This window comes from Acinetobacter sp. YH12072, from assembly GCF_013419565.1.
In the GTDB taxonomy this organism is placed as follows: domain Bacteria; phylum Pseudomonadota; class Gammaproteobacteria; order Pseudomonadales; family Moraxellaceae; genus Acinetobacter.
The window spans coordinates 115,343-173,013 of record NZ_VOZV01000001.1 but is presented as its reverse complement, the minus strand read 5'-3'; the positions used below and the strand labels follow the sequence as shown (position 1 = coordinate 173,013).

General features: G+C 43.5%; 54 protein-coding genes, 8 tRNA genes, 1 other RNA gene and 1 riboswitch (1 of these 64 cut by a window edge). Of the genes, 32 read left to right on the top strand and 31 right to left on the bottom strand.

Translation table 11 applies throughout. The features are described 5' to 3' along the window. Window positions 1-122: 122 nt before the first annotated feature. The gene (locus FTU19_RS00885; RefSeq protein WP_179992801.1) at window positions 123-1,076 is read left to right on the top strand and encodes a LysR substrate-binding domain-containing protein; all 954 of its coding nucleotides are present in this window, start codon (window positions 123-125) and stop codon (window positions 1,074-1,076) included. Window positions 1,077-1,131: 55 nt separating this feature from the next. On the opposite strand, the gene FTU19_RS00880 is transcribed toward FTU19_RS00885, so the two are convergent. The 3 genes from FTU19_RS00880 to greB all read right to left on the bottom strand — a co-directional run bounded on the left by FTU19_RS00880 (window position 1,132) and on the right by greB (window position 2,156). Then, a tRNA-Ser gene (locus tag FTU19_RS00880) sits at window positions 1,132-1,222 on the bottom strand. A gap of 260 nt (window positions 1,223-1,482) precedes the next feature. Next, a tRNA-Ser gene (locus FTU19_RS00875) sits at window positions 1,483-1,573 on the bottom strand. 88 nt (window positions 1,574-1,661) lie between these two features. Then, window positions 1,662-2,156 (bottom strand): transcription elongation factor GreB, encoded by a 495-nt coding sequence (gene greB / locus FTU19_RS00870; RefSeq protein WP_159123487.1) that lies wholly within the window; start codon window positions 2,154-2,156, stop codon window positions 1,662-1,664. 364 nt (window positions 2,157-2,520) lie between these two features. Here greB and FTU19_RS00865 point away from each other — a divergent pair, with 364 nt between their 5' ends. Then, window positions 2,521-3,636, top strand: coding sequence for a transglycosylase SLT domain-containing protein (locus tag FTU19_RS00865; protein WP_179992802.1), 1,116 nt, complete (start codon window positions 2,521-2,523; stop codon window positions 3,634-3,636). A 93-nt stretch (window positions 3,637-3,729) separates the two neighbouring features. Here FTU19_RS00865 and FTU19_RS00860 read toward each other — a convergent pair whose 3' ends face one another. Together FTU19_RS00860 and ttcA are read right to left on the bottom strand one after the other, a co-directional pair. Further along, window positions 3,730-4,116 carry an SCP2 sterol-binding domain-containing protein gene (locus FTU19_RS00860; protein ID WP_004784757.1) on the bottom strand — a complete coding sequence of 129 codons (387 nt, stop codon included), beginning with the start codon at window positions 4,114-4,116 and terminating at the stop codon, window positions 3,730-3,732. Between the two features lie 218 nt (window positions 4,117-4,334). Further along, window positions 4,335-5,261 (bottom strand): tRNA 2-thiocytidine(32) synthetase TtcA, encoded by a 927-nt coding sequence (ttcA, locus tag FTU19_RS00855; RefSeq protein ID WP_005236792.1) that lies wholly within the window; start codon window positions 5,259-5,261, stop codon window positions 4,335-4,337. A gap of 501 nt (window positions 5,262-5,762) precedes the next feature. Here ttcA and FTU19_RS00850 point away from each other — a divergent pair. Further along, window positions 5,763-6,635, top strand: a complete 873-nt coding sequence (locus tag FTU19_RS00850; RefSeq protein ID WP_216070704.1) for a lytic transglycosylase domain-containing protein — start codon at window positions 5,763-5,765, stop codon at window positions 6,633-6,635. Window positions 6,636-6,813: 178 nt separating this feature from the next. Further along, entirely contained in the window at window positions 6,814-7,719 is a 906-nt protein-coding gene (gene htpX, locus FTU19_RS00845) for a protease HtpX (RefSeq protein ID WP_005236795.1), read from the top strand. A 74-nt stretch (window positions 7,720-7,793) separates the two neighbouring features. Here the strand turns inward: htpX and FTU19_RS00840 are convergent, their stop codons facing one another. The 5 genes from FTU19_RS00840 to FTU19_RS00820 all read right to left on the bottom strand — a co-directional run bounded on the left by FTU19_RS00840 (window position 7,794) and on the right by FTU19_RS00820 (window position 18,078). Beyond that, the gene (locus tag FTU19_RS00840; protein WP_005236796.1) at window positions 7,794-8,375 is read right to left on the bottom strand and encodes a DUF4112 domain-containing protein; all 582 of its coding nucleotides are present in this window, start codon (window positions 8,373-8,375) and stop codon (window positions 7,794-7,796) included. Between the two features lie 75 nt (window positions 8,376-8,450). Then, window positions 8,451-9,785, bottom strand: coding sequence for a magnesium transporter (gene mgtE / locus FTU19_RS00835; protein WP_159123485.1), 1,335 nt, complete (start codon window positions 9,783-9,785; stop codon window positions 8,451-8,453). 41 nt (window positions 9,786-9,826) lie between these two features. Next, window positions 9,827-12,952 (bottom strand): efflux RND transporter permease subunit, encoded by a 3,126-nt coding sequence (locus tag FTU19_RS00830; protein ID WP_180129895.1) that lies wholly within the window; start codon window positions 12,950-12,952, stop codon window positions 9,827-9,829. Window positions 12,953-13,124: 172 nt separating this feature from the next. Then, the gene (locus tag FTU19_RS00825; RefSeq protein WP_180129892.1) at window positions 13,125-16,220 is read right to left on the bottom strand and encodes a multidrug efflux RND transporter permease subunit; all 3,096 of its coding nucleotides are present in this window, start codon (window positions 16,218-16,220) and stop codon (window positions 13,125-13,127) included. 256 nt (window positions 16,221-16,476) lie between these two features. After that, complete coding sequence (locus FTU19_RS00820; protein ID WP_159123482.1) at window positions 16,477-18,078, bottom strand: isocitrate lyase; 1,602 nt, start codon at window positions 18,076-18,078, stop codon at window positions 16,477-16,479. Between the two features lie 680 nt (window positions 18,079-18,758). On the opposite strand from FTU19_RS00820, the gene FTU19_RS00815 reads away from it, so the two are divergent. From FTU19_RS00815 to FTU19_RS00805, 3 genes are all read left to right on the top strand, one after another. Further along, window positions 18,759-19,748 carry a LysR family transcriptional regulator gene (locus FTU19_RS00815; RefSeq protein WP_004784775.1) on the top strand — a complete coding sequence of 330 codons (990 nt, stop codon included), beginning with the start codon at window positions 18,759-18,761 and terminating at the stop codon, window positions 19,746-19,748. Between the two features lie 131 nt (window positions 19,749-19,879). Next, window positions 19,880-21,202 (top strand): hemolysin family protein, encoded by a 1,323-nt coding sequence (locus tag FTU19_RS00810; RefSeq protein ID WP_004784777.1) that lies wholly within the window; start codon window positions 19,880-19,882, stop codon window positions 21,200-21,202. Between the two features lie 55 nt (window positions 21,203-21,257). Then, window positions 21,258-21,536, top strand: coding sequence for a hypothetical protein (locus tag FTU19_RS00805; protein ID WP_180129890.1), 279 nt, complete (start codon window positions 21,258-21,260; stop codon window positions 21,534-21,536). A gap of 38 nt (window positions 21,537-21,574) precedes the next feature. On the opposite strand, the gene FTU19_RS00800 is transcribed toward FTU19_RS00805, so the two are convergent. Continuing rightward, a complete protein-coding gene (locus tag FTU19_RS00800; protein WP_159123480.1) occupies window positions 21,575-22,081 on the bottom strand; it encodes a hypothetical protein in 507 nt (168 codons plus the stop codon). A gap of 168 nt (window positions 22,082-22,249) precedes the next feature. Between FTU19_RS00800 and FTU19_RS00795 the strand changes: the two genes are divergently transcribed. The 3 genes from FTU19_RS00795 to FTU19_RS00785 all read left to right on the top strand — a co-directional run bounded on the left by FTU19_RS00795 (window position 22,250) and on the right by FTU19_RS00785 (window position 24,016). Beyond that, on the top strand, window positions 22,250-22,978 hold the full coding sequence (locus FTU19_RS00795; RefSeq protein WP_159123479.1) for a hypothetical protein: 729 nt from the start codon (window positions 22,250-22,252) through the stop codon (window positions 22,976-22,978). Between the two features lie 170 nt (window positions 22,979-23,148). Continuing rightward, window positions 23,149-23,234 (top strand) — tRNA-Leu (locus tag FTU19_RS00790). Between the two features lie 92 nt (window positions 23,235-23,326). Next, window positions 23,327-24,016: a hypothetical protein gene (locus tag FTU19_RS00785; RefSeq protein WP_005236809.1), complete on the top strand. Its 690-nt coding sequence runs from the start codon at window positions 23,327-23,329 to the stop codon at window positions 24,014-24,016. Window positions 24,017-24,043: 27 nt separating this feature from the next. Here FTU19_RS00785 and FTU19_RS00780 read toward each other — a convergent pair whose 3' ends face one another. From FTU19_RS00780 to rlmE, 5 genes are all read right to left on the bottom strand, one after another. Beyond that, window positions 24,044-24,358, bottom strand: a complete 315-nt coding sequence (locus FTU19_RS00780) for a DUF5713 family protein (RefSeq protein WP_125278212.1) — start codon at window positions 24,356-24,358, stop codon at window positions 24,044-24,046. 105 nt (window positions 24,359-24,463) lie between these two features. After that, a complete protein-coding gene (gene folP / locus FTU19_RS00775; RefSeq protein WP_005236811.1) occupies window positions 24,464-25,315 on the bottom strand; it encodes a dihydropteroate synthase in 852 nt (283 codons plus the stop codon). Window positions 25,316-25,393: 78 nt separating this feature from the next. Beyond that, a complete protein-coding gene (locus FTU19_RS00770) occupies window positions 25,394-26,008 on the bottom strand; it encodes a GNAT family N-acetyltransferase (protein WP_180129887.1) in 615 nt (204 codons plus the stop codon). Between the two features lie 106 nt (window positions 26,009-26,114). Then, window positions 26,115-28,004 (bottom strand): ATP-dependent zinc metalloprotease FtsH, encoded by a 1,890-nt coding sequence (gene ftsH, locus FTU19_RS00765; protein WP_034170205.1) that lies wholly within the window; start codon window positions 28,002-28,004, stop codon window positions 26,115-26,117. Window positions 28,005-28,137: 133 nt separating this feature from the next. Beyond that, window positions 28,138-28,788, bottom strand: a complete 651-nt coding sequence (gene rlmE, locus FTU19_RS00760; RefSeq protein ID WP_004784794.1) for a 23S rRNA (uridine(2552)-2'-O)-methyltransferase RlmE — start codon at window positions 28,786-28,788, stop codon at window positions 28,138-28,140. A 196-nt stretch (window positions 28,789-28,984) separates the two neighbouring features. Between rlmE and yhbY the strand changes: the two genes are divergently transcribed. Both yhbY and FTU19_RS00750 read left to right on the top strand, forming a co-directional pair. Continuing rightward, window positions 28,985-29,308 carry a ribosome assembly RNA-binding protein YhbY gene (yhbY, locus tag FTU19_RS00755; RefSeq protein ID WP_004784797.1) on the top strand — a complete coding sequence of 108 codons (324 nt, stop codon included), beginning with the start codon at window positions 28,985-28,987 and terminating at the stop codon, window positions 29,306-29,308. Between the two features lie 11 nt (window positions 29,309-29,319). Further along, a complete protein-coding gene (locus tag FTU19_RS00750; RefSeq protein WP_179992809.1) occupies window positions 29,320-29,859 on the top strand; it encodes a DOMON-like domain-containing protein in 540 nt (179 codons plus the stop codon). A gap of 276 nt (window positions 29,860-30,135) precedes the next feature. On the opposite strand, the gene FTU19_RS00745 is transcribed toward FTU19_RS00750, so the two are convergent. Both FTU19_RS00745 and FTU19_RS00740 read right to left on the bottom strand, forming a co-directional pair. Next, entirely contained in the window at window positions 30,136-30,360 is a 225-nt protein-coding gene (locus FTU19_RS00745) for a hypothetical protein (protein ID WP_159123475.1), read from the bottom strand. A 102-nt stretch (window positions 30,361-30,462) separates the two neighbouring features. Beyond that, the gene (locus FTU19_RS00740; protein ID WP_004784804.1) at window positions 30,463-30,951 is read right to left on the bottom strand and encodes a hypothetical protein; all 489 of its coding nucleotides are present in this window, start codon (window positions 30,949-30,951) and stop codon (window positions 30,463-30,465) included. Between the two features lie 310 nt (window positions 30,952-31,261). Here FTU19_RS00740 and carA point away from each other — a divergent pair, with 310 nt between their 5' ends. The 3 genes from carA to greA all read left to right on the top strand — a co-directional run bounded on the left by carA (window position 31,262) and on the right by greA (window position 36,207). Then, a complete protein-coding gene (carA, locus tag FTU19_RS00735) occupies window positions 31,262-32,401 on the top strand; it encodes a glutamine-hydrolyzing carbamoyl-phosphate synthase small subunit (RefSeq protein WP_179992811.1) in 1,140 nt (379 codons plus the stop codon). Window positions 32,402-32,414: 13 nt separating this feature from the next. After that, complete coding sequence (gene carB, locus FTU19_RS00730) at window positions 32,415-35,645, top strand: carbamoyl-phosphate synthase large subunit (protein ID WP_159123473.1); 3,231 nt, start codon at window positions 32,415-32,417, stop codon at window positions 35,643-35,645. Window positions 35,646-35,730: 85 nt separating this feature from the next. Beyond that, a complete protein-coding gene (gene greA / locus FTU19_RS00725) occupies window positions 35,731-36,207 on the top strand; it encodes a transcription elongation factor GreA (RefSeq protein ID WP_180129885.1) in 477 nt (158 codons plus the stop codon). Between the two features lie 77 nt (window positions 36,208-36,284). Here greA and FTU19_RS00720 read toward each other — a convergent pair whose 3' ends face one another. Beyond that, window positions 36,285-36,866, bottom strand: coding sequence for a TetR/AcrR family transcriptional regulator (locus tag FTU19_RS00720; RefSeq protein WP_180129881.1), 582 nt, complete (start codon window positions 36,864-36,866; stop codon window positions 36,285-36,287). 139 nt (window positions 36,867-37,005) lie between these two features. Here FTU19_RS00720 and FTU19_RS00715 point away from each other — a divergent pair, with 139 nt between their 5' ends. Beyond that, window positions 37,006-37,410 carry a RidA family protein gene (locus tag FTU19_RS00715; protein ID WP_180129879.1) on the top strand — a complete coding sequence of 135 codons (405 nt, stop codon included), beginning with the start codon at window positions 37,006-37,008 and terminating at the stop codon, window positions 37,408-37,410. Window positions 37,411-37,508: 98 nt separating this feature from the next. After that, entirely contained in the window at window positions 37,509-38,135 is a 627-nt protein-coding gene (locus FTU19_RS00710) for a CatB-related O-acetyltransferase (protein ID WP_180129877.1), read from the top strand. A gap of 193 nt (window positions 38,136-38,328) precedes the next feature. Here the strand turns inward: FTU19_RS00710 and FTU19_RS00705 are convergent, their stop codons facing one another. The 5 genes from FTU19_RS00705 to coaD form a co-directional block, all read right to left on the bottom strand. Further along, window positions 38,329-38,910, bottom strand: a complete 582-nt coding sequence (locus tag FTU19_RS00705; RefSeq protein WP_257225431.1) for a hypothetical protein — start codon at window positions 38,908-38,910, stop codon at window positions 38,329-38,331. A 53-nt stretch (window positions 38,911-38,963) separates the two neighbouring features. Next, window positions 38,964-39,040 (bottom strand) — tRNA-Met (locus FTU19_RS00700). 72 nt (window positions 39,041-39,112) lie between these two features. Further along, an RNA gene (gene rnpB, locus FTU19_RS00695) (RNase P RNA component class A) lies at window positions 39,113-39,490 on the bottom strand. Between the two features lie 26 nt (window positions 39,491-39,516). After that, window positions 39,517-39,780: a YfhL family 4Fe-4S dicluster ferredoxin gene (locus FTU19_RS00690; protein ID WP_034581081.1), complete on the bottom strand. Its 264-nt coding sequence runs from the start codon at window positions 39,778-39,780 to the stop codon at window positions 39,517-39,519. A 1-nt stretch (window position 39,781) separates the two neighbouring features. Next, window positions 39,782-40,273: a pantetheine-phosphate adenylyltransferase gene (gene coaD, locus FTU19_RS00685; protein WP_004784820.1), complete on the bottom strand. Its 492-nt coding sequence runs from the start codon at window positions 40,271-40,273 to the stop codon at window positions 39,782-39,784. Window positions 40,274-40,411: 138 nt separating this feature from the next. Between coaD and smpB the strand changes: the two genes are divergently transcribed. Beyond that, window positions 40,412-40,888 (top strand): SsrA-binding protein SmpB, encoded by a 477-nt coding sequence (smpB, locus tag FTU19_RS00680; RefSeq protein ID WP_004784822.1) that lies wholly within the window; start codon window positions 40,412-40,414, stop codon window positions 40,886-40,888. Window positions 40,889-40,938: 50 nt separating this feature from the next. Here smpB and FTU19_RS00675 read toward each other — a convergent pair whose 3' ends face one another. From FTU19_RS00675 to rluD, 3 genes are read right to left on the bottom strand one after another with little or no spacing between them, the layout of a single operon-like run. Beyond that, the gene (locus tag FTU19_RS00675) at window positions 40,939-41,499 is read right to left on the bottom strand and encodes a flavodoxin family protein (RefSeq protein WP_159123468.1); all 561 of its coding nucleotides are present in this window, start codon (window positions 41,497-41,499) and stop codon (window positions 40,939-40,941) included. Between the two features lie 40 nt (window positions 41,500-41,539). Then, window positions 41,540-42,280: a peptidoglycan editing factor PgeF gene (pgeF, locus tag FTU19_RS00670; RefSeq protein ID WP_180129875.1), complete on the bottom strand. Its 741-nt coding sequence runs from the start codon at window positions 42,278-42,280 to the stop codon at window positions 41,540-41,542. A 41-nt stretch (window positions 42,281-42,321) separates the two neighbouring features. Then, entirely contained in the window at window positions 42,322-43,374 is a 1,053-nt protein-coding gene (rluD, locus tag FTU19_RS00665) for a 23S rRNA pseudouridine(1911/1915/1917) synthase RluD (RefSeq protein WP_004784827.1), read from the bottom strand. Between the two features lie 71 nt (window positions 43,375-43,445). On the opposite strand from rluD, the gene FTU19_RS00660 reads away from it, so the two are divergent. After that, window positions 43,446-44,438: an outer membrane protein assembly factor BamD gene (locus FTU19_RS00660; protein WP_166137837.1), complete on the top strand. Its 993-nt coding sequence runs from the start codon at window positions 43,446-43,448 to the stop codon at window positions 44,436-44,438. A 196-nt stretch (window positions 44,439-44,634) separates the two neighbouring features. Continuing rightward, the gene (locus FTU19_RS00655) at window positions 44,635-46,539 is read left to right on the top strand and encodes a DNA primase (RefSeq protein WP_180129873.1); all 1,905 of its coding nucleotides are present in this window, start codon (window positions 44,635-44,637) and stop codon (window positions 46,537-46,539) included. A 71-nt stretch (window positions 46,540-46,610) separates the two neighbouring features. Here FTU19_RS00655 and hemA read toward each other — a convergent pair whose 3' ends face one another. Further along, the gene (gene hemA / locus FTU19_RS00650; protein WP_159123463.1) at window positions 46,611-47,894 is read right to left on the bottom strand and encodes a glutamyl-tRNA reductase; all 1,284 of its coding nucleotides are present in this window, start codon (window positions 47,892-47,894) and stop codon (window positions 46,611-46,613) included. A gap of 78 nt (window positions 47,895-47,972) precedes the next feature. Here hemA and FTU19_RS00645 point away from each other — a divergent pair, with 78 nt between their 5' ends. The 11 genes from FTU19_RS00645 to panD all read left to right on the top strand — a co-directional run bounded on the left by FTU19_RS00645 (window position 47,973) and on the right by panD (window position 54,070). After that, window positions 47,973-49,676 carry a tetratricopeptide repeat protein gene (locus FTU19_RS00645; protein WP_180129871.1) on the top strand — a complete coding sequence of 568 codons (1,704 nt, stop codon included), beginning with the start codon at window positions 47,973-47,975 and terminating at the stop codon, window positions 49,674-49,676. 16 nt (window positions 49,677-49,692) lie between these two features. Further along, a complete protein-coding gene (gene lolB / locus FTU19_RS00640) occupies window positions 49,693-50,271 on the top strand; it encodes a lipoprotein insertase outer membrane protein LolB (protein WP_180129869.1) in 579 nt (192 codons plus the stop codon). 21 nt (window positions 50,272-50,292) lie between these two features. Beyond that, window positions 50,293-51,123, top strand: coding sequence for a 4-(cytidine 5'-diphospho)-2-C-methyl-D-erythritol kinase (gene ispE / locus FTU19_RS00635; RefSeq protein WP_180129953.1), 831 nt, complete (start codon window positions 50,293-50,295; stop codon window positions 51,121-51,123). After that, a tRNA-Gln gene (locus tag FTU19_RS00630) sits at window positions 51,122-51,196 on the top strand. Before ispE ends, FTU19_RS00630 begins: the two co-directional genes overlap by 2 nt. A 26-nt stretch (window positions 51,197-51,222) precedes the next feature. Then, a tRNA-Gln gene (locus FTU19_RS00625) sits at window positions 51,223-51,297 on the top strand. Between the two features lie 20 nt (window positions 51,298-51,317). Beyond that, window positions 51,318-51,392 (top strand) — tRNA-Gln (locus tag FTU19_RS00620). A gap of 91 nt (window positions 51,393-51,483) precedes the next feature. Continuing rightward, window positions 51,484-51,558, top strand: a tRNA-Gln gene (locus FTU19_RS00615). Window positions 51,559-51,594: 36 nt separating this feature from the next. Further along, the gene (locus FTU19_RS00610; RefSeq protein WP_004784839.1) at window positions 51,595-52,548 is read left to right on the top strand and encodes a ribose-phosphate pyrophosphokinase; all 954 of its coding nucleotides are present in this window, start codon (window positions 51,595-51,597) and stop codon (window positions 52,546-52,548) included. A 100-nt stretch (window positions 52,549-52,648) separates the two neighbouring features. Next, window positions 52,649-52,945: a 50S ribosomal protein L25 gene (rplY, locus tag FTU19_RS00605; RefSeq protein WP_004784841.1), complete on the top strand. Its 297-nt coding sequence runs from the start codon at window positions 52,649-52,651 to the stop codon at window positions 52,943-52,945. Window positions 52,946-52,964: 19 nt separating this feature from the next. After that, window positions 52,965-53,546 (top strand): aminoacyl-tRNA hydrolase, encoded by a 582-nt coding sequence (gene pth / locus FTU19_RS00600; protein ID WP_180129867.1) that lies wholly within the window; start codon window positions 52,965-52,967, stop codon window positions 53,544-53,546. Between the two features lie 143 nt (window positions 53,547-53,689). After that, window positions 53,690-54,070 carry an aspartate 1-decarboxylase gene (panD, locus tag FTU19_RS00595; protein ID WP_004784844.1) on the top strand — a complete coding sequence of 127 codons (381 nt, stop codon included), beginning with the start codon at window positions 53,690-53,692 and terminating at the stop codon, window positions 54,068-54,070. 67 nt (window positions 54,071-54,137) lie between these two features. Here the strand turns inward: panD and FTU19_RS00590 are convergent, their stop codons facing one another. Beyond that, complete coding sequence (locus FTU19_RS00590; protein WP_159123458.1) at window positions 54,138-54,701, bottom strand: GDYXXLXY domain-containing protein; 564 nt, start codon at window positions 54,699-54,701, stop codon at window positions 54,138-54,140. Then, window positions 54,698-56,506 carry a DUF2157 domain-containing protein gene (locus tag FTU19_RS00585; protein ID WP_180129864.1) on the bottom strand — a complete coding sequence of 603 codons (1,809 nt, stop codon included), beginning with the start codon at window positions 56,504-56,506 and terminating at the stop codon, window positions 54,698-54,700. Before FTU19_RS00585 ends, FTU19_RS00590 begins: the two co-directional genes overlap by 4 nt. Before the next feature lie 171 nt (window positions 56,507-56,677). Beyond that, window positions 56,678-56,834: riboswitch (FMN riboswitch) on the top strand. Between the two features lie 106 nt (window positions 56,835-56,940). On the opposite strand from FTU19_RS00585, the gene ribB reads away from it, so the two are divergent. After that, the gene (gene ribB / locus FTU19_RS00580; protein ID WP_180129862.1) at window positions 56,941-57,600 is read left to right on the top strand and encodes a 3,4-dihydroxy-2-butanone-4-phosphate synthase; all 660 of its coding nucleotides are present in this window, start codon (window positions 56,941-56,943) and stop codon (window positions 57,598-57,600) included. A 64-nt stretch (window positions 57,601-57,664) separates the two neighbouring features. On the opposite strand, the gene FTU19_RS00575 is transcribed toward ribB, so the two are convergent. Then, window positions 57,665-57,671, bottom strand: partial view of a LysE family translocator gene (locus tag FTU19_RS00575; RefSeq protein WP_166137851.1) — the end only. 605 nt of this gene lie beyond the right edge of the window; only the last 7 of its 612 coding nucleotides appear in the window; its start codon lies off the right edge, out of view — the gene reads right to left on this strand; it ends in the stop codon at window positions 57,665-57,667.

The following is a 57,671-nucleotide window of genomic DNA, read 5'->3' as shown; positions in this document are numbered from 1 at the left end:
GCTATTTCTAGAAATTATTTTCATAGCTAATTTGCCTATTTTTTATACCAAAGTCGTATAGTAGTATTAGATTGATATACCATTTATTGATATCTGACCATTTTAAGTTCAAGGAGGAACAGGTGCGTAGAAAAATACCTTCCCTGCAAGCGCTGATCTGTTTCGAAACTGCTGCACGTCATGCCAGTTATACCTATGCTGCACAGGAACTGTTTTTAACCCAAAGTGCAGTTTCACGCCAGATCCAGCAACTGGAGGAGTATTTAGGCACGGCTTTATTTACCCGTACGCGGCATGGTGTAGAACTCAATCATGCTGGACAGCAATATTTAAAAAGTATCACTCCGCATCTCAAAGGACTGGAACAGTCAACACTGGATGTCATTACGCATCAAGGGCGCGGCGGTACTTTAAAACTGGGCGTAGTGCCTACGTTTGCGACTCGCTGGCTATTACCTAAACTCCAGAGCTTTAATCGGCTGTATCCTGAAATTACGATACATCTGGAAACCAGCACCCGCCCTTTTCTGTTTCAGGAACAGATTTTCGATGCTGCTATTTATGCAGGAACACCTCAACAGGTCGAACAATGGCCTGGTACGCATAGCCATTTTCTAATGCATGAAGATGTAGTTGCTGTCTGTGCACCTGACCTGATTCAACAGTATTTTCCCGATGCACAAAAGATTAATGACTACAGCTATGACTTAAGTGCTGAACAACTGGTTCAACTCCCTTTATTACAGCAAACCACCCGGCCGAATATCTGGGAAGACTGGTTCAAGCTACATCAGATCCAACATCCAAATCCTTTGCAGGGGCAACGACATGAACTGTTTTCTATGCTCGCTGTAGTGGCTAGCCATGGCATGGGAATGGCCTTGATCCCGCAAATGCTAATTGAAAAAGAATTAAAGCGACAGGAATTGGTGCTGGTATCCAGTAAGACCTTAGAAAAGAAACGAGGCTATTATCTGGTCCATTCCAGTCAGGAAAGCTCACCGCTGATTGAAAAATTTGTTGCATGGATACAACAGGAAATTCAGGGCAGCCTTCCATCTGAGTCTGACCTATAAACCCCAATGATCAGACAATAAAAAACCCCAATCAATGATCGGGGTTTTTCGTATCTGGCGGAAGCGGTGAGATTCGAACTCACGGAGGGGTATAAGCCCTCGTCGGTTTTCAAGACCGGTGCATTAAACCGCTCTGCCACGCTTCCATGGCCGCCATCATATAAATATTTCTGTTTTTTGGCAATAAATTTTCGCAAAACTTCTGTAAAAATCAGTTCATTCAGTTAAAAATCAGACGAAAATTTTAGAGTAGATAAAATTTTATACATAAGATTTAGGGGCTGATATTTTTATTTTCAGAATGAATTTAGCCTTAATATTCACATCATTTTGAACAATGAAAATTTAAAATCATTTTAATGAGTTAAAAATAAAAACCCCGATCAATGATCGGGGTTTTCGTATCTGGCGGAAGCGGTGAGATTCGAACTCACGGAGGGGTATAAGCCCTCGTCGGTTTTCAAGACCGGTGCATTAAACCGCTCTGCCACGCTTCCATGGCCGCCATCATATAAATAAAAATTGCGCTTGGCAAATATTTTTCCAATTTCTCTGCATCAACTGCACAAAATAAAATCAATTTCATTAATCTTCTGAATTTTCTGGCTTTTCATAGCGAATTGAATTGATAAACCAGAGTTTCTTGCCGGATGGTGTCATCACCTCAGCTTCATCATCCACTGACTTGCCTAACAGGGCACGTGCCATGGGTGAATCAATCGAAATATGCTGCGGATGATGATCATAAATTTCATCGACGCCCACAATCCGAAGGCTCTTTTGCTCACCCTGTTCATTTTCAATTTCGACCCAGGCACCAAAATAAACTTTGCCTTCCTGTTCAGGAGAAAAATCGACAATTCGCAGCTCTTCCAAACGCTTGCCCAGATAACGAACCCGACGATCAATTTTACGTAAAAGCTGTTTGTTATACTGGTAATCTGCGTTTTCCGAACGGTCGCCGAGACTGGCTGCCCAGTTCACTTTTTTGGTAATTTCAGGACGTTCTTCATGCCAGAGATTTTTAAGTTCTGCCACCAATTTATCATGTCCACCACGGGTAATCAGGTTAGATTTCATGTATTTTAATTGCCAATTTTGAACCAGTTTTTAGACATTAAGAGCTTATTTTATTTGGAGTTTTAGGACAAGCCAGAATATGCAATTTTTTTCTTCAATAAATTTAATAACTTAAATTACATTTAAAAAATAAATTATGTACAAAATTTGACAATTCATTTTTTGATCTTTAATATGCACCCTACTTTTGGAATCGCTTATTTTTTAATCTATGTAGTTTTTCTACATATTTCCCGATCAATTTAGTCATTTTTGAATGACGTCATGACTGCCCAACCCTTATTGAATTTATCAAACTTTTAAAAGTTTCTGGCTAGTATTGGCTGTGATTTTTAGGGCATAAATTACTTGTAGCGGAGACAACATGCACAGTAGTTCAACCACTGGGTCGAGGCTTTGCCTTAGCTCTTTTATCTCTTCTCTCCCTGTAAAAGCACTGGTACTGAGTACGGCACTTATCCCCTTTCATAGTATCAATGCCACTAAAACCACATTTCAATATGATCATGTGGTCAATAGCAACAAACTCACCGTCGTCACAGTTCAAAGTCCAACGACTGTGTTTCAGGATGGACAACATCAGCATGGCTTTGGTTATGACCTGGTTCGTAACTATGCCAACAGCCTGAATGTTAAGCTGGATTTTAAAACTGTTCCGGATAATGCCACGGCCCTGAAATGGGTAGCCCAAGGCAAAGCCAATCTGGCCATGACCACCACTGATCTGGGTACGATTGAACAACAGCGTTTAACAGCTTTTTCTGCCACTTGTGGTGATGAGTCTGCACTGGCCAGTAATGGACTGAATTCCAATCTGAATCTGGTATTTAAATCAGCCAGTGATCCCTTGAGTCAAACCGCCAGTGCTTTTGTATGTCAAGGCAAACAAAGCGGTGCGATCAAGCAGCTTGCATCCTTCTACAATCAGAATGTGGTAGAAGAACATTCTTGGGATGAAATTCAACAGGACCTGAACCAGCGCCTCCCCACATACAAGGCAAGCTTCCAGAAATCTGCTCAGCAGTACGATCTGGACTGGCACCTGCTCGCCGCGATCGGTTACCAGGAATCCTATCTAAAGCCAAACTCCGTATCTCCCACCGGTGTCCGCGGTCTGATGATGCTCACAAGCTCTACCGCAAAAGCGATGGGGGTTAGTAACCGGACAGATCCAGGCGAAAGTATTGATGGGGGTGCCAAATACTATGACCAGATGCTGAGCCGTTATGAACATATCCCTTATCCGGATCGTAACTGGTTTGCTTTAGTTGCCTATAACATGGGCCCAGGTGCTGTGAATCAGCTGCAAAAACGTATTCAGGCCCAAGGCAAGAATCCGAATAACTGGGTAAACCTGTATGCTTATCTGGAACAGAATAAAGCCAGTAATGGTCGTTACCGTCAGGCCCTGCAATACGTGACCCGTATTCGTGCCTATCTGGAACACATCAAGACCACTCCACAGCTGGTGAATATTTAAGCCTGATCATTTCAAATCCAGATATTCAGCTATAAAAAAAAGCTTACCTCAGGGTAAGCTTTTTTGTTACTACAGCTTTTTAGATCAAAACTATTAAGCTGTGGTATTTTCAAGAACTTTCTTGAACAGGTCTTTTTGAGCTTGGCTTGGCTTCGCTGTTTGTAATGCCATCAATTGAGACATATCGCCTTGCACTTTGATTTTACCTGTCATGAAGGCTTGCATTGCAGCCGCCATATCAAACTCAAGGAAAACTTTACGTAAGGTTTCGCCATCCATGTTCAATGTTGTTTTTGCATTTGGAGACAAACCTTTTTTAATCGCGCCACCTTCCAAAGATAATTCTGTATTACCTGTAGTGTCTGCAACGACCAAATTAATTGCCAGATTCGCCAAAGCAGGTGGCAAATCCAAATCACCAGCTTGTGCAGTGAGCGTGTCTACAGTCGAAAACCAATCATCAGTTAAAAAAGCAGGCATGATCTTTCCTCAATTTATTTATTCATTTGTGTCGACTATCCAGACGACATCAGGTTGAAGCTATTATGCTTGTGACTTGTTATAACATGATCATTATGGCAAAGGCTAACGAATTTTGTACGCACCGTTCAATTTTTGTAGTTCTTATCTTGTGTTATTTTTGATTCAGGCATAGGCCGTAGCCCATGCCTGTATCGGCTTAACTTTATATAGGTCGATTAGTCCGCTGCAAAGCCCAAATTGACCATATTGATGCGGCGGTTCTCACCTTCTACCGCCTCTTCAGTTGAACAGCTGCCTTTGAAATCGAATTCGCGCTGGCTATCCAGAATTTCAAAATCAAATAATTCGCGGTCAACTAACTGAGATGGTGAAACATTTTGCAAGGCACCAAAGATGCTGTGCAGACGTTTTGGATGTGCATTGTCCCATTCACGTAACATGTCATTGATAATGGCACGTTGAAGATTTTCCTGAGAGCCACATAAATTACATGGAATAATTGGAAATTGACGCATCTGTGCATATTTGATGATGTCTTTTTCTTCCACATAGGCCAATGGACGAATCAGGATATTCTTTTTGTCAGAAGACAGCAGTTTTGGCGGCATGGCTTTCAGGCTGCCCCCATGGAACAGGTTCAGGAAGAATGTTGCCAAAATATCATCACGGTGATGACCCAGCGCCACTTTAGTCGCGCCAATTTCCTGAGCAAAACCGTACAAAGAACCACGGCGCAGACGTGAACATACTGCACAGTAAGTCTTACCTTCCGGTGTCAGTTTTTTGGTAATGCTGTAGGTATCTTTTTCCAAGATGTAATACGGAATGTTATTTTCTTCTAAATAACGCGGTAATACATCTTCCGGGAAACCGGGCTGTTTCTGGTCCAGGTTAACCGCCACCACATCAAAGTTGATTGGTGCAATGCGTTTAAACTGAAGGAGGATATCAAGCAAGGTATAACTGTCTTTACCACCAGAAATACACACCATGACCTTGTCGCCGTCTTCAATCATCTTGAAGTCGCGAATGGCATGTCCGACCTGGCGGCGAAGCTTCTTCAACAAACGGTAGTAGGCAGAGCTTGTTGGCAGTTCAGGTTTGAAATTAAATCCTTGCTCGGATTCAACTGGCGAGTACATAGACGAGAATAACCCATAAATAGAAATACCGCGCAATTTTAGCTGATTCGGTTCCGTATCGCATCAAAAGAATTTATTTTCATACAAATGCCATATTAGTTTCATTTTCATGTTTTATTTAGATTGATATATTGAACGATTTAGTTCAATTTTTAAGCGAGATACTTATCTTTTGGACTTTTCCACAGTTGTCCACAAAAGCTGTGGATAACTTTGTGGATTGAAATGGACTTGACAACTTGTTCACCTCAAAATTTAAGGCTTTTCTTTAAATTGATCATTTTTTGATCAATTTATTTTATTATTAAAATCAACAACTTAAAGCTGTCAACCCTAAGGTTTTAAATTAAATAAAAAAAATATTTTAATGTTCAAAATATTGACAGCTGTTCCCGTTTACATACTCGTTTATAAATGCAGCGTATAAGGCTGTGCATTACGTAATTTTTTGTTAAACTCATCCATGAATTTTTCTAGCTTATTATTTATCAAATATAAACAATGAAAATAAAGACGTATTTCTTGGGGTGTCAACTGATCGGTAGCTTGCTTATGCTGGGCTGCAGTCATTTGGTGTATGCCGGTGAAACCATCTATCAGTTGCGTGATAAAAACGGCAGTACCTTATTGACCAATAAGAAGAGCCGTTATAATCATCTTCAGGTCGAAAAGAAGACTTATTATCCGGATAGCAATATTCATAGCTATAGTAACTGGGGCAGCAGCGAGTCGTCGGTTTTGCCTAGCTATAGCAAGAATAAGAATGCTTTTGATTCGATCATTCGTCAGGCCGCCCAGACTTATGGTGTGTCTGAAGGCTTAATTAAAGCAGTCATGCATACTGAATCCGGCTTTAATACCCATGCCCGCTCCCCTGTGGGTGCACAAGGTTTGATGCAGCTGATGCCGGCCACAGCACGTCGCTTTAATGTCAGCAATGCCTATGATCCTCATCAGAACATTATGGCGGGTGCTAAATATCTGGCCTGGTTATTAAAGCGTTTTAATGGCAATACCAGCCTGGCACTGGCGGGCTATAATGCCGGTGAAGGCAATGTCAGCAAATATGGTGGAATCCCGCCTTTCCGGGAGACTCAGGATTATGTACGCCGTGTGACCAGCCGTTATCAAAATCTGTATACTCATGGCGTGAGTGCAAGTACAACCACGTCTAGCACATCATCCAGTGAAGGCCGCATCATTGCCAGTTCAGCGAACTACTCCAATGATAGCAGCAGTACTTCACACATTCAGGCAGCCAAGTATCAGCGTCAGATTATTATGAATTCTGATGGCAGTTATACCGATGCACCGATGGGTTCTTATGCAACGGCGAATGCAACAGCAGCAGCTAAAATTTATTTAAGTGAATAAATAAATCAAAATCATTTGATTCTAAATAGCCTTAGCGAAAATGCAGCAAAAAATAAAGCTGTGTTTTGTGATCTAGGGCCATTTTTTTTCTTGAATTTTTAGTCATTTCACCCCATATTGATTTCAATGATTTTCATTTGCTAATCAGATTATTTTTTTATAATAAGAGGATTTCTCAATGATGCGGATTGGTTTGTTCTTGCTAACCAACCTCGCGGTACTGGTTGTAGCTGGCATTATCCTGTCACTCTTCGGTGTCGGTAGTTACCATGGCGCGGGTGGCTTGAATCTAGGCAACCTGTTGGTGATCTGTTTTGTGTTCGGTATGGTGGGATCACTGATTTCCCTGTTCATGTCTAAATGGATGGCGAAAAAAACAACCGGTACTGAACTGATTGACCCAAATGCCCCTCGTAACCAGGCAGAAGCATGGTTATTACAAGAAGTTGCGCAACTTTCTCAGCGCGCTGGCATTAAAATGCCGGAAGTGGGTATTTTCCCATCTTATCAGTCAAATGCCTTTGCAACAGGCTGGAACAAGAACGATGCGCTCGTGTCTGTGTCCACGGGTCTGCTTGAACGCATGAATAAAGACGAACTTCGTGCGGTACTGGCACACGAGATTGGTCACGTTGCCAATGGCGATATGGTGACACTGGCCTTGATCCAAGGTGTAGTCAACACATTTGTCATGTTCTTTGCCCGTGTAGTTGGCGACTTTGTAGACCGTACGATCTTCGGTCGTGAAGAAGGTGAGGCACCGGGTATTGGCTATTTTGTGATTACCATTGTGCTGGATATCGTATTTGGTATTATGGCTTCAGCGATCGTGCTGTGGTTCTCACGCTACCGTGAGTATCGTGCTGATGAAGCAGGTGCACGTTTGGCAGGCAAACAGGCGATGATTTCAGCGTTATTACGTTTACAGGCGGAATCAGAAATGCCGGATACTATGCCGAAAGAAATGAAAGCCTTTGCAATTTCTGCTGGTCAGGAACAAGGTTTTAGTCTGGCGGCACTGTTCCAGACTCACCCAACGATTGAACAACGTGTTGCTGCTTTGCAACAACTCGATTGCCCTTAAGCAACGCATTGATTGCTTGATAGAAAAAAGCCTGCATTTGCAGGCTTTTTTATTAAGTTTAGGTTTATAAACCTTCAGGCTTTAAACCATTGAAAGAGCTGCATTGTGCCCCAGCCAATGGCCATAATTAACAGAATCAAAAAGAAAGTTCCTAAGATATCTGGTAGATGAATCCAGATCCAGGCCACCACAGGATTACGCCAGAAAGCAGATTGCTGTTGTCTGCGTTCCAAACTTTCATGCAGAAATGGATGTACCACATGATGATCGGTACGGATCTGGTATTCGTCCCGGATATGCTGATGCACAATATCCAGTGCCTTACGGCTAGGACGAATAAAAATATCAAATATTGTTCCTGCTACAGGAATAAAGCCGACCACAGCATCCATGACGGCCATTTTCAGGACTGGCTTTAATTTTTCACTTGGCACCCCGATCTGACGGGCTTTATAAATCGCATAACTGGTCAATACAAAACCTGCGATATCTCCAGCTACCGGAATGGTACTCAAAGCAGCATCTGCCCCGACGCCCTGCTTGGTAAATGGAATCCGTACCACCGAATCCATCATATTGGCAAACTTGGCCAGATCCCGCTCCAGACGAATGACATCCTGTTGGCTCAATTTATTTTTTTGTCCGGGATCAGGCATAGGTTCTTCCAGAAATGAAGCTGATGTAATTGAGCATAAAGTATTTTTTCTATTTAAGCTGTAATTGCTAGGTATTTAAAACAATAATTGAGAGGCAATAAACAAGTAAATAATCACCCCAGTGGCATCACAAATCGACGTTACCAGCGGTGCTGATGCACTGGCTGGGTCCATTTTCAGCTTGTTGAGAATAAAGGGTAAACTCATGCCAATCAGACAGCCCATCAGCACAATACCTAACATACTTAAAGCAAGTACGATGGCGACCATCCAGTCACCTCGAATATAACCCAAGATTGATACAGCAATGGCCATCGTTCCACCCAGACATAACGCAACCAGGGATTCACGACCCAGCAGGCTAAACCAGTCCTTAAACTGCACATTGCCTGTTGCCAAGGCACGCACCATCAAGGTGGCAGATTGCGAACCAGCATTCCCGCCGCTTCCCACCAACAATGGCAAGAAAAATACCAGCACAATATGGGTGGAAATAATATCTTCAAAATGGGCAATTCCGATTCCGGAGAGCAGACTGCCAAACACCAGAATGACCAGCCAGAATACCCGTTTTTGATACAATCTGAGAATCGGTGCGGTTTTCAGACTCAGTTCATTCAAAGGCGTCACTGCACCGGATTTTAAAATATCTTCAGTACTTTCTGCCTCTGCAATATCCATGGCATCATCATAGGTAATAATCCCGACCAGCTTCTGGGTCGCGTCGACCACTGGCAAGGCAATAAAATCATAATAGGCCAAGGTACGGGCGACCTGCTCCTGATCCTCATCCACCGTGGCATAGACTACATCTGTGGTCATGACCTCATTAATGGTAGCATCCGGCCGTGCCTGAATAATTTGCCTTAAGGAAATTACGCCGAGCAGATGCTGTTTCTCATCCACGATATAGATCAGATATAAAGTGTCATGATTCCCCGCAATATCACGTAGCGTTTCAATCGCCTCCGTCATGCTCAGTTCGGGAGCAAGCGTGACGAAGTCTGAACTCATTAATGCACCGGCTGTTTCTTCCGGATAAGCATGCAGCTCTCGCAGGGTTTGTAGCGACTGGGTAGATAATTTTCCAAGTAACTGCTGCTGCACTTCACAGGGCATCTGCTTGTATAAATCAATGAAGTCATCGGAATGCATGGCATCCATCAGACTGGCCAGTTGCTCCAGAGGAAATTGATAGGCCAGCTGGATTTGCATGGCCAGTGGTAAGTACTCCAGTACTTCTGCCTGACGTTCCAGCTGCTTGAAATGGTGACAGCGTTCTGCTGGTCCAAGCTCAGACAAAATTCTGGCCTGATCGGCAATATTTAGCTTTTGTAGAAGCTGATGAATATTATTTTCCCCTGTCAGCAGAGTCTCATGAAGTTGCTGTATTTTTTCTTGGTACTGCATTTCCCTACCATCATTCCATGCAGGTATGAAACATACCCGCCCTAGAGTGAGTATTCCTCATTTTCCTGATTGATTTGTATAACTTTATTTGTTGCTTTGACACGAAACAGGTTTCGGATTAACACATACATAAACGGGATAAAGAATAATACCAAAATAGTTGCAAAAATGACCCCGCCCAAAACGCTGGCACCAATTTCCTGACGGCTGATCGCACTGACCCCAGAAGCAAAAATCAAAGGGATTACTCCCGCAGCAAATGCAATAGAGGTCATGAGAATAGGCCGCAAACGTAAGCTTGCTCCCTCTAAAGCTGCAGCTATTGAGGTTTTTCCTGCTTTCTCTGCCTGTGCAGCAAACTCCACAATCAGAATGGCATTTTTACAGGACAGACCAATCGTCGTCAGCAAGGCAATATGAAAAAAGATGTCATTGGCGAAACCAAAGACCCAGCAAAATAAGATACTGCCGCCTACGCCCAATGGAATGGCACTGATCACGGCCGCAGGAATGGTCCAACTTTCATATAAAGCGGTTAAACACAGGAAAATAAAGGCAATCGAAATCACATAAAGAAAAATCGCCTGACCGCTGCTACGCTTTTCTTCCAATGCAGCTCCGCTCCAGGCCAGATTCACGCCTTCCTGAGTATCTACCAATGTTTCAACATCCTGCATGGTCTGACTGGAAAACTTGTCCTTTGGAATCCCGGCATAGACTGGAACAGCGTTATAGCCCATATAGCGGTTAATACTGTTCGGCCCGCCCTGCCAATTCAGACTGCTAAACTGGTTAAATGACAGCATTTCACCTTTTTGATTGCGTACATGCCAGAAGGCCAGATCTTCAGGTTTGGAACGGTATTCTGCTTCACCCTGCATAATCACACGTTTAATCTGCCCGCGATCAATAAAGTCATTGATGTAAGTTCCACCCCACGCTGCGGCCAAAGTACTGTTTACATTTTGCTGAGGAATGGAATGCTTTAACACGCGTTCTGCATCAAGTTTGATATTCAGCTCAGCACTTTCTTTGGGTTGGTCCAGCTGTAAAAATTCAATCGATGATTTGCCTTGGGCACGTGCTTCAATCTGGCCAAATGCCTCCTGTAAAAATTCAGCTCCTTTATAATCCAGGTCTTGCAACCAGAAATCGACTACACGACCATTACTCGACATGGAAGGCGCCATAAAGAAAATTTGGGCATTGGCATGATTGGCAAAGTGTTTCTGTGCTCGACCGACAATGGCAAAGACCGAATCTTCAGGATTTTTACGTTCAGCCCAGTCTTTTAATACCACAAAGAGCTGCCCACGATACGGGCCTACACCAACGTTGTTGCCGCTATACCAGACGCCTACACTCTGAATGCGTTCTGATTCATGTTTCATTAAATAGTCTTGTACTTCACGCCCGACTTTTTCGACTTCTGAACGCGGTGCGTTGCCAGGCATGACGATCTGCCCCATGACAAAGCCCATGTCTTCGGTGGGCATCAAGCCTTCCGGCAAATGCTTATATACCCAGCCGCAGCCCATTATGCACACACCAAACAGTGCCAACATCGTGAATTTCAATTGCATGCTTCGAGCTGAAACTTTTTGGTAACCGGCATTGAGCTGATCCATGCCATGGTTAAAGCGCTGCGCCCAGCGAGCCTGATGATATTTGCGTTTCAATAATTGTGCCGCAAATGTCGGGGTAATGACCAAGGCCACGAATAAAGACAGCAACATCGCCACTACCAAAGTGAGGGAAAATTGACGATAAATCACCCCAGTAATACTGCCAAAGAAAGCCATCGGGATAAATACTGCAGTAAGTACCAGCGTAATACCGACCAGTGCTCCACTCATTTCCTGCATGGATTTTAAGGCAGCCGCTTTGGCATCCAGATGTTCGTCCTGCATCAGGCGTTCAATATTTTCCACCACTACAATGGCATCATCGACTAGCAGACCAATGGCTAAAATCAGGGCAAATAAGGTAAAACTATTCAGAGTCATATCCAAGACATACAGCACTGCAAAGGTCGCCAAAACCACAATCGGAATCGTAACGGCCGGAATAATCGTGGCACGCCAGTTTTGCAGGAAGATAAACATCACCACAATGACCAGAATAATGGCTTCAACCAGAGTTTTAGCTACCTGTTCAATTGAGCTGGTAATAAATGGAGTTTTGTCCATGGTCATTTGCAACTGGTAGTGCGGTGGCAAATTGGCCTGAGCGTTTTTTAATACGTCTTGAATCTGTTTGGACACGGCAATAGCATTACTCCGCGGCGCCAAAGTAATCGATAAAGCTGAAGAGAGCTGTCCGTTGGTATAGTTAATGTGGTTATAACTTTCTGCACCTAGTTCTACCCGTGCCACATCTTTTAAATACAGCAATGAACCGGAATCTGTGGTTTTAACGATGATATTTTCAAATTCTTTCACACTGCTTAAATGTGAACCGGCACTGACCTTGGCATTGAGATATTGATCCTGCATCGTCGGCAAACCACCAATTGCGCCTGAAGCCAGTGGCGCGTTTTGAGTTTCAATGGCATTACGGATATCGCTTGGCATCAGGTTAAACTGGTGCAACTTATGCGGATTTAGCCAAATCCGCATGGCATAACCTGCACCGTACAGGTCAATTTCCCCTACACCTTCAATACGTGACAAACGCGGTTCGACGTGGACCATCAAATAATCTGAAAGTTCGGTAACGCTACTCTGCCCACTCTCATCATATAAACTTAATAGTGCAAACTGGTCATACCCTGATTTATAAACATTGACTCCGCCCTGCTGCGTCTCTTCAGGTAAGCGGCTCAATACACCATTCACGGCGTTTTGAACCTGTAACTGGGCTTGATCAAGATCGACTCCTGGCTCAAATTGCAGCGTAAGTTGGGCCCGTCCCACCGAACTGCTGGAGTGAAAAGTTTCCAGACCTTCAATGCCTTTTACCGCCTGTTCCAGAATCTGGGTCACCGATTGCTCAACTGTTTCAGCCGATGCACCACGATAACCTGCGGAAACGCCTAAAGCTGGCGTATCCATATTTGGCATATGTTCAATGGGAATTTTTTGAAGTGCAAATACCCCAAGGGCCATCATTAAAATTGCAATGACCGCTGCAAACTTGGGACGATAAATAAAAAAGCGCGACAACATAAATCAGAAATCCCCATCAAATGCATCTTTAGGATGCACACGCCATGAATAGATGATTTCTATAGCAATTTTCACACCATGCTTAAATTTAAGCCAATCTTTACCTTTTTATTTCCGATAAAAAAATCCCCGTTATAACGGGGATTTTAGAATGCTATATTCTCAATTGATATTATGTATGTGATTTCTTCATCGTCATTTGGCGAATTAAAACGTACATAAATGGAATAAAAATTAGCACCAGTATCGTTCCAAAGATCACTCCACCAAAAACACTGATTCCAATCTCACGACGACTGGCTGCACCAGCACCAAAAGCAAAGACCAGTGGCAGAATCCCAGCACCAAAGGCCAGAGATGTCATCAGGATTGGGCGCAAGCGCAGTGAAGCACCTTCAAGTGCAGCTTCAACTACCGATTTACCTTTTTCCTGAGCCAATGCCGCAAACTCTACGATTAAAATTGTATTCTTACAGGACAGACCAATCGTGGTCAGCAAAGCAATCTGGAAGTAAATATCATTCGGAAAATCTGCCAGAAAACTAAAAATGATATTCCCACCAATCCCTAGAGGAATAGCGGACATGACCGCAGTCGGAATCGTCCAGCTTTCATATAAAGCGGCCAGGCACAGGAAAATGAAACCAATCGACACCAGATATAACCAGATTGCCTGATTACTGGATTGTTTTTCCTCAAAGGATAAACCGCTCCAGACCACGTCAATGCCATCCTGTTCTGCCACCAGATTTTCAACATCTTGCATCGCTTCACCAGAACTGGAACCTTTGACCATATCCGCTTGCATTTGCAGCGAGGTATAGCCCATAAAACGGTTGACCACCTCAGGACCACCACTCCAGTCCACCTGAGCGAAATTACTGAAAGGCACCATCTCGTTCAGGTCATTACGTACATGCCATTGCGCCAGATCTTCAGGTTTGGAACGGAATTCTGCATCGCCCTGCATAATCACCCGTTTAATCCGGCCACGATCAATAAAGTCATTAATATAATTACCCCCCCAGGCCGCTGAAAGCGTACTGTTGATTGCGGATTGACTCAGACCATTGGCCATAGCCTGTTTCTGGTCAATATTGACTTTCAGTTCGGCTTTTTCCGGATTGGAACGCTTATCCAGATTTTCAAAGCTACTATATTGAGCTGCTCCAGCCTGCATATTCTGGAACTGCTCTTCCAGATACTGACGGCCATTACCGTTAATATCACGAATCCAGAAATCCAGGCCGTCGGTTTGACCTAAACCATTCACTGAAGCCGGCATGCTGATATTGACTTGAGCATCGCGGTTACTGCGAAAATGCTTCATAGCACGTTCACGAATCGCCTGCGCGGTATTTTCTTCTCCAGCACGGTCATCCCAATGCTTCAAGGCAACAAAACCGGTCGCCAGGTTCTGACCGGTACCTGAGAAGTTACGGCCATAACGTAGCATGACCAAGTCGATATTGTCCTTTTCTTCTTCCAGAAAATACTGACGAATCTGCTCACCGACCTGAATGGTGTTTTTCATTGGCGCGCCTTCCTGCAGCCGGATTTGCAGATTCAGAATACCCTGGTCTTCACTCGGCAAAAAGCTGGTGGGTAAGGCGCGATAAAATAAAGCAAATACGCAGAGCAATCCGGCAAACAGCACCAGACTAATGGCCTTATGTTGTAGAGTGACATTAGAAACTTTCAGATAACGATGCTTCAAACCATCCAGTTTCTGGTTAAACCAACTCGCCCACTTGGCAGGTTTTGGATTTGGTTTTAGAATCAGCGCACAAAGTGCAGGTGTCAGAATCAGTGCGACCATCAGCGACAGAGACATCGCTGCCACGAGCGTAATCGAGAACTGACGATAGATCACCCCGGTTGAGCCACCAAAGAATGCCATGGGAATAAAGACCGCGGTTAAAACCAGGGTAATCCCGATCAATGCTCCGCTAATTTCCTGCATGGATTCCAGTGCTGCTTCTTTGGCTGTAAGCTGCTGCTCATGCATCAGACGTTCAACGTTCTCTACCACCACAATGGCATCATCGACCAGCAAGCCAATGGCCAGTACTAAGGCAAACAAAGTCAGCGTATTAATACTCAGTCCCAAAACATAAAGTACTGCCATGGTTCCGAGTAAAACTACAGGCACAGTTACAGTCGGAATTAAGGTGGCACGCCAGTTTTGCAGGAAGATAAACATCACGATGACGACCAGAATGACCGCCTCGAATAAAGTTTTAACGACTTCTTTAATCGATTCTTTAACAAACGGTGTATTGTCACGCGGATAGGCAATTTTATAGCCTTCCGGCAACTGCTGGGAGAGTCGCTCGATTTCAGCCTTGATCAGACTCGACGTCGCAATTGCATTGGCACCGGAGGCCAGTGAAATGCCCAGACCGGCAGAAGGATAGCCGTTGGTGGTGCTATATGACTGATAATTTTCCGCACCCAATTCAACCCGTGCAACATCTTTTAAGTAGATAAAGCTACCATCCCGGGCAGACTTCACAATAATATTTTCAAATTCTTCGACTGTTTTTAAACGGCTGCCTGATGTGACTTTGGCATTCAGATACTGATCATCGGCTGTTGGCAAGTCCCCAATTGCGCCGGCTGCCACTTGAGTATTTTGTGATTCAATCGCTGCCCGCACATCACTTGGCATCAGGTTATATTGTTTCAATTTTGCTGGATTCAGCCAGATGCGCATTGCGAACTGTGAACCAAAAACATCCACTTCCCCAATGCCATCAATTCGGGAAATATCCTGTTCCAGATGCGTGGTCAAATAATCAGACAGTTCAATATTGCTGCTACGCCGTGACTCATCATACAAACCGATGACCATATGGGTATCGCCAAGAGATTTGAAGACATTCACGCCCTGTCGCTGGACATCATCTGGCAAACGATTGAGAACCCCGTTAATCGCATTTTGAACCTGTACTTGTGCTGTATCTGGATCGGTACCATTTTCAAAACTGATGCTGATCCGGCTTCGACCTGAGGAATCACTGCTTGAGCTGAAATACAGCAAGCGGTCGATACCTTTAATTTGCTGTTCCAGCACCTGGGTCACGCTTTCTTCTACTGTTTCTGCAGATGCACCGGTATAGGTTGTTGCCACAGTAATACGAGGCGGTGCAATATCCGGATAACGTTCAACAGGTAAATTCATCACCGCAAAAAGTCCAATGGCCATGACTACAATGGCCAGCACACCTGCAAAAATAGGACGATGAATGAAAAACTTAGACAGCATAAGTCTGAATCACTTTGAATTTAATGAATTATGGAAAGCGTTGCATTATTGAGTCAGCTTAAGGATATTCAGGCAGTGGCCTAGAGAATGCAAGGCTTGATCACAGAAAAATATGTATAAAATTGAATCATGAAGAAAATATGAAGATTTTGCCTTTCATCTAGCTATTTCAACAATTTATAAGGTTATTATTTTTATTTTAGGCATAAAAAAACCCTGCTTGCGCAGGGTTTTTTTAGAATCGATTCAGAGCTGATTAAGCAGAGAATTGGTTCATTGTGTTTTTCGCATCGTCACCCGCTTTAAGCGCGTTGTCACCAGCGAAGATTTCTTTGTGGTCGTCACCGATGTCAGAACCAGCCATTGCTTGGTGTTTCACACAAGCGATACCACCGCGGATTTCTTTACGTTGTACGCCAGCAACATAAGCCAACATACCTTCAGAACCGAAGTAACCTTGAGCAAGCTCGTGAGTAGAAAGAGCAGCTGTGTGGTAAGTAGGCAGAGTGATCAAGTGGTGGAACACGCCTGCTTCACGAGAAGCGTCTGCTTGGAATGTACGTACTTTTTCGTCAGCTTCAGCAGCCAATTCAGAATCGTCGTACTCAGCGCTCATCAATTTAGCGCGGTCGTATGCAGATACGTCTTTACCTTCAGCAACCCAACGGTCGTACGCTTGTTGACGGAAGTTCAGTGTCCAGTTGAATGATGGAGAGTTGTTGTAAACAAGTTTCGCATTTGGCACAACTTCACGTACACGGTTAACCATGTGAGCGATTTCAGCTACGTTTGGAGTCGCAGTTTCGATCCAAAGAAGGTCAGCACCGTTTTGTAAGCTAGTGATACAGTCAAGTACAACGCGGTCGATCTGAGTGCCTTCACGGAACTGGTACAAGCCAGAAGCAAGACGTTTAGGACGGTGAAGTTTGCCATCACGTTTGATCAGGATTTCGTCTTCTTGTGCTTCAGAGATGTCAATTTCTTGAGTGTCTAAGTAGCTGATGTATTGAGAAGCGATGTCGCCTGGCTCTTTAACCACTGGGATTTTTTGAGTCAAGTCAGCGCCTTCAGAGTCAGTACGTGCAACGATGATACCGTCGTCAAGACCCATTTCAAGGAATGCATAGCGAAGAGCGTGGATTTTCGCGATGAAGTCTTCGTGTGGAACTGTAACTTTACCAGCTTGGTGACCACATTGTTTCGCGTCAGAAACCTGGTTTTCGATTTGAAGTGCACAAGCACCCGCTTCGATCATTTTCTTAGCTAGTAAGTAAGTCGCTTCTTCGTTACCGAAACCAGCGTCGATGTCCGCAATGATTGGCACAACGTGAGTTTGGAAGTTGTCGATTTGTGAAGTGATTTCAGCAGCTTTAGCTGTATCACCAGCGTCTTGAGCTTTTTTAAGTGCGCGGAACAGGTCGTTCAGTTCTTTCGCATCAGCTTGACGTAAAAATGTGTAGATTTCTTCGATCAATGCAGGAACAGAAGTTTTTTCGTGCATAGATTGGTCAGGAAGAGGACCGAATTCTGAACGAAGTGCAGCAACCATCCAGCCAGAAAGGTAGATATAGCGACGTTCAGTTGTACCGAAGTATTTTTTGTTCGCAATCATTTTTTGCTGAGCGATGAAACCGTGCCAGCAGCCTAGTGATTGAGTGTATTTGCTAGAGTCTGCATCATAAGCAGCCATATCACGACGCATAATCGCCGCTGTATATTTAGCAATGTCTAAACCAGTTTTGAAACGGTTTTGAAGTTGCATACGCGCAGCATCTTCAGGACTGATGTCTGCCCAAGTGTTACCGAATTTCGCTTTTAATTCGCGGATTGCATCAATCGCTGTTTGGTATGTAGTCATGATATATTCCTGTATTAATATTAGGATTTTTCTGCAACGAACCGCTCAAATCACACCCTCAATGACTTGTTCAGATTTTCGACGATCCGTTGGGATAGCTAAAGATTAGTGGGCTTCGAAAAATTAATCCAATATTCTGCAAGAATTATCATTATTTATTTAAAAAATATGTAGATGAAAGTCTAATTATATATTGATCAATTTTTTATAAGTTATTGTATTTTATATTTTATTTTTTAATTTTTGAAATTGGATTTTGTCTAAAACATCAGCAATAAGAGCAAAAAATATTCATTAGACTTAAGTCTTGCAAGACTTTAGCAGCGCCTAATTTCAGCAATTTTTGTTTATTTTATGAGCCTTAAAACCTAGAATACTTATTTCAAAAGAATTATTTTTCATTTATTTGTTGAAATATTTTTTATCAAACCTGGCACATTATTTGCTAATTCCCTCTGTTTTTCAGAAATACCTTTCTTTCGTTTTAGAGGCAGCCAGATTTCCTTTCTGCTCTTAAAAATAGAGAAGGAGTCTGGCTGGCAAAATCTGCGGTGAAAGAGACTCCAAAAAGGCATTTCAGTACAATCAGCTGGGCTTTTTTTCATCAGTTGCGTACACAAGCTATAGTAGTTATGGCATAATCCATATAATTTCATAATTTTATTTTCGGTATTTTTTTTATGAATCTGGAGCGGGTCGATCTTAATCTCCTCATTTATCTTGACGTACTTTTACGTGAAAAAAATGTCACGCGTGCAGCAGAACAACTTGGGGTAACCCAGCCTGCGATGAGTAACATTTTACGTCGCTTACGAAATTTATTTAATGATCCTCTCCTGATTCGCTCTTCTGAAGGTATGACCCCAACAGAACGTGCGCTAGAACTCCAACCTCGTATCCGTGACGCCTTAGCGGATCTTTCCATGATTCTGGAACCGCGTACCGAGTTCCGCCCTTATACTTCAAACCGTGTTTTCCGCATCATGACTTCAGATTATGCTGAAGCTACACTGGTACCACGCCTGGTGAAAGCATTACGTTCAGAAGCACCGAATGTGGTTCTCGACTTCTTAACCCCAAGTGATGTGTCCTATCGTGACATGGAACAAGGTAAAGTTGATCTGGCGATTAACCGTTTTAATGAAATTCCGCAAAGCTTCCATCAGGTACTGGTTTGGCGTGACAGCTTTTCTTGCCTGTTAAATAACAAGCATCCGGCTGCGGGCAACCTGAATCTGAAAAGCTATCTGGATGCACAGCATATCTGGGTATCGAAAACCGGTATGGGCGTTGGCTTTGGGGTAAACCCTGAGAAACAGGCGGGTCTCGGCTGGATTGATCAGGCGCTTGAGCGTATCGGCCAAAAACGTAAGATTTCGGTATTTACCCGTCATTATCAGATGCCTGGTCTTCTGGCTGCCAATGTCGATCTTGTAGCAACATTACCGACCCGTATTGCACGTCTGCAAGCCAAAAACCAGAACTTACTCATTAAAGATCCACCATTCTATATTCCTGAGTTTGAATTGAAGATGGCGTGGTGTCCTTTATTGCATCATCATCCCGCCCATCGCTGGTTACGTCAGCTGATTCTATATGTAGCCCGTCAGATGATCGAAGAAGAAAATCGTGAATTTTTAATGAATAATTCGCAATTTTCGCATTATTGAATTGAATATTAGCTAAATTGCTCATTTTTAAGCTTATACTCTAGAGACTTGAGTTGCTTTATTTGTACCTCAAGTCTTTTTTTGTGTTAAAAATATTTTTAGCTAGATCATATTAATCCACAGGTGGATTCGTGAGCCTCTTTCAAAACATCGTGATTATCTTATTACTCATCGCGGGGGCCGGTTTTTTATCATTAACAGAAATCGCGCTTGCAGGTGCCCGTAAGGTCAAATTAAAAATTTTGGCTGAATCGGGAGATATTCGCGCTCAAAAAGTTTTAGATTTACAAGAAAACTCTGCTGACTTTTTTGCAGCTTCCCAAATCGGTTTAAACGCCGTTGCCATTTTAGGCGGTATTTTAGGTGAAGGCGCCTTCCGCCCTTATATCATCAATTTACTTTCCAGATTTTATCAAGGTCCCTGGACTGAAACGATTGCATTCAGCCTGTCTTTCACTGCAGTCACATCATTATTTATTCTGTTTGCGGACTTGATGCCAAAACGTCTGGCAATGATCGCTCCAGAAAAAATTTCTGTCTCGGTGATTAATCCGATTCAGGTATTTATCAAAATCTGTAAACCATTGGCCTGGTTCATCAATGCCATTGCGAACCTGTTGTTCCGCTTGTTTAAAGTGAATACCATCCGAGATGACAATATTACCTTCGCAGATATTTCAGCGGTAATGGATGCGGGTGCTCAGGCAGGGGTGTTACAGAAACAGGAACATCACTTTATTGAGAACGTGTTTGAGCTTGAAGAACGTAATGTTCCTTCTAGTATGACCACACGTGAAAATGTGGTGTTCTTTACCTTGAAAGAATCTGAAGCCAGTATTCGCCAGAAACTGGCTGAATTTCCTTATTCCAAGTTCCTGGTCTGTAATGAAAATATCGACGATGTAATTGGCTATGTCGACTCCAAGGATATTCTGGTTCGTATTCTGAATAATCAGTCTTTACTTCAGTTAAATGAAAATACCATCCGTACGGTTCTAACCATTCCAGATACACTGACTCTATCTGAATTACTGGATCGCTTCCGTTCAACCAAGGAAAAGTTCGCCGTCGTTATTAATGAATATGCCTTGGTCGTAGGTGTGATTACCCTTTCCGACATTATGATTACCGTGATGGGCGACTGGGTTACTCCCCTGGAAGAAGACCAGCAGATCATTAAGCGTGATAGCAATTCATGGCTGATTGATGGTAGTACGCCCATTGAAGACATCAAACATGCGCTGGAAATTGATGAAATGCCAGATGAAGAGAACTATGAAACCCTAGCTGGTTTTATGATGTTCAAGCTGCGCAAGATTCCACGTCCTGCAGATATTGTGCTACATGCGGGTTATAAGTTTGAAGTTGTCGATGTTGATCATTTCAAGATTGACCAGTTACTGGTTACACGTATGCTAGAAGTGAAAAAGCCACCGACAGAAGAATCAGAATAATCTGGTTCTTCTTCAATTTTTTTAAAACTCGAAAAACAATAATAATGAGACTTTTATGAATATTGCTGCGCTACTCGCCTGTCTGAGTTTTTATTCGGCCTTATATTTAATCTATTTCTTCTTTATGCAAGATCAACAGCCTGTATTTCTGATTATAGCAATTGTGCTCATTTTACTTTCAATCTGGTTGACTCCCTATCCTTATGAGCGGCGCCGGCAAGGATTTGATTCGACTTTAAAAATAGGCGAATATTTTTATTATCCGCTCATTACCTGGTGGCGGCTGTTTATCTTTCCTGTGCGTTGGCTGCTTTCCCTATTTTATTCTCATTAAAAAAGCACCCGAAGGTGCTTCTTTACATTCAATTCAATTTAGATTTTTGATAAAAGTGCTTCAAGGACTGCCTGATAATGGATCTGGATATCTTCCTGCAAAATTTTGTAGGTATTATCAAATTGCACCATTGGCCAGCCTTCTTTCCAGAATGGGAAAATATTATGTAAGTCATGAGTGACGACCGCATCTTCACGTAGAATCGCCTGTGCAATCTGTGCCAGTACAAAGGCAGTTTCCGCACCATCAATTGCCAGGTAATCAACACCACGCGCTTTTAAAATACGGATACGGTCTTTCTTATAGCGGATTTTTTTGATTTGGGCTTCATTCAGATTCAGGGCCAGAGAAACTGCTTCAACAAATTTTTCTTCAAATGACTGATTCAATACGACCAGCGCCTGTTTATGCGCTTCCTGACGACCCGCTTTACCACCCTGACGAATAACTTCTTTTGCTTCCGTATCTAGCTCATCATTCTTCATGGTTTGAAGGATGTCTAAAATTTCGATGTCGCTTAGCGTCGCAGGAGATTGATCAGTCATAAACTGTCCCTAAAAAATAAATATGCAATGGGCTATTTTCGCATAAATCCTCACTAAAAAATTAAAATCTTTAGCTTCAACTCTAATAATTGCAAAATCCGGATCATCTCTATCATTCTGGCGTAAATTGGCTATAGTAGGCGGCAAGTTTCTTATTTACTTTTTATCATGCAAACCAAACAGATTGATCTTTTATTGCAGCAACTTAAACTGCTTTATCCCGCTGCCTTCAAAAGAAATTATCTGTTTTATGGCCAGATCAAGACCAAGGGTATTTTAAGTGATCTCAAGGAACTGATTCCCTGGGTGCTGGCTGCCATGATCTTTGTACCGATTAGCCTGGTTCTCAAAGATGTTTATTCCTCTAAGCTATCAACTGCCCCAGACTTTCAGGCGCAAGCTTATGCAATTCTGACTATTCTGTTATTTCTGATGCTGGTGGTTCCACTAGTGATCAAGCAGATCCGGCACTCTTCTCATTCCCTCTATCAGTTTTTAAGACATACACCGATTAAACTCACTGTAGTCATTGTGCTGGAAGCGCTGAATCTGGTTTTTCTACAAAGCAGTATGACCATGTGGATTCTATTCTTTTTCGGGATCAGTTTTGGTTTTGTACGGTTCTATAAAGAAAATATGTTCCGCCCTGCTACCAATAGCACTGAACAATATCAACTGCAGCAGTTACGTCGCATCTGTTTCTGGGCTTATCAACAAACCTGGAAACTACGTCTGAAATTATTTTTTCATTCCAAGCCGACCTCCCCAAATGAAGAATTGAAAAATCAGCTTCAGCACTATGCGGATTTACATACCCGCTTGTTTAAACTGGAACATGAGCAGTGCAAGAAGATTAAATACATCGATATCGATACTTATCTGGACGAGCACCTGTAAATGTTTTATGAATCACGGCCTGAAATAGAAAATTACATGACTTCTCACGCTTATCATCTAGCACTATGGATTTAATTTTTTAATTTAAACTACTGAATTGCTTGAAAATAAAGCAAACGTATTGAAATTTACTTGCCAAGCTTTATTTCGTCCTCTATTATTGCGCACATGCCCGAGTGGTGAAATCGGTAGACACAGGGGATTTAAAATCCCCCGCCCACAAAGCGTGCCAGTTCGAGTCTGGCCTCGGGCACCATTTTAATTCTGATTAGAATGGTGCAATGAAAATCTCCAGCATTCAGCTGGTTTTTTTATGCGTGATTATCACCAATAGAATGTGCCCTTCCCATGTCTGCATCCCGTTCTTTTGATCTAGCCAGATTGCAATTACGCCATCCTGATGCATTCTTTTGCAGCCTCAGCTATGGCCGTTATAAATATTTGAACCAGACCACTGATCTCTATCTGTATTTACGTATTGGTATTCTGATCATGATCACAGGTTTTTGCTGCCTGTGTTTTTCGCTGCCGTTTTATCCTGACTTTGTGACTTCAAAATATCAGGCGCTTAGTGCAGGTACTATTGTCATGATCGGCATGCTCTATCCTTATATCTGGCGCGCCCAGTTTCAGGCGAAATACAGTTCTGTTCGCTATGCCAAGCGTTTGCAACTCTGCCTGTATATGCAAACCCTGATTGCGATTCTGTCATTTATTAATTATCAGTATTTTCACTCAGCATTTATTACCTTGCCTTGTTTGGCCCTGCTTGCTTTCAGTAGCCTCGTACCGGTTTTAGTTGAGCCCTGCTTTAGAGTTTCGACTCGCAGCACCCTATTGGTACGTTTGCAGAAAATCCGTCAGCTGGCTTACTGGTCTTATCAGCAATCGCAAAGCAAAGAGCCGGAACCGGTGCCTTATCAAAAAGATTTAAAACAGTATTATCTGGATTTGCATCATAGCTGCATGCTGGAAGAGCAGAAATTACTGGATGAAATTCATTATAAAAATTTAAAAGACGTATTTTCAGATTATTAAAAAAAGCCCTGTTTAACAGGGCTTTTTTTACCATTCGCGATTAACGACCAGTTCTTCCATTTCAATATCAAACAGACCCTGCTCTTGCACGACCATCATCATGGCCTCGGCAATATAGTCTGCGGCAGTATCATCCAGAGAAGAGTCCAGATCTTCAAACTGTGGCTTCATGGCATTGATGTCTGCCACAGTCTCATGGGCCAGCTGATATACATCCTGATCTGATAAACCGGATTTAGATACTTTTGAAGCAAAACGTTCGATGTGTTGCTTGATTTCTGCAACCAGAATATCGGGATAATATTCATCATCGAACATGGGGAGAAGTAAATCTGCAAACATTACAGGCACTCTAAAAGATGACAATCTAACTTAAGCGTGCCTGTATAGCACATTGCTGTTTAAAAGCCAAACAGCTTGTGCTCCTATATGTCTTTCAGCCCAGATTTAGGCATTTTGCATAGCTTTCCAGATTTTGATGGCGTCTGCTGTTACCTTGACATCATGTGCTCGAACCATACAGGCACCTTGCTGAATGCTCAGCAAATGCGCCGCAGCCGAACCTACTGCACGTGCTTGTGGTTCTGCACCATTCAGAGCAGCACCAATAAAACGTTTGCGGGATAAAGCAGACAAAATCGGATAGCCCATTTCTGTCAATTTATAAAACTCTTGCAACAGCTTTAAATTTTGCTGGGCATTTTTTGCAAATCCAAAACCAGGATCAATCATGATATGTTCAGCTTTAACACCCACATCTAGAGCATCTTGAACCCGTTGTGACAGTTCCCGAATCACATCCTGAGTCACATCATCATACTGATCCAGATTATTCATCGTAGTCGGCTCACCACGCATATGCATGATGATCACCGGAATATTCAGTTCTGCTGCCGTCTCTAACGCTTGTGGACGAGTGAGCGCGCGTACATCATTCCAGATATGTGCGCCCGCTTTCACGGCTGCTTTAATCACTTCTGGCTGTGAAGTATCAATCGAGATGATCACATCATGCTTGGCCAGTTCTTCAACTACAGGCACAACACGACGGATTTCTTCTTCAACTTCCACGACTGATGCACCTGGACGTGTAGATTCACCACCCACATCAATTACGGTGGCACCATCAGCAATCATTTCCAGGGCTTTTACTACTGCCTGATCTTTCTGATTGTGCAGCCCCCCATCGCTAAAGGAATCCGGAGTCACATTTAAAATTCCCATCACATGCGGCTGAGACAAATCCAGTTTCAAATGACCGAAAGTCCAGATCTGTGGTCGTAGTGGCTTCAGCTGCATGGTTCAATCCTAGTTCACAATAACCCCGGTATTGTCTTATGGAAAGATCAATAAAGCAAAGCTCAATCTATTCAATAGCTAGATTTCAAAATAGTTCTTATTGGAATATTGCATCAGCTTGGATTGCAGTAACGCTTTTACATCAACCCATTCGCTTTTTAAAATACTATAGATATAACTATCTCTGAGTGTCACGCCATCTTTACGCAGCATATGACATCTAATGATGCCATCCTGTTTGGCACCCAGAGCTTCAATAGCTTTTTGACTTTTAAGATTCAGATGATCAGTCCGAAAGCCTACCACTTGAGCATTCAGCTCTTCAAATGCATGCTGCAACAAAAGATATTTACAGACCCGGTTTACATAGGTTCGTTGATAAGATTTGGCATACCAGGTAAAGCCAATTTCAACGCGTGGAATTTCCGGCTTGATATCATGAAAGCTGGTGGTGCCGATTGCTCGGTCTGAAGTTAAATCAATCACAGCAAAAGCTATTCTTTCACCTTTGGACTGCTGTTCAAAAGCTTGGGTAAAGTAGTGTTTAAGTTTATGTAGGTAAGGTACCGAATTATATAACACTTCCCCCAAGTCCCCTTCGGCACATGCATTTTCTAAGTCTGCAAAATGTTCCCAGCTCAGTGGCTCCAAACGTAGCTGATAAATACTGGATTCCAGAACAAGTAAATTCATTCTTATTTTTACTCATTGATTTTTATAAATTGACTATAGCATTCAACTAGATATGACAAAACAATAGCCATAAAAAAACCACCCGAAGGTGGTTTTAATTGTTAACTTAGTTCGCTGGTAATGGCGGAGGAGTCATTGGACCATCAGTCGGTGTTACATCAATCACTGGATTGTCTGAAACATAAACTTTAGGTGGTTTTGGCTCACGACCTTCCATAATGTCACGAATCTGTTCACGATCAATTGTTTCCCACTCAAGCAGCGCTTTCACCATGGCATGGGCAATATCTTTGTTATTTTCAAGGATATCGCGTGCAACCTTGTATTGCTCATCAATGATGCGACGAACTTCCGCATCTACCTGTTGTTGGGTTGCCTCAGAAATCGTACGGGTACCAATGCTACCCATAAATGACTGTTGAGAGTCATCTTCATAGACCATGACGCCTAACTTGTCCGACATACCATATTTGGTCACCATTGCACGTGCCATTTTAGTTGCACGTTCAAAGTCATTCGAAGCACCAGTCGACATCTGGTTAATGAAGACTTCCTCTGCGATACGACCACCGAACAGGATTGAAAGTTCATTCAACATTTTGTCTTTATAATGGCTAGTCTGGTCAAATTCAGGCAACTGCCAGGTAACACCCAATGCCCAGCCACGCGGCATGATGGTAACTTTATGCACAGGGTCTGTACCTGGAAGCATTTCTGCCACAATCGCATGACCTGCTTCATGGTAAGCCGTAGCACGACGTTCTTCTTCACGAAGTACCATCGATTTACGTTCAGGACCCATGTACAGTTTATCTTTCGCATCTTCAAAGTCATGCATATCGACTGTGTTCTTGTTACGACGGGCAGCAAATAATGCCGCTTCGTTTACAAGATTCGCCAACTGTGCACCTGAGAAGCCCGGTGTACCACGTGCAAGTACTTTGACATCTACACCTGTAGTAGAAGGAAGTTTCTTCAAGTGTACATTCAGGATTTGCTCACGACCTTTAATATCTGGCAGACCTACCATTACCTGACGGTCGAAACGACCTGGACGAAGTAAGGCTTTATCCAGTACGTCAGCACGGTTAGTTGCAGCGATGACGATAATACCTTCATTGCCTTCGAAACCGTCCATCTCTACCAGCATCTGGTTCAGAGTCTGTTCACGTTCATCATGACCACCACCTGTACCTGAACCACGATGACGACCAACTGCATCAATCTCATCAATAAAGATGATACATGGCGCATGACGTTTTGCCTGTTCGAACATGTCACGTACACGTGATGCACCGACACCGACAAACATTTCAACGAAGTCAGAACCTGAGATACTAAAGAATGGAACTTTTGCTTCACCCGCAATGGCTTTAGCCAGCAGGGTTTTACCTGTACCTGGAGGACCTACCATCAGGACGCCCTTAGGAATAGTCGCACCCAGACGTTTGAATTTTGCAGGATCTTTCAGGAAGTCAACGATTTCGACTACTTCCTGTTTTGCTTCATCACAACCCGCCACATCAGTAAATGTTACTTTGATCTGGTCTTCAGATAGCATTTTCGCTTTAGATTTACCAAAGCTCATTGGGCCATTTTTACCGCCTGCACCGCCACCCATGTTGCGCATAAAGAACATGAATAACAAAATGATTAGAAGCACAGGGAAACTTGCAATCAGCAATTGCATGAGCAAGCCTTGACGTTGAGGCGCTTCACCTTCAACGACCACATTATTTTTAATCAGGCTTGGCATCAGTTCTGGGTCTTGAACTGCCGGGCGAATGCTTTCAAACTCTGAACCGTTTGATTTTTCACCGCGAATTCTTTCGCCATCAATTGTAACTTGTTTAATTTGGCCAGCATTGACCGCGGCAACAAACTCCGAATAGTTCATTGTAGTCGGTTGATTGCGGTCACTGACGTTGCTGAAGATTAACACCAGCACACCCAGTATCACGAGCCACAATACGGCATTCTTAAAAAGATCGCTCAAAGCTTTATTTCCCATTCCAATCTAATTTGATCATGCCCTCGAAGGGTGACCTTAATCAATAAGCTGCAAATCAATTTGCAATAATGTAAAAACCTACAAAATGCACAATTTTTAACGTGTTGGCAAGTAAACTTTATTTCAAAGCCTTCTTGCGTCCCTGTCCTACCAGAAACACTTCTTTCGAACGGGCACGTGATGCAGCAGGTTTAATCGTCTTCAATACATCAAAACTGTTGACGACTTCTTTACGAAATTCATCAAAACCTGAACCCTGGAATACTTTTACTACAAACTGTCCTTTCGGACCGAGTACCTTGTTGGCAAAATCCAGAGCAAGTTCACACAAATAAATCTGACGTGGTTGATCTACAGCTCTATTACCTGATGTATTGGGGGCCATATCTGAAATTACAACGTCTACTGTGCGTCCGTTTAAAATATTTAACAATTTATCGAATACTTCTTGTTCACGGAAATCGCCCTGCAAGAAAGTCACATCAGGTAGCGCATCCATTTCCAAGATGTCTGATGCAATCACCAGACCTTTATCACCGACCAGTTTTCCCGCAATCTGGGACCAGCTTCCTGGGGCAGCACCCAAGTCCACTACAGTCATGCCGGGTTTGATAATGCCGTATTTTTCCTGAATTTCTAGCAACTTGTACGCAGCACGGGCACGATAACCTTCTTTTTGTGCTTTTTTCACATAAAAGTCATCAAGATGCTCTCTCATCCACGCACGACTACTTTTAGATAACTTTTGGTTGGTAATGCGTGTTGCCATAACTCTCTAAATAAAAAAAACTTCTAATGACTCATTGTACGTGAAAAACACATTTTTTGCAGTATACATGTGTATCTAAATCTGAGTATTCCGGTGTGATTTCCGATTATTTACAAGTGATTATTTCCTGAGAATTTACAGCGTTTGTTTTTCGCTTTTGCTATACTAAGCCGTTTTAAAAATCAGGTTATCTCTCATGGCGTCTTTATCTATTCAGGAACGTAAGCGTTTACGTCAAATTGGACATGCATTAAACCCAGTTGTAATGCTTGGTGACAAAGGCTTAACTGAATCTGTAGTTGAAGAGCTAAATCGTGCCCTTAATGATCACGAACTCATTAAAGTAAAAGTTGTGGCTGAAGACCGTGAAGCACGTGCAGCACTCATTGCTGAACTTTCAGAAACTACAGGTGCTGAAGTGGTACAAACTATTGGTAAAATTGCGCTGCTTTACAAGAAAGCTCCAAAGCAAAACCAGAAGTTATCCAATCTTGTCCGTTTTGCCCATCTTTCTAACTAAGTACAGGATTTATGGCCAGTTACGAACTCAGCGCATTTGATCGCCGTTTTCAGGCAATCTCATTGGTCGGTGCCATCGAACAGCAAAATCCATGCAGCTTGAATGTCGGATTTTGGTTGCGCGATCCCAACCAGTACGTGCTGTGGCCAGAAATGGTTACTGCACATCCCCGTCGTAATTTTTTGTGGGAACAGACCTGCTTTGAAATCTTTATCGGGGTTCAGGGTGAAGATTATTATCGTGAAATCAATCTCTCTCCTTCTCAGGCCTGGCAAGCCTATCAGTTTGAGGAATATCGCTATCCGGAAGATATGCCGCCACCTGCTGCATACGATATCGAACTGAATCAGCTTAAACGTACCCATTATGGTCTGAATGTCAGTCTGGATCTGACCGAGTTTATGGTTGAGCATAAACTTAAATGGGCAGACCTGTTTATTGGTCTGACAGCAGTATTAAAAACCTCACAAGGTGATCAATACTTTGCGATGCAGCACAGCAGCCCAGAAGCAGACTTCCACAATAAACGGGATTGGCTGCATGTCTTTTAATGCAGATTAAAAGCATTTGCTGGATAACAAAGATATTAAAAAACGTGAGCATTAAAGTCTCACGTTTTTTTATGGGCTTTTCCGGCTCATCCGCTCAAAGTTCGCTGTTATAGCTTGAAGAAAATATTTTTCTGTATTTTCTCTACGTAGATTCAGGTCAATATTAAATTGAAATAATTAGCCTGCTCTCAACACTTAGGGCTGGCTATTTTGATAATGATTTAAACGTTATTTAAGCTGATAGACTAAGAGTTCATTTTAATTGTTTTCGACATTTTAGTGATGTAAGCGGTAATTGTCCTGCACTGATTTTACCGCGGCATAAAAAATTACAGTTAACGTGAAGATGATCAGGATAATCGTGCCAAAAGTTAGTCCAAAGAATCCCAGACATAACATCATCACACCGAGATAAAGTGCACGCATCAACCAACTTTCCAGATTAAGCATCATAATCAGCGTCAGTAAACAAAGTACACCTACAAAATAATGCTGCTGCATCGTGACCCCCTTTCATTATTATTGTGAGTCCGTTTTGCCTCAAAAAGATAAAGGAGAACGTATCCAGTTCTCCTTTCATGCAATTTAAATCAGCGGCTTCCCTTAACTCTTCAGCTCAGGGCTTTTTTCTGAACTTTCAGCTTTTACCATGGGTTTGACCTTTTTTAGAACTTCAATGGTACTGTCTTTTGAGCGCTTGAATGTACCAGTCAGATGCTCTTTATGTTTGGTCGAGATCTGGCTGACATCTTCTTTCAGTTCCTTACCCATATTGGATAAGTCTTCAATGACTGCAGTAAATTCGGTTTTGATAAAGCTGGTTAATTCAGTCAGTTCTTTTTGCGAACCAAATAACTGCTCTTTCAAAGTATCGATCCGTTGCAACAGATCCTGTTTCAACTGACGTAACTGCTCCTGCACAGTATCACCCAGCTGTTTCGCTTCGACTTCAAGTTTCTCTTTGCTTTCTTCGATGGTTTCCACCACCTGTTCTTTGGCTTCAGCTGCTACTTTTTCAAGCTGTTCAGTCGTTTCTGAAACCACGGTATTGATCTTTTTCTTGGATTGGGAAGATTTCGCTGCTGTAGTCATGTGTCTTATTCCTATAGTTATATTACGACTCATCCATATTAGTAGTTTTGATAAAAATTAAGATTTGATTTGTTAGACAATTCTTAATTGCTTACATTTTTTTACGTTGTTCGTAAAACAGACTTTCAAGCAAAAAGCAAGCCATTTATCTCATACTTTTGCTGTAAAGCTATTGGACTTGGGGGGTGGTTCTGCGTATAATGCCGTGTTAAGTTCAAGCGAGCAGACATAGGAGGGTAGGTTTAAAAATTAACCTTCCTTTTTTTTCGTCTACTCGCTTTTTTACAGCCTAAATTTCAGGAGCTTTGGTTTGAGCACCCCAGCAATTTTAGCCCTTGCCGACGGAACTATCTTTAAAGGTACTTCAATTGGCGCATCGGGTTGTACGACTGGTGAAGTCGTTTTCAACACTGCCATGACTGGCTATCAAGAAATTTTGACTGATCCTAGTTATGCACAGCAGCTTGTAACGCTAACTTACCCACATATCGGTAACACAGGTTGCAACGAAGAAGACGCTGAATCAGGTCGTATTCATAAAGTATGGGCAAACGGTTTAATTATCCGTGACCTTCCTTTACTACATAGTAACTTCCGTGCGAATCAATCACTCGGTGATTATTTAAAACAGCACAATGTAGTTGCCATTGCTGACATCGACACGCGACGATTAACTCGAATTTTGCGTGATAAAGGTGCACAAAACGGTTGTATCCTTGCGGGTGAAAACATCACTGAAGAAGAAGCAGTCGAAAAAGCACGTGCATTCGGTGGTTTAAGTGGTTTAGACCTTGCGAAAGAATGCTGTGATCCGACCGGTTTCGAATGGACTGAAGGCTCATGGGCACTTGGCAAAGGCTTTACTCAACCTGAACTTAAATTCCATGTGGTTGCATACGACTACGGTGTCAAAACCAACATCTTGCGTATGCTCGCAGACCGCGGCTGTAAATTGACTGTGGTGCCTGCACAAACTCCTGCTGAAAAAGTACTTGCGTTAAATCCAGATGGCGTATTCCTGTCAAATGGTCCTGGCGATCCAGCTGCATGTGACTACGCAATTGAAGCTGTAAAAACAATTGTTGAAACAACTGAAATTCCAGTATTTGGTATCTGCTTAGGTCACCAGATTCTTGCTCTTGCATCGGGTGCTAAAACGGTAAAAATGCCGCACGGTCACCATGGCGCTAACCATCCTGTACAGAACATCGAAACTGGTACAGTGATGATTACTTCTCAAAACCACGGCTTCGCAGTGGATGAAAGCACCTTGCCTGCGGTATTGTGTGTGACTCATCGCTCACTGTTTGATGGTACGAACCAAGGTATCCATCGTACAGACAAACCTGCGTTCAGCTTCCAGGGTCACCCTGAAGCAAGCCCTGGTCCACATGACTGCGCACCATTGTTCGATCATTTCATCGAACTTATCGAAGCATCTAAGAAGTAATTAAGGAAGCATCATGGCTAAACGTACTGACATTAAAAGCATCTTGATCATTGGTGCTGGTCCGATCGTCATCGGTCAAGCATGTGAGTTTGACTACTCAGGTGCTCAAGCATGTAAAGCGCTTCGTGAAGAAGGCTACCGCGTTATTCTGGTGAACTCTAACCCAGCGACCATTATGACCGACCCTGCAATGGCAGATGCGACGTATATCGAACCGATTACCTGGCAGACTGTTGCAGCAATTATTGAAAAAGAACGTCCAGATGCTGTGCTTCCAACGATGGGTGGCCAGACTGCACTGAACTGTGCCCTTGCACTGGATGCCAACGGTATTCTTGAAAAATACAACGTTGAACTGATCGGCGCGACCAAAGAAGCGATCGAAAAAGCAGAAGACCGTAAACTGTTTGACGAAGCAATGCGTAAAATTGGTCTGGAATGTCCAAAAGCGGCTATTGCTGAATCTATGGAAGAAGCACTTGAGATTCAAGCGCGCTTCGGTTTCCCTGTGATTATCCGTCCATCATTTACGATGGGTGGTTCAGGCGGTGGTATTGCTTACAACCGTGAAGAATTCCTGGAAATCTGTGAACGCGGTTTCGACCTCTCTCCTACTCACCAATTATTGATCGATGAATCATTGATTGGCTGGAAAGAGTACGAGATGGAAGTTGTTCGTGACAAAAACGACAACTGTATCATTGTATGTGCGATCGAAAACTTTGACCCAATGGGCGTACACACCGGTGACTCGATCACTGTTGCGCCTGCACAAACACTGACTGATAAAGAATACCAGTTGATGCGTAATGCATCTTTAGCAGTTCTTCGTGAAATCGGTGTTGAAACGGGTGGTTCTAACGTTCAGTTCGGTATTAACCCGAAAGATGGTCGTATGGTAATCATCGAGATGAACCCACGTGTATCGCGTTCATCTGCACTGGCATCTAAAGCGACTGGTTTCCCGATTGCGAAAATCGCAGCGAAACTGGCTGTTGGTTATACCCTTGATGAGCTGAAAAACGACATCACTGGCGGTACAACTCCAGCATCGTTCGAACCAGCAATTGACTACGTTGTTACCAAGATTCCACGTTTCAACTTCGAAAAATTCCCGCAAGCTGATGCGACACTAACTACACAGATGAAATCTGTAGGTGAAGTCATGGCGATTGGCCGTAACTTCCAGGAATCTGTGAACAAAGCACTTCGCGGTCTTGAAGTTGGTGCAACTGGTTTTGATGAAAAAATCGAAGTGGGTACTGAAGGTGCGCGCGAGAAGATTCTTCAGGAACTTAAAGTTCCAGGTCCAGAACGTATCTGGTATGTGGCTGATGCATTCCGTCACGGTTTCACGCTTGATGAAGTATTTGCAGCAACCAACATCGACCGCTGGTTCCTGATTCAGATCGAAGACATCGTTAAAACTGAAGAACAAATCAAATCTTTAGGTTTTGGTGATCTTAACGCTGACAATATCCGCTCATTTAAACGTAAAGGTTTATCTGATCACCGTATTGCCAACCTGATGGGTATTTCACAAAAACAATTCCGTAAGCACCGTTGGAACCTGGGCGTAACTCCAGTCTACAAACGTGTGGATACATGTGCAGCAGAGTTTGAATCTGATACAGCGTACATGTACTCAACTTACGATGAAGAGTGTGAATCTAATCCGTCTAACCGTGACAAAATCATGGTGATTGGTGGCGGTCCTAACCGTATTGGTCAAGGTATCGAATTCGATTACTGCTGTGTACATGCTGCCCTGGCAATGCGTGATGACGGTTATGAAACCATCATGGTGAACTGTAACCCTGAAACGGTTTCAACTGACTATGACACGTCTGATCGTCTGTACTTCGAACCGATTACACTTGAAGACGTTCTTGAAATCGTACGTACTGAAAAGCCGAAAGGTATTATCGTTCAGTACGGCGGTCAGACTCCACTGAAACTGGCTCGTGCTTTGGAAGAAGCTGGTGCGCCAATTATCGGTACATCTCCAGATGCGATTGACCGTGCAGAAGACCGTGAACGTTTCCAACAAATGATTCAACGTCTGCAACTTCGTCAACCTAATAACAGCATCGTAAAATCTGCTGAAGAAGGTATGGCAGAAGCAGCTAAAGTGGGTTATCCACTGGTTGTACGTCCTTCATACGTACTCGGTGGTCGCGCGATGGAAATCGTGTATAACGACGAAGAATTAAAACGCTACTTACGTGATGCTGTACAAGCATCGAATGAAGCGCCTGTTCTTCTGGATCACTTCCTTGATGATGCGATTGAAGTTGACGTGGACTGCGTATCTGACGGTAAAGACGTGGTGATCGGCGGTATTATGCAGCACATTGAACAAGCCGGTATTCACTCTGGTGACTCTGCATGTTCGATTCCTCCATATTCATTGTCTGAAGACGTGCAAAACGAAATGCGTCGTCAAACCATCGCTATGGCTAAAGAGCTTGGCGTTGTAGGCTTGATGAACGTTCAGTTTGCAGTTAAAGGTGATGATGTTTACATTCTGGAAGTGAACCCTCGTGCTTCTCGTACGGTTCCGTTCGTTTCTAAATGTATCGGTGAATCTTTAGCAAAAGTAGCTGCACGTTGTATGGCTGGCCAATCTCTTGAGTCTCAAGGCTTTACCAAAGAGATTATCCCTGCTCACTTCTCTGTGAAAGAAGCAGTATTCCCATTCAACAAATTCCCTGGTGTTGACCCGATCCTTGGCCCTGAAATGAAATCAACAGGCGAAGTAATGGGCGTTGGTAAAACATTTGGTGAAGCGTTCTACAAAGCTGTTCTAGGCTCTAACGATCGTTTACCTGGTCTGCCAACTGAAGGCGAAGTGAAGCATGCATTCATCTCTGTACGCGATTCTGATAAACCACGTGCGGTAGGTATTGCAAAACAGCTTGCTGACTTCGGCTTCAAGATTCTTGCGACTGGCGGCACATACGATGTAATTAAAGCTGCAGGTATTGAATGTGAACGTGTAAATAAAGTAACCGAAGGCCGTCCAAACATTGTAGACCGCTTGAAAAATGGTGAAATTCACCTCATTATCAATACCACTGAAGGTAAACAAGCTCAGCAGGATTCATTCTCGATCCGTCGCTCTGCGCTTCAAGGTAAGGTATACCATACCACTACCCTGAATGGTGCTGATGCTGTATGCCAAGCTTTAGCAATTAAATTGCCAATGGATGTATATCGTTTGCAAGATTTAACAGTAGGTTAATTCGTTACTGAGAAGTCCCGTCACCTTCTCGGTGGCGGGCTTTTTTTCATTTATAGACTTTCATTTTTATTACTGAGGGACAACTATGCAACGTTATCCTATGACTCCCGAAGGCAAACTTGCCTTAGAGAAAGAATTACACCAACTGAAAACTGTGGATCGTCCACGTATTACTGCAGCGATTGCAGAGGCACGTGAGCATGGGGATTTAAAAGAAAACGCGGAATATCATGCTGCGCGTGAGCAGCAAGGTTTCTGTGAAGGCCGTATTCAGGACATCGAAGGTAAACTGGGCGCTTGCCAGGTGATTGATGTTAAAGAACTGGAGCAAAACGGTCGTGTAGTTTTTGGTGTCACTGTGACTATTGAGAATCTAGACACTGAAGAACGCAAAACTTACAAAATCGTGGGTGATGACGAAGCAGACTTTAAGATCAACAAGATCTCTGTGAACTCTCCGATCGCGCGTGGCCTGCTGGGTAAAAGCGAAGGCGACGATGTGAAAATCGTGACACCACAAGGTGAAGTCGAATACGAAATTGTAAGCGTTGAATATATCTAATTTTTAACTAGATATTTTAGGCTGTAAGACCCCTCAGATGAGGGGTTTTTTATTGATTCTAGAAATTTCCATCGATTTTATTTTAAGAAGCCAGATGCCAATGCTTCAAAGGCCTGTAAAGCCTGAGGTAAGACCTGTGCAGGATCCTCACTAGAAGCGACCCATAGTGCTGCATTCATTGCTGCACCATTGAGCAAGACTGCCGCAGCAAGTGCATCGACTGGTTTTAATCTACCTTCAGCTAGTAACTGTTCTACACATTCACGTGTCGACTGCAGGCATTTATTTTGACTTGGCCAATGTGCGGGGTCCCCTAATACTGCCGGACCATCACGTAGCACAATCCGTTGGAACTCAGCATTTAAAGCATGTTCGATATAGGTACGCCCTTCAAGCATCAATCCCTCCCATAGATCATCAGGCTGCTCCAGATGTTGCCCGGCATATTCAGCCATTTCTGAATCAATCTGATCGACCACGGCAGCAAATAAGCCCTTTTTATCACCAAAATGATGGTATAGCGCACCCCGGGTTAGCCCTGCTTCTGCCGTGAGCTTATCCATGGAAGTGTCCGCATAACCGTATTCAGCAAATGTACGACGTGCGACTTCTATGAGTTTTTTGCGGGTTTCCGCCATTTTTTGTTCACGTACAGACATATGTTGTTTCCATCAGCATTGTGAAAAATTTTAATTGACATACGCATCGTATGTCAATTATGTTTACATACGAAGCGTATGTGAAGATTTGAACTGCTTTCTAAAATACGTATAAATTAAATATTGAGCGAGGATTATCATGACTAGAACTGCAATATTTCCCCAAGATCGCCATGCTTTGTATGAACAGCATGGTTATTCTGCTGCCATCAAATCAGAAGATTTATTATTTGTTTCTGGTCAGGTTGGTAGTCGTGAAGATGGTAGTCCTGAACCTGACTTTGAGAAACAGGTAGAACGTGCTTTTGAAAACTTGGCTGCTACATTGGCAGCGGCTGGTTGTACTTTCGATGATATTGTCGATGTCACGACTTTTCACACCGATCCTGAACAGCAATTTGAAAGCATTATGAAAGTTAAAAACCAGATTTTTATGCAAAAGCCCTATCCAAATTGGACCGCTGTAGGCGTGACTTGGCTAGCGGGGTTTGACTTCGAAATCAAAGTCATTGCTCGTATTCCTCAATCCGCTAAGGCCATATAAAACTTAATCCTGATCAGGCCAGTTGTTGAATGGGATTGTTCTCCAGCTTAAAGATCAATTCGCTATAATGGCGTATTCCTTATTTTTGTATCCCGGTTATGGCTGAAAAGTTGATTAATTCCCCTGTGAACCATTGGTGTGAGTTCGAATTCATCTCGAAAACGGTGAAGAATCCAAATATTCATATCAAGGGCAATTACAGCTATTACTCAGCTTATTGGGATCAAGGTTTCGAGCGTTGTGTGGTGCGTTATCTGCATGATAAGCCAGCTACACAAGAGAAGCCGATTGACCAGCTTTATATCGGCAATTTCGTCTGTTTTGGCGCAGAATGCGTGATTATGATGGGTGGTAACCAGTTACACCGAACAGACTGGATTTCTGCGTTTCCATTCGATACACGTAGTTTTGTGCCTGCAGGTGATACAGTCATTGGAGATGGCTGCTGGATTGGCTCACGTGCCATGATTATGCAAGGTGTAAAGCTCGGTGAAGGTGCTGTGGTGGCAACAGGTGCTGTCGTCACAAAAGACGTTCCACCTTATGCGATTGTAGGTGGCGTGCCTGCGAAAATTATTAAATATCGCTTCCCTGAAGAAGATATTAAGAAACTACTTTCTCTAAAGCTCTATGACTTAGATGAAAAGCAGTTTTTAAAAATGCGTGAGCAGTTGCAAACGGATGATGTTAGATCACTGCTACATGCCTTTACTGCGCTTGAATAAAAGGGATTAACGCCAAACTCCGCTGTTTATATTCGTCGATTTTATTATTCTTAAGCCAGTTTATATTCAAATAACTTAAACGCCATTCATAATAAGCCAATCCTACATCTCTATAGCTGATCTTAAGTACGGTCTCCTTCTGATCATCACAATAATTATTCTTTTTATCTTTCATATCTTTGTAGCAGGAAAGTCAATTCTGGTATTCGTAAAAAGGTAAATGCTCGAAGACCAGTTTTGTCTTTCCTTTTGGAAGTAATTGAATAAACTGTGCATTCTGTTCACCTGCATCATTTGAAACCCAGCCATGAATTAAGGCAATAGCATAACTATGCCGATTGAGTGGGTATAAGGCAGGATATATAAATTCTATACCACTCTTATCCTCTTCAAGCGCATAAACCTGTTGATACCTGGTTAGATCCCAATAATCAACGATTTGATACTTTCCAAGATGTTTTGAAAGCTGAATCATTTGTAAATTTTCATTAATTAAATAATATTTTTCAGCTTCAGCAATTTTAACTACCCAAAGTTTTGCACCACTCTCATCACAACTAAGTTTTATTTTCTGACAAATTGATCGTATTTCTGCTTTGGAAATACTTTTTTCTTTAAAAGGAAGTGACTTAATTGAATCTGCAGCAAAAACAGGTAAAGCAATAAAGAAAATCAGAGTTGATAGCATTAAATTTTTAATCATCATACATATTCTTGTTATTTGTTTTATTTTAACTATTGTAAGGCTTTTTAGATTTTCCACCAACATCATCATCAAATATCAGACATAAAAAAACCCACTCAATCGGAGTGGGTTTTTTCAGAATATGGTGGCTATGACGAGACTTGAACTTGTGACCCCCGCATTATGAGTGCGGTGCTCTAACCAACTGAGCTACATAGCCTTAAACTGTGCGCGCATTATGGGATTTTCTGTAAATCACGTCAACCCCATATTGTGCTGTTTGATCAAAATTTGTTGAAGTGAGCCGATAAGCCGGGTTCTGTCGTGAACGATCATTCCTCTAGGCGCACAATCACTCATGCGCTCAAGCGACCTACCCGAATCCAGCATGGGCCATGCCTAAAGGATCCCTATTTGGTCTTGCTTCCGGTGGGGTTTACCATGCCATGAACTGTTACCAGTCATGCGGTGCGCTCTTACCGCACCCTTTCACCCTTACCTCCGATTCCGATTACTCAGAACCATAATGAAGGCGGTCTACTCTCTGCTGCACTTTCCGTCGGCTCACGCCGCCCAGGCGTTACCTGGCACCTTGCCCTATGAAGCCCGGACTTTCCTCCCCTGCTTCAATCACGGAGATCTCCACAGCAGCGATCGTCTGGCTCACTTCGAGCCGCATAGTACCAAATCTGGCGACTAATTGCTTGATGTTTTTTGAGCAGTCAGTTTTTCATACTTGGCCTGAAGCTCCTCACGCGTCTCGGCATGGTTCGGATCAAGCGGGATACAGTCCACAGGACAGAATAACTGGCATTGTGGTTTGTCGTGATGCCCGACGCACTCTGTACATAAGTCCGGGTTAATTTCATAGATGACGTCACCCATGAAAATTGCCTCATTCGGACAGACAGGCTCACAGACATCACAATTGATACATTCATCGGTGATATATAAAGACACTCTACCAACCTTGTTGAAGTTTACGCTCGAAGGCTTCAACCACATTTGGCGGAACAAACTTGGTCACATCACCTCTTAAACGAGCAATTTCACGCACCAATGTGGATGAAATAAAAGAATATTGCTCTGAAGGGGTTAAAAACACCGCTTCAAAATGAGAATCCAGTTGACGGTTCATGTTGGCCAGCTGGAATTCATACTCAAAATCGGACACTGCACGTAAACCACGCAATACCGCGGTAGCATTCTGCTCGCGGAAGAAGTTCACCAGCAGGCCATCAAATCCTACAAATTCAACATTGTTCAAATGGCTTAATGACGTTTGGGCCAGTTCAACTCGTTCTTCCAGACTAAATACCGGGTTTTTGTGATGTCCGATTGCAATTGCAACTACAACTTCATCAAACATTTTTGCTGCGCGGGTCACCAAATCAATATGGCCATTGGTGATCGGATCAAAAGTTCCCGGATAAATTACACGAGTTTTAGTCATCCATTTGTACTCTGTTTATTGTGTAATTTTCCATTTTAACAAAATCTTCATTTTTTAGTGAAGAAACTCCATCAATTTAAACACTTCAACTCAATAAAAGTTACGGTACAATAGCTACAACTTTGGAAGTGTCTGATTATGGCGAAAGCAACTGTAGTTAAAAAAAATAACGGCGGAACGATTGCTCTGAACAAACGTGCCCGTCACGATTATTTTATTGAAGAAAAATTTGAAGCTGGACTTTCCTTGCAAGGCTGGGAAGTAAAATCCCTGCGTGCCGGTCGTATGAGTATTGTGGAGAGCTATATCACCTTTAAAAATGGTGAAGCCTTCCTGTTCGGCGCACAGATTCAGCCTTTACTGAGTGCATCTACCCATGTTGTCCCTGAAGCGACGCGTACCCGTAAACTGCTGCTGAAACGCCGTGAAATTGAAAAACTCATGGGCGCGATCAACCAGAAAGGTTATTCCTGTGTACCATTGGCCTGTTACTGGAAAGGCCCGCATGCCAAGCTGGAAATTGCGTTAGTAAAAGGTAAACAGTTACACGACAAACGTGCATCTGAAAAAGACCGTGATTGGCAACGTGATAAAGCGCGTATTTTCCATAAATAATACCAGCAATAAAAAACCTCCAACTAATGGAGGTTTTTTTATGGATCGAATTAGGCTTTCAGATTCAAACGGGCCAGTGTCAAGGCAATATATTCACCAAACCAGATCGCGGTTTGCAAATCCCCTTCCGGTGGTGTCACTTCAACAGGTGCATTGTCAGATTGGGTCATGAGACCCAGAAAGCTCGACATACGATTCAGATCGGTAGTGGCACGACCTGTCGGCATTAACGGTAGACCTGACCACAACATGCCATGTTGCATCGCAAACAGATTAATCTGCTGCAAGACAGCCAGCTTGTCCCCACTTAAGCCACCACCATTGGTAAAGGCTGCTGCCAGCTTGCCTTGCCAGCTACGTGCCAGCCAGCGCTTGGACGACTGCTCCATAAATAACTTCATGGCAGAAGTCAGACTACCCATATAGGTCGGACAGCCAAATACAATTGCATCGGCAGCGTCCAACACCTCCCAATCCACCTGTTCCACATTCATCATATGCACCTGGACACCAGTTTTTTGTGCGCCTTCGGCAATGAAGTTTGCCACTTTAGCCGTGTGTCCATAAGGACTGTGATAAACAATCGCAACAGATTGGGAAGATAGGGACATAACAATCAAAAACCAAGAATTTCAATCAAGTTTAACATTTTCATGCCATAAACACGAATGTTGCCATGCGTCCGGTTTTGGCTTCACGGCGATAGGAAAAATATTCATCCGCCTGACGATATGAACACTGATCGCCACCTAAAACAGTCTCAACACCCTGCTGCTGTAAGATGTAACGCGCAATCGCATACAGATCCGCATAGTATTTTCCGGCCTGTTCCCCTGCCTGAAATGCACTGTCCAGTTCAGGATATTTGGAACAGAAAGCTTCTTTTACTTCTGAGCCAATTTCAAAACAAGGCTGGCTGATCGCTGCACCAAGCCACGCCCAGGTTGGCTGGGTCTGCATCGCGGCAATGGTATTTTCAACGATACCGCCTGCCAGCCCACGCCAGCCAGCATGCAGATTGGCCACTTCAGTACCTTCAGCATTACCCAGCACTACCGGCAAGCAGTCTGCCGTCATCATCATTAAGGCATGAGCTTTGCGCTGTGTCACCAGACCATCACCGACCAATGCCTTAAAAGGCATCTGCTCATTGATAGTATGACAAATGGTGCTATGCGTCTGTGTCATCCAGGTAATTTTGTCCACGCCAAAAGGCTGGAAATCTTTCAACAGCTGAATGCGATGCTTCTGTACACGCGCAGCATCATCATTGACATGCAAAGCCAGGTTAAAGCCCGCTAGCTCTGGCTGGGCTGATGGCTGTACCTGTTCATGATAAACACGGGTCTGACCTACATAAACACCTTGAGGCAAACCTTGTACAAATTGCATGTCGCTTCCCTTTTTTTAATGACTGCTAATAGAATGAAAAATTAATAGGCCTTGTTTTCGCTACGCAGCACTTCAACCAGATTGGCGAAGTCTTCTGGCCACGGCGCATTAAAGGTCATTTCTTCTTTGGTACGTGGATGTTTCAGGCCTAGAGTCGCTGCATGCAGTGCCTGACGTTTAAAACCACGCAAGGTGTCATCCAGCAATTGCGAAGCACCGGCTGGCATACGCACACGTGGCATATAGACCTGATCACCCACCAGACCATAGCCCAGGTAGCTAAAGTGCACACGAATCTGGTGCGTACGACCGGTTTCCAGACGTGCCTGAATACGGGTGAAATGCTGGAAGCGTTCTTTCACATTGTAGTGCGTCACCGCTTCCTTACCGCCTGGCAGGACTGCCATTTTCACACGATCCACTGGATGACGTTTAATCGGTTCATCAATGGTACCGCCGGCAATGATGTTGCCATATACGATCAGGTCATACACACGGTAGACGGTCTTTTTCTCAAGCTGCTTGCTAAGCGCAAACTGCGCTTCCAGATTTTTAGCAACAACCAATAGACCACTGGTGTCTTTATCAATCCGGTGTACTAAACCTGCACGCGCCAGTTCAGAAGATTTCGGATAATGATGCAGCAAGGCATTAACCAGCGTACCGGTCATATTGCCTGCACCCGGATGCACCACCATGCCCACTGGTTTGTTAATGACAATAATGTCATCATCTTCATAGACGATATCCAGTGGAATATCTTCAGGTAGGCTACGAGTTTGTGCCTCCAGTTCAACGTTTAAAGTCAGTGTTTCAAAACCGTCACTTTTAAATTTCGGCTTAACTGGTTGACCATTCACTAATAAATTGCCGTCTTTGATCCATTGTTTGAGCTTTTCTCTAGAAAAATCGCTCCAGACCATGGCCGCAATCTGGTCGATACGTTGCCCGATATAACTTTCATCCAATTGAAATTGCAACGATAAACGTGTTGCAGTTGCGTCTGAAGTATGGTTATCTGCATCCTCAGAATCTTCAAGTAAATTGAAATCAGTATCAGGGATATTAGAATTGGAAGATTGTGCTTGACTCATTTGCTCATTCAGACAAAAGTGGTTTAATAGTGCAATTGTAGCTCATTGCCCGTATTAACAGAGGAATTTTTATGTCGCTACCACATTATAAAATGACAATGCTTGCTGTGACGTTAGGCATTGCATCGGCAATGGTAGGCTGTAGCAGTAATCCAAAAAAAGAAGTCGTGGACAAAGGTCCAGAATCTAGCGAACAGGTTTATATCCAAAAAGCACAGAACGCGCTAGATCGCAAACAATATACTGATGCAGCAAAACAGCTCGAAGCACTGGAAACCTATTATCCAACCAGCCAGTATGCACCGCAGGCGCAACTGGAACTGCTGTATGTCAAATTCCAGCAAAAAGATTATGAAGGTGCAGTGGCACTGGCAGAACGCTTTATCCGTCTGAATCCGCAACATCCAAATGTCGACTATGCTTACTATGTCCGTGGCGTAGCGAATATGGAGCAGAACTATAATGGCCTGCTGCGTTATACCTCACTAAAACAGTCACACCGTGATGTGAGCTACCTGAAAGTAGCTTACCAGAATTTTGTCGATTTCATTCGTCGCTATCCATCAAGCCCCTATGCAGTAGACGCTGCACAACGTATGAAGTTTATCGGTCAGGAACTGGCAGAAAGCGAAATGAATGCGGCCCGTTTCAATATCAAGCGTAAAGCATATTTGGCTGCTGTTGAACGTGGTTTATGGGTAATTGAACACTATCCACAAACGCCACAGATTCCAGAAGCGCTGGCAACCGTTGCTTACGGCTATGACAAGCTAGGTGACAAAGCCACAGCACAGCAATATATCGAAGTACTGAAACTAAACTATCCAGGTCTAGTGAATGCCGACGGTACCGTGAACCTGCGTGCAGCACGTAGTGAAGGCAGCTTCTTCAATCGTGCGACTTTGGGTATTTTCGGTAAAGAAGCCAAAACCGTGACCGATACGTCTAGCCAATCATCTGAAGACCAAGCAGAAAAACGCAGTCTGACCAATCGCATGACTTTTGGTTTACTCGATCGTCCTAAAACCACTGAAACTGAGCTGCCTGAACCGACTGCTGAATAAGCCGACTGTTACAGGTGCATTTTTACAAAGGGCAAGTTATCATACTTGCCCTTTTGCATTTTCTGAGCCATGCTTGAACAAATTGTGCAAACAGGTTATACCAATTAATTCATTTATAGCGTTGGATGAATCATCCTACTCTTAATTTTCAATGATTTAACACCTAAATAACGCAGCACGAGAAGCTTAGCAAACCATGGCCATTCCTCAGCATACGATTGATCAGATTCTCGATCGCACCGATATTGTCGATGTGATTGGTCAATACGTGAAACTAAAAAAAACTGGCCGTACTTATTCGGGCTGTTGCCCTTTCCATCAGGAAAAATCGCCTTCTTTTCACGTCTACCGTGACAAGCAGTATTTCCACTGCTTTGGCTGTCAGGCCAATGGTAATGCCATCCGCTTTTTAATGGATATTGGCAGCCGCAATTTCATTGAAGTGATGAAAGACCTGTCCAGCCAGACCGGAATTGAACTGCCTAAAGATAATAAAGATTCCAACCGCTTAAAATACAAACGCGAAGCCAAACCGAAACCGGTCACTGTACCACCAGCAAAAACTGCGGATACATCTATAAATCCAGCGCCTGAACAAAACGCTTATTTTGATCCATTTGCTGAAATTCAGGCACCTGAAGCTGAATTTTATACAGATGATCCTTTTGCCGCTTTTGAGCAAATGCCTGCAGCAGAAGCACAAGCAGATGGCAACTTATACGACCTGCTGGAAAATATCGCGCAGTTTTATGAGCGTCAGCTACCCAACAGTCCAAGTGCCCAGCAATATTTTAAACAGCGTGGTCTGACCGCAGAAACGATTGCCTACTGGCGACTCGGTTATGCACCGGAAGACTGGCAACATCTGGAAAAAGCCTTCCCGCAGGATATTGAAGGTCTCAAACTTTTAGGTCTGATTCGTACTAGCGATAGTGGTCGGGATTTTGACCTGCTCCGTGATCGTGTCATCTTCCCGATTCGGGATAGTAAAGGCCGTGTGGTCGGCTTTGGTGGTCGTGCACTGAATGACGAAATCAAACCGAAATACATCAACTCGCCCGATTCAGAAGTTTTCCATAAAAACCAGTTATTGTATGGGCTGTATGAAGGTCGCAAGCAGAAAGCTCAAGACTGGCTGATGGTGGAAGGCTATATGGATGTCATTGCCTTGCAGCAATATGGCATTCATGGTGCAGTAGCTACTTTGGGAACGGCCAGTAATACTGATCACCTAAATATTCTGTTCAAGCAGAATAATCGAATTACCATTGCCTTTGATGGTGATGCGGCTGGACAAAAAGCGGCACGCCGTACTCTGGAAATTGCTCTACCCTTACTAAACGATGGGCGTGAGCTAAAATTCTTTGTCCTGCCGAATGACCATGACCCAGACTCCCTGATTCGTCGTGAAGGCATTGAAAATTTCCGCCGTCTGCTGGATCAGGCACCGTTGCTCTCTGACTTTGTCTTTGCTCATCTCACCCAGAATCACGACATTGCAACGCCTGAAGGTAAAAGTCAGGTGATGGGCGAGCTGCGTCAATTAACCGAATTGTTGCCAAAAGCTGGCTCATTTCGTTATTTGCTGCAACAGTTCTTCCGGGAAAAACTCGGTTTTAGCCGCAAATGGCAACCCAAAGTCAATAATGACGCATCTCTAAGCTTTAGCACCAAAATTTATGCCGAAGAATATGTCATTGCGATTTTGCTAAATCATCCGTATCTGTATATTCATTTTGAACCGCTACGTGCACTGGTCAGTGAAGATCAGCTGTTGTTCAAGATCCTGAATATATTTAATGTGATTTTTGATGAATTGCCGGATGATCCGGAATTGTCGACCTATTATGTACTCGGTGCCTGTGCTGCACATCATCATGAGTTACAGCATATCCTGCAACATGCCAATGTCAGTGATTACACCTCTTCTCCTGAGCAGGCAGACAAACTGGCGGCAGACTTCTCGATCAAGCTGCAATATCAGTGTCTACAACACAAATTAAAATCGAAAAAGTTTAGTAGCATCGCGGAGATGAAAAATCTCAAGATGCGGATTTATGAAATTGATAAAAAACGTTCCATGACCTTACTCGAAGATTAAAAATCATGAAAATAAAAAAGGCGTTTATTTTAAACGCCTTTTAAATATCGGAAAGTTATCCCGACATCATCTTAATGTTTAACCTTACGGCGATGCTGAACCACGTCCTGCAAACTGTTCTGTAGCATTTCAAAATAGCTTGGATCTTCAGCTTTGGCAGCTTCACGCAGCATGATTGAGGTCGGATGCAGAAGTTTTTGGGTCAAACGATGCGAAAATTCGGCCAATACTGTTTCAGCACTTTCACCTTTGGCAATACGTTGCATAGCAGTTGCCAGTTCTTCCTGACGTAAGCTTTCCCCATAATCCCGGTAAGCATGAATCGTACTACCCGCCTCACTCACCTTCTGCTGGGTGATCAACTCGGTCGCCAGTTGATTGACCATCACTTCCGCTTCGACCGCTGCCTGACGACGCTGCGCCAGGTTTTCATCAATCACGCTTTGCAGATCGTCCACGCCATAGAGATAAACTCCATCCAGCTTTTCAACTTTTGGATCAATATCACGCGGTACAGCCAGATCAACCAACAGCATTTGCTGGTAACGGCGCTTCTTTAAGGCAGCTTTGACATCCGGATAGTGAATGACTTGATGCAAACTACCGGTACAACTGGAAATCACATCTGCACGATGCAAGTTTGCTGCCAACTGATCAAAATCAATAATCTCGACTTCTGCACGGTGGGCAATTTCCTGCGCCAGATTCTCTGCACGAGCACGAGTTCGGTTACAGATAATGATTTTTCTGACGCCCATTTCTGCCAGATGTTTGGCCACCAGACTGTTCATTTCCCCGGCTGCCACGACCATTACAGTTAACTGCTCAGGCCGGCTAAATACTTGCAATGCTAATTGTGCAACTGCATAGCCCATCGATACTGCATGACTGCCGACTGCTGTTTCCGAGCGCACACGCTTGGCCGCATAAAAGGCATATTCAAAGATACGATTCAGGTTTTGCGAAACGGTTTTAGATTCTTTGGCAAGAGAGAGTGCGGTTTTGACCTGTCCCAGAATCTGCGGTTCACCAAGCATCAGGGAGTCGAGACCACTGGCGACACGCATCAGATGAGTGACGGCTTGCGCATTCTCATAACGATAAACATGATTCTGTAATTGCTTGGGATCAATACCATTGGTCTGGGCGAGCCAGTTCAGCACCATGTCGACATTGTCCGACATCGCGTAAACTTCGGTCCGGTTACATGTAGACACCACCACCATATCATTCAGTACAGGGTGCTGGCTTTGCTCGGCAAGTAAAATGCTTAACTTTTCAGGGTTAAAAGCAATCTTTTCGCGCAGCTCTACAGAGGCAGTTTGATGGTTGACACCCAATGCAAAGAAAGACATATCAGGTCATCATTTCACTAAATTTATGCTATTGTGCAACATCGGTGTCATAAAAAGCATTACTTGGATAAAGAAAAATTGCGTCTAACAACTAGCCGTATAAACGGCCCTACCATTAAGCAATATTCTACCACATTCTTGCTGGTGGTTAGCATGGCTTCAACTGCTCATCTTTATGCAGCAGAAGCAGTTTACCATGCAAATCAAAATTATGATGCGATAAAACAAAGTATGATAGCCGAGTTCGCACTCGCCTATCGCGATATTCCAAACGCTTTACACAACTATACTGTGCTGGCCATTAAAAGCAATTCCACTGCGGTTAAACAGCGCGCACTCAATATCGCCCTCGAACATGAAGACCTGAATGCAGCGCTGGATATTTCTACCCATTGGGTCGTCCAAGAACCGCAAGATGTCCCAGCATTATTTTATCTGGCACATATTGCCTTAAAAGCGCATGAGTACGAACTAGCGGCAGAAATGCTAGAAAAGATCCTGAAAATTGATGATAACGCTGATCTGGAAGAAATTCTGGCCGGGATTGCCCCGGATGAACCGGATGACCGTGAATATTTAATTCAAGCCCTAAGTACCAGCAAAGCCAAAGACAATCCTTCGATTCTGGTTCTGGTCGCCGGTTTGGAGGCACAAAAAGGTCAGTTAGAGCAGGCTCTCAACACTATTAATCGCGCCTTAAAAAAACGTCCAAAGTCGACTGGCTATATCCTGATGAAAGCCAATCTGTTGGCGGCATTAGGTGACGATGCGGAAACGCTGAAATGGTACGAGAAAGCCAGTCGCAAACATCGCAACAACATGGATATACGTCTGGCTGAGGTTAAATACCTGATCAAGCTAAATGAAGCTGAAAAGGCCTTACAAAAACTAGAAGCGATCCTGAAAAAATCACCACAACACGAAGAAGCACTGTTTATTGCCGGCTTAACCAGTATTGACCTGCAGCAATATGAACGGGCGGAAAAATATCTGGTTGAGCTCCGTTATTCGGCTCAGTACCAGAATGAAGCCTATTACTATCTGGCGGTCAATGCAGAACGCAAACAGCATTATGAAACCGCCAAGGCGTATTACCGCCTGGTGGATGGCAGCCTGTATACGGTCTCACGACGCAATATCATTGCTATCTTTGCCGAGCAGGATAAATTGCATGATGCGCTGCGCTTTCTGACTCAGGAACGGGTCAATTATCCGCAACATGCCAGTTTCCTGTATCTGGCTCAAGCGGATATTCTGAAACGCATGAATAATAAGAACGCAGCGATCCGAATTCTGGAAGAAGCCAGCAAAAACCTGCCGGATGATCCGGAACTGGTCTATGCTCAAGTCTTGTTGTTAGATCCGCATGAAGATCGTGATCAACTGGATCAGTTGTTAAAAACCCTGCTTAAAATCGAACCGAATAGTCCAACCTATCTGAATGCTTATGCCTATACGCTGGCCCGTCAAAATCGCCGTCTGGATGAAGCACGGCGCTATGCTGAACAGGCACTGGAATACGCACCAGAACAGGCTTCTATTCTGGATACCTATGGCTATATCTGTTATTTGCAAAATGACTTTGCTACGGCTGCCCAAGTGCTGCTTAAAGCCTATGAACTGAATCCAAGTGCGAAAATTGGCGTCCGTTATGCACGTTCGCTTTATATGAAGGGCGATCTACAACAATTCCATCAAGTGTTACAACAATTACAACAAAACCATCCAAATGACCCAGAATTAAACCAACTTAATTCGCTATTGTTAGCACCACAATCCTGAACGAGTCCATTCTTTTATGCGCAACATAAGTACTTTAGGCTGCTGTTTCCTTGCTTCTACTGCCCTATTCATGAGTGGTTGTCAGCAGATGGTGCAGCAAAAAGCGCCTGTCACGCCATCGGTACAGGCTGAAAACCAGTTCCAGCTGCAAGGTAAAATCGGGGTACGTACACCTCAGCAAAGCGGCAGTGCCTTTTTTACCTGGGTTCAGCAGCAAGAAGAATTTGATATTGAACTAACTGGTATCTTAGGTGCCGGAAAAACCCAGATTTCAGGTACTCCTGGTCAGGTGACGTTGAATAGTGCCAAAACCGGCCTGATCAAGGCAGCAACGGCAGAAGAACTATTGCAACGTGCAACCGGCTGGCAAGCCCCGATTAGTCATTTAGTTGATTGGGTACAGGCACGTCCCGCGACTCAATCTGCCCAGATCCAGAAAGACAGCTCACAGCGTATCAGCCAGATTATTGAACAAGGCTGGACGGTAGATCTGAGTTATAACCAGCAGGCAACTGTTCCAAACCGCTTGATTTTAAAGCAGTCATTTGAGAATGGGGGTGAAAACCGTATTACAATGGTGATTCAAAACCGTTAACTGGTCTGACGCAAGCTTATGATGATTCGTGTTCCCGCACCTGCAAAACTGAATTTGTTTCTCCATATCACCGGTCGCCGTCCGGATGGTTATCACGAGCTGCAAAGTATCTTTCAGTTGATAGATTTGTGTGACTGGCTAGAGTTTGAGCAAACAGATGATCAGCAGATTCAGATTGAAGGTCTATCCTCGGTCGATCTGGAACAGAATCTCATCTATCGTGCAGCGCAGATTTTGCAGCCTTATGCCAAAACGCCTTCTGGCCTGATCATTCGACTAGAGAAAAATATTCCTATGGGTGCAGGTCTTGGCGGCGGCTCATCCAATGCAGCAACGACCCTGATTGTGCTGAATCAATTATGGCATTGTGGCTTAAATTCCGAGCAATTGGCAGAGCTCGGCGTTAAGCTGGGCGCAGATGTACCCATTTTTGTTCATGGTCGCAATGCTTGGGCTGAAGGCATTGGTGAACACTTAACATTCATAGACTTAGATCAAAAACAGTTCATTGTGTTAAAACCTGACTGTTTTATCAGCACTCAACAGCTTTTTTCACAAAAAACGTTGACAAGAGACACGAAGAGCTCTAAATTTTGCGCCTATCAGATAAAGCCATCTGATTTCGGAAATAACTTTGAGCCAGTGGCAAGAAGCTTATATCCAGAAGTCGATGAGGCAATGCAATATCTCGACCAGTTCGGTGTTGCAAAGCTTACAGGTACAGGTGCTTGTGTTTTTATCGAGGTAACTGATGATATGAATGTGATCGACATTCTTGAGAATGCACCATGTAAATCTTACCTGGTGAACAGTCTGCAAGAATCACCATTACGTCATTTCAAGGTTCAATAGGGGTATCGCCAAGTGGTAAGGCACCGGGTTTTGATCTCGGCATCCGTTGGTTCGAATCCAGCTACCCCTGCCATTATTCACCTGTAGATGTACTGTATTAGGGGTATCGCCAAGTGGTAAGGCACCGGGTTTTGATCCCGGCATCCGTTGGTTCGAATCCAGCTACCCCTGCCATCTTACAGTTCATCAAATCTAGGGGCGTCGCCAAGTGGTAAGGCACCGGGTTTTGATCTCGGCATCCGTTGGTTCGAATCCAGCCGCCCCTGCCATTTTCTCGAAAAAAGACAGAACATCATTTGCTGTAAGACTGTTAATTTACCTTGACACAATACCGCAAAAATATTAAAGTTCTGCCGCATTAGGGGTATCGCCAAGTGGTAAGGCACCGGGTTTTGATCTCGGCATCCGTTGGTTCGAATCCAGCTACCCCTGCCATCTACTTCCATACATACCAACCGCCAAGGGTGCTTCATGCCCAATCTTGTCGTTTTTAGTGGAACCGCGCATCCACAATTCGCTCAAAAAGTCGTAAGTCACTTACATATTCCTCTAGGCGCTGCCTCTGTAGGCCAGTTCTCTGATGGCGAAATCGCTGTTGAGATCACTGAAAATGTTCGTGGTAAAGACGTATTCATCGTACAACCTACTTGTGCACCGACCAACGATAACCTGATGGAAATCCTGGTCATGGCTGACGCGTTACGCCGTGCAAGTGCTGGTCGTATTACTGCCGTGATTCCTTACTTCGGTTATGCCCGTCAAGACCGTCGTCCCCGTTCAAGCCGTGTGCCGATTACTGCAAAAGTTGTTGCAGATATGCTGACCACTGTAGGTATTGACCGTGTGGTGATGATTGATCTTCACGCTGACCAGATCCAAGGTTTCTTCGATATTCCTGTAGACAACATCTACGGTACGCCAGCCCTACTTGCTGACTTACGCCAACAACAGCATCATAACCTGATGGTTGTTTCTCCTGACGTAGGTGGTGTAGTTCGTGCTCGTGCTGTTGCGAAACAGATGGGTGATATCGACCTGGCGATCATCGATAAACGTCGTCAAAAAGCGAATGAATCACAAGTGATGCATTTGATTGGTGATGTGAAAGATCGTGACTGTGTGATCGTTGATGACATGGTGGATACTGCTGGTACGCTTTGTAAAGCTGCTGATGCGTTAAAAACTTTCGGTGCCCGTAAAGTGGTTGCTTACGCGACTCACCCAGTATTGTCTGGTAAAGCACTTGAAAATCTGAAAAATTCTGTGATCGATGAGCTGGTTGTGACTGACACCATCCCTCTTTCAGAAGAAGCTTTAGCTCTTGGCAAGATTCGCCAGGTTTCAGTTGCAAGCATGGTTGCTGAAACAATTCGTCGTATCAACAACGAAGAATCTATTAGCGCAATGTTCGATTCTTATCTATAATAGTGCGCTGAATTTCCAAAGCCCTGCCATTTGGCGGGGCTTTCTATCACCGGATCGGTCGCAGGTCCGGTTCATTTAAAACTTAAATAGGATGTCTATCATGGCAAACTTCGTATTAAACGCAGAAGCACGTGAAGTAGCACAACAAGGGAAAGGTTCGAGCCGCCGCCTTCGTCATGCTGCTAAAGTTCCAGCGATCATCTATGGTGGCGAAGCTGCTCCTGTAGCTGTTTCTCTTGAACTTCGTCAGCTTGTTAAATTCTTAGAAAGCAACTCATTCTTCGAAGAAGTGATCGAAATTGATGTAAACGGTAAAGTTGAAAGCGTTAAAATCCAAGCGTTACAACGTCACCCAGCTAAAAACACTCCAATGCACGCTGACTTCAAACGCGCATAAGTGTTAATGGTGTAGATTAGTGTCAAATATTTCACTGATTGTTGGTTTGGGCAACCCAGGTTCTGAGTATGCTCAAACCCGCCATAATGCAGGCTTCTGGTTTGTAGAACGCCTTGCAGATCAATATGGCATTAACCTTAAAAAAGACCCTAAATTCAATGGATTCAGCGGTCGTGGCAATATCGAAGGTCAAGACGTCCGTCTCCTTCTACCTACAACATTCATGAACCTTTCCGGTAAAAGTGTTGTTCCTTTCGCCAAATTCTACAATATCGCACCCGAATCAATCCTGATTGCCCATGATGAACTGGATATGAATCCAGGCATTATTCGCCTGAAAACTGGCGGTGGTCATGGTGGACATAACGGTTTACGCGATATCGTGCCGCATATCGGTCCGAACTTTCATCGTCTACGCATTGGTATTGGTCACCCAGGTTCTAAAGACCGTGTTTCTGGTCATGTCCTGAGTAAAGCACCAAGCAGTGAACAAGAGTTAATGGACGATGCAATTGCCCATGCACTTGCTCGCGCCAAAATGCTGGTGAACGGTGAAGTACAACAGGCAATGAATCAAATCAATGCTTATAAACCGAACTAAACATTCATAAATTGCTGGACAATTCCGCTTGCCTTGCTGGCCATTTAGGCGCAAAATGCGCAAGCCTACCCACTTATCCAGTGTCGTAGAAATTGATTCAACCATAAGATCAAAGTCTTAGGTCAACTAAGGGGACGCTAGCCATGCTATCTCGTTTATTAAAATGCAAAATTCATCGCGCTTTTGTTACACATGCAGAATTACACTATGAAGGTTCATGTGCAATTGATGGCGTTTTGATGGATCTAGCTGGCATTCGTGAATACGAAGAAATTCATGTTTGGAACGTGACCAATGGTAAGCGTTTTACTACTTATGCCATTCGTGGTGAAGATAATTCAGGGATTATTTCTGTGAATGGTGGTGCTGCGCACCAGGCTGATGTTGGTGATATCGTGATTATCGCAACATTTGGTGATTTCACTGAAGCCGAAGCCAATGCTCATAAACCACGTCTGGTTTATGCCAACCCGGATAACACTGTGAATCACACTGCAAATTGCATTCCGGTACAGGTTGCCTAAGCTGGTTCAACAAGATTCTCAAAAGCTCGCTTCTCGCGGGCTTTTTTATGGGCTGATTAAAATAAAACTAACGCCCCTGCCACCAGCTTTTTCGGTTCTCACAGTTTAAGGACTTAAGATTTTGATCTACCAGGTCAGCCAACAAAGTTTCTCCATTTTCTTTTAGCTTTAATTCGGCGAATTTAGCATTACGATAACAAGGCTCAAGTCCCTCAGCGAACATAAAACTGTTGGCAGCCGGATATAAGCCTTCAAAGGTATTCCGTGGATTTTTCAGGATTAGTCGCGCTGAGCGTGGCTGATCCAGCGCACTTCGATTAAAACTGGTTTTGACAACTCTTCTTTGCTCATCAAGCTGTACATAGCTTAGTACACGGGACTGGTTTTCAAAATCTTGAATACTGATTTTAGGTTCTGATTGTTCTGATCTATTCTCCGCTGCTAGTGCACTAAAATGCAGATCATAATTCAGCGCCATGTAATCTCCTTGCAGAATTGATCGCGGATCTACTGGTGCCAGCTCCACATAAATACTTTGGCTATCTCGAAGATGCCATTCATGTTGCGCAATCAATCCACAAAATAAGGCAATACTGAAAATAGCTAGATGCAAAGGAAGAAACTTTTTCATCTTGCCTCTCCTTGCTCATGTTGCAGTTTTGATGACTGCTTCAACATATATGCCAACAACAAGACCAGTATCCCAGAAGCAAAGATACTGATGCTTTTTAATAGAAAACTTAAGCCCAGATTGTAATACAGCATCCATAACCAGAAGATTAACAGCAAGATGGTTAAGGCCTGAATCAAGGACTGCTTATAAACAATGGCCCATGCCATAAGCAGCATAATGATAAAAATCTTAAAATAGCCCAACAGAATGAGTAAGATGCCAAATATAGGAATCAGCCAGAGCAATTTTTCAGAAAATTGCTGCCAGTTTTGCCAGATAAAACCAAGCAACAATAAGCTCGGAAGAACATAAAACAGCAGAACGTGGTCAAGGCTGATCTGCCCGATGCCCTGCCAGTGCTCTAATCCAGTCACAGATTGAACCACGGCTGAACCTGTCAGCATAGCAATGATCCAGAGCAGAATACTTTTCTGATAAATTGAGGACTGCCAATATCTAGCGGTTAGAATTAGCCCGATAAAAATGACATAGTTCAAGCTTAGGGCAAGCGTGATTACAATATCATCATGCTTAAAGGAATTCTCTAATGCCAAAACCACAATTGCTAAAGCATGAGCTATCAAGAGCTGTAAGGTTAGAATGAACCAGTGCATCCGTTTGATCACAGTCAGAGCCAGCATCATTAATTGCAACAGCCACACTATAAACAGACTATCGGTGAGCAGTTCCGTATGAATTAATACCGCAGCTTGCCCGCAAACCCAAAGACAATAGGCAAACTGACGTAGAAATATGGAATTCTTTTGACTTAATAATTTCCAAGCGATGCCAATAAAAATGAGACCTAAAACAATTGAAACCGCTTTCCAATAGGTCAGCAACAAGACTGCCAGAATAATTCCAGCTATCCATGCACCAAGTGCCAAAGGAATGACGGAGAATTTGGTTTGTGGAAAAATTTTCTTTAGGGCAAAACTGATCAGCGCAAACCAGCCAAAGATCAGCATTGCCAAGATAAATAAGCCCGCTGCTGAATTGGTAAGCTGATCGTCCACCAGTTCAAACAGCCATAGGCTCAAACTGGCAGCCAAGCCTGCAATCAGTAAAATGGTTTCTAGTGCCTGATGCTTACGATAAAAATAAAATGCAGCCCCTGCTGGTAGAACAACTGAAGAAGCCAGATAGATCAGCTGAAAATGATGGTTAAACTGCATCATACTGCTGATCGAAATCATGATAATGAATGCAATAAACAGATATCGCAGTAACGAATAATAACGTATGGCAAAGGCAAAGCTGATGGCCGTCAGTAGATTCAAAGTCAGTAGATATAATCCTTCTGCCCGTATCATCCAGAAACTTTGCTTAAAGTAAAAATACAATGCCAGCTGACTGACCACACAAAGCATGGCAAAAACCCCGATATTTGGTCGATATAGCCACGGCAACAGCAATACGGCCCAGAGCAGAAATAACTGATAACTATCCGCACCAGTCTGATAGATCTGCCCAATCACCACCAGACTTAAGCCCAGCATCAGGCCAGATACAGTATCCAGACTCTGTCTGATCCATTCCCGCTGATTAAAGTAAATGCTGGCTATTGCACTACAGAGTAAAACCAGCATTGGAATTGCTAACTGTACCTGATTCGGTAGCATCCACCAGTTCGCAGCCATTAAATACAGCAAACTGACTGCAATCAGCGCAACGCCCAAAATATTGAGATAACGCAAAACCTTTGCATCACAAACCAGCAAGGGAGAAAATGGATTATTATGGATCAGCTCGGTTTTCTTCATTGTCAGAATGATTGATCAATTTCTATTGTTAATAGCAACATAACATGTTTCCAGTTTTTTGCTAAAGGACTGTAGTAATTCAGATAATCTGTTTTGCTTATCTGAAATTCTGCAAATTCGTGACTGGCCAAACTATCCCATCTTTTAAAAATCAGGACTATAATGGCCCTACATCGCTTCAGGGCGGGGTGAGATTCCCCACCGGTGGTAATTTCAGGGTAGTAAATCTCTATTCCTAAATCAGCCCACGAGCGGTCAATTTCGATTGATCTGCAGATCTGGTGCAAATCCAGAGCCGACGGTATAGTCCGGATGAAAGAAGACGAAAGCAGTACACCCTGTTTTATGCTTGGCATGAAACTGTTTTGCTATAAGCCTATTTTCACTATGTCCTGAAATGTTCAATCGTACTTTTACTTTACGTGAGCGTTTCAATGTCAAGTTTGATTCAACCCGAAATTTTCTTTTCCGCTTTAGCTCCCGCTGAACAGCGCATCCAACAAGCACTTGAAGACATCCGCCAAGGCAGACCTGTTCTGGTGATGGATGATTTTGACCGCGAGAATGAAGCCGACCTCATCGTTGCAGCAGAGACTTTGACTGTAGAAACCATGGCACGCATGATTCGTGATGGTTCCGGTATTGTGTGCCTATGTCTGACTGATGAACTGGCCAATCATTTAGAACTGCCACCTATGGTGCAGGATAACTCTAGCCAGTTTAAAACTGCATTTACTGTCACCATTGAAGCTGCGGAAGGTGTGACGACTGGTGTATCTGCCAAAGACCGTACCACCACGATTAAAGCAGCCATTAAAGACGGTGCTGTCGCCAGTGACCTGAACCGTCCAGGGCATGTCTTCCCTTTACGTGCACGTGAAGGTGGTGTGTTGACCCGTCGCGGCCATACCGAAGGTACGATTGATCTTGCGCGTTTAGCTGGCTTGAAACCTGCCGGTGTTCTGTGTGAACTGACTAACCCCGATGGCACCATGGCTTCTGGCATTCAGGTATTGTCTTATGCACAGACGCATCAGCTGACCGTGATTACCATTGATGAACTGGTGCGTTACCGCCAGCAGCACAATGTATAAGTATAAGATTTAAAGATAAAAAATCCCGGCTTAAGACCGGGATTTTTATTTTATATAAATATTTTTAGATG

Bases quoted from the DNA above. Each gene is read 5' to 3' on its own strand.
- greB (WP_159123487.1), bottom strand. From the start codon at position 2,156: ATGAAATCTAACCTGATTACCCGTGGTGGACATGATAAATTGGTGGCA.
- FTU19_RS00865 (WP_179992802.1), top strand. From the start codon at position 2,521: ATGCACAGTAGTTCAACCACTGGGTCGAGGCTTTGCCTTAGCTCTTTT.
- FTU19_RS00860 (WP_004784757.1), bottom strand. From the start codon at position 4,116: ATGCCTGCTTTTTTAACTGATGATTGGTTTTCGACTGTAGACACGCTC.
- ttcA (WP_005236792.1), bottom strand. From the start codon at position 5,261: ATGTACTCGCCAGTTGAATCCGAGCAAGGATTTAATTTCAAACCTGAA.
- FTU19_RS00850 (WP_216070704.1), top strand. From the start codon at position 5,763: ATGAAAATAAAGACGTATTTCTTGGGGTGTCAACTGATCGGTAGCTTG.
- htpX (WP_005236795.1), top strand. From the start codon at position 6,814: ATGATGCGGATTGGTTTGTTCTTGCTAACCAACCTCGCGGTACTGGTT.
- FTU19_RS00840 (WP_005236796.1), bottom strand. From the start codon at position 8,375: ATGCCTGATCCCGGACAAAAAAATAAATTGAGCCAACAGGATGTCATT.
- mgtE (WP_159123485.1), bottom strand. From the start codon at position 9,785: ATGCAGTACCAAGAAAAAATACAGCAACTTCATGAGACTCTGCTGACA.
- FTU19_RS00830 (WP_180129895.1), bottom strand. From the start codon at position 12,952: ATGTTGTCGCGCTTTTTTATTTATCGTCCCAAGTTTGCAGCGGTCATT.
- FTU19_RS00825 (WP_180129892.1), bottom strand. From the start codon at position 16,220: ATGCTGTCTAAGTTTTTCATTCATCGTCCTATTTTTGCAGGTGTGCTG.
- FTU19_RS00820 (WP_159123482.1), bottom strand. From the start codon at position 18,078: ATGACTACATACCAAACAGCGATTGATGCAATCCGCGAATTAAAAGCG.
- FTU19_RS00815 (WP_004784775.1), top strand. From the start codon at position 18,759: ATGAATCTGGAGCGGGTCGATCTTAATCTCCTCATTTATCTTGACGTA.
- FTU19_RS00805 (WP_180129890.1), top strand. From the start codon at position 21,258: ATGAATATTGCTGCGCTACTCGCCTGTCTGAGTTTTTATTCGGCCTTA.
- FTU19_RS00800 (WP_159123480.1), bottom strand. From the start codon at position 22,081: ATGACTGATCAATCTCCTGCGACGCTAAGCGACATCGAAATTTTAGAC.
- FTU19_RS00795 (WP_159123479.1), top strand. From the start codon at position 22,250: ATGCAAACCAAACAGATTGATCTTTTATTGCAGCAACTTAAACTGCTT.
- FTU19_RS00785 (WP_005236809.1), top strand. From the start codon at position 23,327: ATGTCTGCATCCCGTTCTTTTGATCTAGCCAGATTGCAATTACGCCAT.
- FTU19_RS00780 (WP_125278212.1), bottom strand. From the start codon at position 24,358: ATGTTTGCAGATTTACTTCTCCCCATGTTCGATGATGAATATTATCCC.
- folP (WP_005236811.1), bottom strand. From the start codon at position 25,315: ATGCAGCTGAAGCCACTACGACCACAGATCTGGACTTTCGGTCATTTG.
- FTU19_RS00770 (WP_180129887.1), bottom strand. From the start codon at position 26,008: ATGAATTTACTTGTTCTGGAATCCAGTATTTATCAGCTACGTTTGGAG.
- rlmE (WP_004784794.1), bottom strand. From the start codon at position 28,788: ATGGCAACACGCATTACCAACCAAAAGTTATCTAAAAGTAGTCGTGCG.
- yhbY (WP_004784797.1), top strand. From the start codon at position 28,985: ATGGCGTCTTTATCTATTCAGGAACGTAAGCGTTTACGTCAAATTGGA.
- FTU19_RS00750 (WP_179992809.1), top strand. From the start codon at position 29,320: ATGGCCAGTTACGAACTCAGCGCATTTGATCGCCGTTTTCAGGCAATC.
- FTU19_RS00745 (WP_159123475.1), bottom strand. From the start codon at position 30,360: ATGCAGCAGCATTATTTTGTAGGTGTACTTTGTTTACTGACGCTGATT.
- FTU19_RS00740 (WP_004784804.1), bottom strand. From the start codon at position 30,951: ATGACTACAGCAGCGAAATCTTCCCAATCCAAGAAAAAGATCAATACC.
- carB (WP_159123473.1), top strand. From the start codon at position 32,415: ATGGCTAAACGTACTGACATTAAAAGCATCTTGATCATTGGTGCTGGT.
- greA (WP_180129885.1), top strand. From the start codon at position 35,731: ATGCAACGTTATCCTATGACTCCCGAAGGCAAACTTGCCTTAGAGAAA.
- FTU19_RS00720 (WP_180129881.1), bottom strand. From the start codon at position 36,866: ATGTCTGTACGTGAACAAAAAATGGCGGAAACCCGCAAAAAACTCATA.
- FTU19_RS00715 (WP_180129879.1), top strand. From the start codon at position 37,006: ATGACTAGAACTGCAATATTTCCCCAAGATCGCCATGCTTTGTATGAA.
- FTU19_RS00710 (WP_180129877.1), top strand. From the start codon at position 37,509: ATGGCTGAAAAGTTGATTAATTCCCCTGTGAACCATTGGTGTGAGTTC.
- FTU19_RS00705 (WP_257225431.1), bottom strand. From the start codon at position 38,910: ATGATGATGTTGGTGGAAAATCTAAAAAGCCTTACAATAGTTAAAATA.
- coaD (WP_004784820.1), bottom strand. From the start codon at position 40,273: ATGACTAAAACTCGTGTAATTTATCCGGGAACTTTTGATCCGATCACC.
- smpB (WP_004784822.1), top strand. From the start codon at position 40,412: ATGGCGAAAGCAACTGTAGTTAAAAAAAATAACGGCGGAACGATTGCT.
- FTU19_RS00675 (WP_159123468.1), bottom strand. From the start codon at position 41,499: ATGTCCCTATCTTCCCAATCTGTTGCGATTGTTTATCACAGTCCTTAT.
- pgeF (WP_180129875.1), bottom strand. From the start codon at position 42,280: ATGCAATTTGTACAAGGTTTGCCTCAAGGTGTTTATGTAGGTCAGACC.
- rluD (WP_004784827.1), bottom strand. From the start codon at position 43,374: ATGAGTCAAGCACAATCTTCCAATTCTAATATCCCTGATACTGATTTC.
- FTU19_RS00660 (WP_166137837.1), top strand. From the start codon at position 43,446: ATGTCGCTACCACATTATAAAATGACAATGCTTGCTGTGACGTTAGGC.
- FTU19_RS00655 (WP_180129873.1), top strand. From the start codon at position 44,635: ATGGCCATTCCTCAGCATACGATTGATCAGATTCTCGATCGCACCGAT.
- hemA (WP_159123463.1), bottom strand. From the start codon at position 47,894: ATGTCTTTCTTTGCATTGGGTGTCAACCATCAAACTGCCTCTGTAGAG.
- lolB (WP_180129869.1), top strand. From the start codon at position 49,693: ATGCGCAACATAAGTACTTTAGGCTGCTGTTTCCTTGCTTCTACTGCC.
- ispE (WP_180129953.1), top strand. From the start codon at position 50,293: ATGATTCGTGTTCCCGCACCTGCAAAACTGAATTTGTTTCTCCATATC.
- FTU19_RS00610 (WP_004784839.1), top strand. From the start codon at position 51,595: ATGCCCAATCTTGTCGTTTTTAGTGGAACCGCGCATCCACAATTCGCT.
- rplY (WP_004784841.1), top strand. From the start codon at position 52,649: ATGGCAAACTTCGTATTAAACGCAGAAGCACGTGAAGTAGCACAACAA.
- panD (WP_004784844.1), top strand. From the start codon at position 53,690: ATGCTATCTCGTTTATTAAAATGCAAAATTCATCGCGCTTTTGTTACA.
- FTU19_RS00590 (WP_159123458.1), bottom strand. From the start codon at position 54,701: ATGAAAAAGTTTCTTCCTTTGCATCTAGCTATTTTCAGTATTGCCTTA.
- FTU19_RS00585 (WP_180129864.1), bottom strand. From the start codon at position 56,506: ATGAAGAAAACCGAGCTGATCCATAATAATCCATTTTCTCCCTTGCTG.
- ribB (WP_180129862.1), top strand. From the start codon at position 56,941: ATGTCAAGTTTGATTCAACCCGAAATTTTCTTTTCCGCTTTAGCTCCC.